A 55366-nucleotide genomic window follows, 5' to 3' on the forward strand; every position below is an offset into this window, starting at 1 on the left:
AGGCCTGGGCGCGGTCGCCACCTGGCACTCCACGCCCGCAGAACGCCGCAATCCGTTGCTGCTGACCGTCATGCGCGAGTCCATGGTCGCCGCCGTCACCCGCGCCGAGCCGACGGTCTCCGCCGCGGAGTCCGGCCCCGCCCCGGCGGCCCGCGCGCTGCGCGCGGCCCTCCCCGATGACGCCGATGTCCTGAGCGACGCCGAGCAGCGGCTGCTGCGCGAATGGCTGACCCGACTGGCGGCGGACGGTGGCACGCCGCGGGCCTGATCCCGCGCCAGGTTGAACGTCGCGACGAGAGATCCTTCGCGGACAGCTCCGGCCCCGCCCGGACCGGCGGCTCCCGCTGCCTGATCACGGCGCGGGCACCGTGAGGGGCCACCAGGTCCGGTGCCTCGTAACCCTTCCTGGCCCGGCCGGCGAGCGTCGGCCGGGTTCGCCCGCGAGGCACGGACGCGCACGAAGCGTTCGGGGACCTCGCAGCGCGCAGCGCCCGCTAGGTGGTCGGTGCAGCCCGGAACCACGATCCGGCCGGTCGGCACCTCGGACTGCCCCGGGGCCTCGATCGCGCCGTGCGGTCGGTGAGCCTTCCCTGCCGGTAGGGCGGGCGGATCAGCGCAGTCCGGCGAAGAGGTCGTTCTCGGGTACGGCCGCGCCGGTGGTGTCCCGGACACGTACGAAGGTCTCCACGCCCATCAACTCGCCGAACCTCTCCTTGCCCATCTTGAGGAAGAAGATGTTCTCGCCCTGACTGGCGTGCGCGGCCAGCGCGTCGAACTTCTGACCGCTGAACGCGGTGGTGTCCACCCACGTGGTGATCTCATCGTCGGGGAGGCCGATCTCGGCCCTCGCGGCGGCCTCGGCGGGATCCGGTTCGGGCATGTCCTCACCGAACTCCCGCATGACCTCGCCGAACCGCTGCATCATCGAGCGGGGCACGGTGGTCCAGTACACCTTCGGTGTCAGCGCGGTCATCTCCAGCGCCGCCATCGTGATGCGGTGGGCCTGGATGTGGTCGGGGTGGCCGTAGAAGCCGTACTCGTCGTAGGTGACGACAACATCAGGTCGGTAGTGCCGCATGAGTTCCGCGAGTCGGGCGGCGCCTTCCTCAACCGGGGTCTGCCAGAAGGCCCCGGGCGCGTCGTTGCTCGGCCAGCCCATCATCCCCGAGTCGGCGTAGTCCAGCATCTCCAGATCGCTGATCTTGAGGACGCCACAGCTCGCCTCGAGTTCCTGACGGCGCATCAAGGCAACCGCTGCCGGATCGTGCCCGGGATCGCCGGGCTTGACACCCCCCGGTCCGTCACCGCAACCGCCGTCGGTACACGTCACGAGAACCGTGCGGATGCCCTCCGCCACGTACCGTGCGAGGATTCCGCCGGTTCCGGTGGCCTCGTCGTCGGGGTGGGCGTGTACTGCCATGAGCGTCAAGGGCCGGTCAGTCATGAAGCAGTCCTCCTGCAGAAATACGTCGTGATCCGAAGTGCGTGCCGGACATACCACGATGCCAGGCCCGGACCCGGCGAGACGGGCGACGCTGCGGCCTCCGTCTTCCCGGCCCGTGCGGCGCCGCTCCCTCGGTCAATGCAACCGTGCCGGCCGGACCGGCTGTTCCCGGCACGGCCGTTTGGCCGTCCGGGCACCACAGCGAACGAGGTACAGGCAGCGACGACGGACGTGACCTGGGTAGGGCTGCGCGTCGCTGAACACAAGCCAGCGAGGCCGCTGTTCAGGCCATCCCTTCAGAACTTGGCGCGGTTCTTGTCCGGAGCCGATGCGCGCTCGACCAGAGTGGCAGGAGGCAAAAGCTGTTGAACAGCTGATGCTCTGGGGGAATCGTTGATTCATGGGGGTGGATGACGTATGGGCGACGCCGACGACGACGAGATACTCGACATCAAGCTCGCTGACCTGCAGGCGACAGCACCGCAGTTCCTCACGCACAGCTCGGACCTGGCGACGGCCCTGGCCAAGCTCCAGGGCGGTCTGGCCGCAGCCGGCTCCCCGTGGGGCGCTGACGACCAGGGCACTACTCGTCACCGAGCCCCTGAGCGGCAGAGCTGTCGCCGCAGCACTTGCCGAGTGCTTCCGCCTCCCTGTCCACGATGTCGACGTGGCCGACGAGGACGCCGACCAGGATGCGCGGAACTGGGACGCGCCGGTGCTCTGCGGGAAGCGCGCCGTCCGGGGCGACGTGCGAACGTCCCTGGACATCTATGCCCAGGACAGCGTGCAGCCGCAGCCGAGTGAGCCGGAGCTGGCCGCGGCGCTCGCGCGGGTGCTCGGCGCATCGGTCCTCTACCCGACGGAGTCGATTCGGCCAAGCAGCAGCCAGGACTGGACGTCCCCGACGCGGATGACGCGGGCTGGTGGTGGCGCCGCCGCCCCGAGCCCCTGCCCTGGTAGCCCCCACGGCGCCACCCGGTACGGCAGGACCTGGCCGTCGTAGAGGTGGACGGAAAGCGGCTCGCGCCCCGGGTCGGCGGGTGAGCCGCAGATGCGCATAGGGCGAGACCACGAACGTCGTTGGCCCCCGCTGCGAGCAGCGGGGGCCAACGACGTCGTGCCCGGTGAGGCACTGGCGCCACCGGGGGCAGGAACATGGTCGTTTGCGCGCGAAGTGACTTTCCGCGGAGCGCCCGGAAGAGCTCATCCTCATCGACCACGGCGGCAGCGCGCGAAATTCCGGCCGGCGCGCTCACTTCCTGTCTGCGGGCTCCCTGGTCAAGGTGCTCCGCACCAGCTCGCCGGTGCCCGGCGCGGGGTTGGCGGATTCAGACGTCGGATGGGCCGTTGGGCCGCACGAGTCCGGATTCGTAGACGTAGACCACGGCTTGTACCCGGTCGCGCAGGTGGAGTTTGGCAAGTATGCGGCTGACGTGGGTTTTCACGGTTCCCTCGGTGACGTGGATGCGTGCGCCGATCTCGGCGTTGGACAGGCCCTGGGCCATGAGTACCAGTACCTCGCGTTCGCGTTCGGTCAGCGCTTCCAGGTCGGTGGCCGCGGTGAGGTGCGGGGACCGCGTGCCGACGTAGCGGTTGATGAGGCGGCGGGTCACGCTGGGCGCCACCACCGCGTCGCCACGGACCACCACGCGGACAGCCGACAGCAGGTCGGCGGCCAGGGTGTCCTTGAGCAGGAAGCCGCTGGCGCCTGCGTGGAGGGCGGCATAGACGTATTCGTCGAGATCGAAGGTGGTCAGTATCAGTACCCGGACGTGTCCCGCGGCGGCGCTGATGCGGCGGGTCGCCTCGACACCGTCCACGTCGGGCATGCGAATATCCATCAGGACGATGTCCGGCCGGAGTTCGACAGCGAGGGTCGCCGCTGCGGCACCGTCGCCCGCCTCACCGACCACCTCCATGTCCGGCGCGTTCTCCACGATCATGCGGAAGCCGGTACGGACCAGAGCTAGATCATCCACGAGGAGCACGCGGATCGCGTCCTGCACGCGGATCACGCGTTCTGACCGTTGATGGGAAGACCGGCCCGGACGACGAACCCGCCCCGGTCGCCGGGCTCGGCACTGAGGTGGCCGCCGAGAAGCTTCACCCGCCGATGCATGCCCGGCAGCCCGTTGCCGCCGGCCGTACCCCGGTCGTCGCCGCTGATGCCCTCGCCATCGTCGCTGACCTCAATGGCGACCTCGGCGTGGCCATATGAGACGACGACGTCCGCGGTCGCGCCGGCACCAGCGTGTTTGATGACGTTGGTCAGTGCCTCCTGCACGATGCGGTAGGCCGACAGGTCGACAGTCGACGGCAGGGCCGCAGGGGTCCCGTCGATACGCAGACGCACCGGCGTGCCTGCGTGCCGTACCCGGGTGAGCAGGCTGGGCAGTCGGGCGAGCCCGGGCTGCGAATGCCAGGTGTCCTCCATCTCGCCGAGCGCGGCGAGTACCCGGCGCATATCGGCCAGGGCGTCGCGGCCGGTGGCGACGATCGTCTGCAGGGCGGCGCGGGTGTCGCCGGGACGGTTGTCCAACGCCGCCTCGGCACCCTGTGCCTGAACGACGATCAGTGACAGGCCGTGGGCGACCACGTCGTGGACCTCGCGGCTGATCCGTCCGCGCTCGGCGGCCACCGCGAGCGCGGCCTGATGGTCCCGTTCCCGCTCCAGACCCTGGGCGCGCGCGTGAAGCTGTTCGAGGTACGCGCGCCGGTTGCGGCTCCCGTACCCGACCGCCCACGCGGCGATCAGCCCCGATCCCAGCACGGGCAGGCCGCGCCACGGACTGGACCCGCTGCCGTGACAGGCCGTGTCGATGCCGGCGGCCCCGACCTCGGCTCCGGCCGGCCCGGACGGGACGACATGACGACTGCACACCCGAAAGGCCGGCATCCGCAGCGGCTGATCGACGGGCGAGCCACCGATCAGCCAGGCCGCACCCAGCAGCAGCCCGCCCAGGGCCAGCAGCGAAGCGGGCCGCGAGCACCGGGACGCGACCGTGTAGAGAAGGATCAGCACCGCCAGATCCATGACCGTGGGAAGAACACCTACGGCCGCGCGCGCTCCCGCGGACAGTGCGCACAGGATGAGCATCGCCACCGGTTGGCGCCGCCGCAGGGTGACGCCGACCATGGTGAGCGCTGTGGCGACCCACCACACCCACAACACACCCGGCCCGCTCCACCCACCGCCGCCAGGCTGGTCGGCCTGGGTCCGTACCAGGTCGAACCCGCCGTTCATCAGCAGGCACACCACGAAGAGCACGCAAGCCAGTGCAGCGTCCGGAAGCACCGGCCGGCCGACCCAGGCACGGAGGGTGAGAGCCGCAGGAGCGTTCATGATCGGATGAGTTTACGGGCGGTCCCTGTGCCGCCGTATCTGTCGTACGGAGGATGCGGAAGCGCCGTCGTACATCCCGCGACAGACGCGGCTGTCGGGCCGCAGGCAGACGCGTGGGGTGGTCGGCGCGCGGCAAGGTCGTGGCATGAACCACACGAGGGAGAACGACGACGTCCGCGACGGCCTCGGCCGACGCGCTTTTCTGCGACGGGCGGGGCTGATCGCCGGTGCGAGCGCGGTCCTGCCGCTGCTGGGAGCCGCGGGCTACCCGTTGGCGTCAGCCGCCGGTTCCGCGGCCCACCCGGCAGCCCCGGGCGATGACCCCGACCAATTGTTCCAGTCGGGCGAGTTCGCCGCCGCCGGGCGGGGCTACGCACGACTGCTGCGCGACGATCCTGGCGATGCGCACGCCGCAGGGCAACTGGGGTACATCGCCCTGCTGTCCAACCGGTTCGCCCGCGCCGAGCACTACCTCAGCGAGGCGCACGGCCTGGCCCCCGACGACACGAATATCAAGCGGCGGCTCGCGGACTGCTTCGTGCGCCAGGACATGTTCGCCCGCGCCGTACCGCTGCTGCCACCCGCCCCAGCTGCCCAGGCCGCGCAGCTCGCAGAAATGAACGGTAGGCCGTACGAGTTGCACGGCGCGCAGGCCACCCGGGTGCCCTTCCTCGACATCGACCCGCTGCCCCAGGTGAAGGCTTCCGTGAACGGGCGGACACCAGGGACCTTCGTCCTCGACACCGGAGCCATGGGCCTGACCCTCACCACCGATGCGGCGGAGGAGGCAGGGCTCAGCGCCGTCTCCTCGATGACGGCGAACATCAACGGCAGGGCCGTCACGACCTTCCTCGGTGTCGCACCGTCGCTGCGACTCGGGGAGATCGAACTGCGCAACGTGCCCGTCAGCTGGACGGACGGGTCGATCATGGCCTTTCCGAACGGCGTCGTCACGGCCGGCACCATCGGAACCGCGCTTTTCTACCACTTCCTGACCACGATCGATTACCAGGGCCGGGCACTCGTCCTGCGGCGGAAGACGAGCGCACAACAACGGGCGTTCCGCGCCGAGGCCGCCCGCGCCGCCCTCCGCCCGCAGCCGCTGTGGCTGGCCGGCGACCACCTCCCCTGCACGCTGGGGAAGCTCAACGACTACGGCCCCCGAATGGTCGTCATGGACACGGGCGGCATTTCCAACGGCCTCAACACGACCGCGGCGAACGCTGAGCGGGCCGGCATCACGATCGACTGGGACCACCCGATTCTGGTCAACGGCGGTACGACCACGATCTATCCGATCGCCCCGGACCGGATAAGCATCGGAGACGCGGTCGGTCGGCATCTTCCCGGCTCCGCCGGGCCGACGCCGTGGGAGGGCCAGACCGGGTTCGACCTCATCGGCAATTTCACCCACGAGTTCTTCAAGCCGTTCGCCGTCACCTTCGACTACGTCGGCATGAACCTCTTCATCGGCTGACCGCCACCACGCGTCCTGCTCGGGTGCACGGCTCCCGGGGCGTGCGAGTCTCTTCGATGATCGGGGCCGGTTCCGCCCGGTGGCGCGGGCGGGGCGGGACTGCCGTGTCAGGAGGGGAGGCGGTTCAGGGCTGCGGTGGCGATGCCTTTGACGTAGGTCGGGGCGTCTGTGGGCTGGCCGGTGAGCTCGACGACGGCGACCCTGGTGCCGCTGCGAAGGACCGCGACACCGCCGGTGACGGTGCCGTCGCCGCTGTAGGACGGATACCAGTGGCCGGTACCGTCGTTGACGGTGAGGGTGTGGGCCGCGCCGTAGTGCCAGTGGCCGGCCGGTTCGTCCTGGCAGTCCTGCACCAGCGCGTCGAGCTGCTTCTCGTAGGTGCTCGCCGAGTTACCGGTGGCAGCACTCGCGGCCGACTCGATCAGCAGGCCTTCGGTGTCGAAGGTCCAGGTCACGGACGCGTACGCGGTGGCCTTGCCCTTGGTCAGGTCGCGCATCGTCTCCTCGCCCGAGCACGCCGAGAGCCCCTGACGCCCGGCCAGTGCCACGGTCGCGCCGACCGGAGCAAGGCCCTGCTGGAAGAAGTCCTCGCTCTGGACGAGGGCGGCGGAGCCGAGTCCGGGCGCGGCGACCGCGACTGGAGCCGGCTGGGCGGTGACGGGGTGGGCGGCGGCCGCGGTGCGGTGCGCGGCGTTGTGCGTGGCGTTGTCGGCGGTGGCCGACTGGATGCCCACGACGCCGACCGTGATCAGCGCGGCGGTGAAGCAGGCCGCGGCGGCGATACGGTTGCGGTGAACGGACTTCTGCTGGACGGCCTGGTTCTCGGTCATCTGGTCCCCCTGCTGGTCGGGACGCCTGCTGCGTCCTCGTACAACCGGGGAGATGACGCCGGAGGAGGGAATGTTGGAGCTCTGACCGGCTGTTTCACAGCTGTGACAGAGCGGTCCTGACGATGTGGGACATCGCGGCCGTGCCCAGGCAGGCGTCGACCTCCAGCACCCCGTAGTGGTTGCCGCTGCGGAGCACGGCGATGCCGCCGCAGGGCTCCTTGCCCTCGGGCGCCGTGCCGCTGGTGTTGAGGGATCCCTGGTAGGTGCCCATCCAGCTCGCGCTGACGTCGGGGGCGAGTTCCAGCGTCGTGGTCCTGCCGTAGACCCAGTGGCCGGGAGGTTCGTTCTGGCAGGGCACCTCCTCGAGCAAGAGGCGCTCGGTGAAATTCTGCGCCAAAGCGGGGCGCAGGGCCTCGGCGGCGACCTCGCGCGCGACCTGGTCGGCGCGGTCCACGGCCATGGTGGGGTCGTCCGGGTCAGTGCGGGTGCTGGTCACCAGCCCGCGGAAGTGGGCGCCGGGCCCGCCCAGCGTCTCGGTGAGCGTCTTCTCCCCGGTGCAGGCCGAGTTGGCGTACGCGCCGTCGCCGAAGCGGTCCCTGGCGTAGATCTGCGCAGTGATGCCGACCGCGCCGAACGCCGCGGGGTCGAGCAGGTCGGCGGTCGTCACCGGCCCGGTGGCGGCCTCCGGCGGGGCGGAGCCGGAGGGCGCGGGTGTCGGGGCGGACGCGCCGGCCGTCGCGAGAGCGGAAGCGCCTTTGGTCGCAGGGGCCGACCGCGCTGCCGGGTGCGCGGTGCCGGGGGGCGGTGGCAGGACGAAACGGCCGGTCGCCAGGCCGCACGCGGCGGCCGCCACCAGGGCGGCGACGGCGGATCGGGGCCGGACGGCGGCGCGGCGGCCCCCCGCCGCGGGACCGCCGTTCACAGACCACCGGCCAAGCGCTCGCGCATGAAGCGCCGCGCCTGGTGGATACGGTCCTTGACCGTGCCCAACGGGGCGTCCAGCTCATCGGCCACCTGGACGTAGGTCAGGTCGCCCAGGTCGCGCAGCACGAAGGACTGCACCAGGGTGGGGTGCTGCTGCTCCAACGCGGTCAGCGCCTCCATCAGGTCGAGCCGGGTCCCGGCTATGACGCTGGTGCTCCGCGGGTCCACGGACTCGGGCAGGTCGGCGTGGCTGTCCTCGGCACGCCGGCGCATCGAGCGGTAGGTGGACCGGGCGGCGTTGGACGCGATCACCGTCACCCAGCCCATGAAGGAGCCGCGGCCGCCGTACTCGCCCAGGTGCGTGCTGATGGAGAGCAGCGCGTCCTGCGCAGCCTCCTCGGCGTCGGCGTGGTGCGGCAGGAAGCGGGAGCAGCGGCGCAGCACCACCGGCCGGAGCTTGGCCAGCAGGTACTCCATCGACCCCGGGTCCCCCGCCTGAGCAGCCGCCACGAGCCGTTCCAGCTCGCCTTCCTCGAACACCCGGAAGCCCCCGTCCTGTCCCTGTCGCGTCCCACTCGCCGAACGGGAGTTCCCCACCCCCGACGATTCCGGCAGAATGTTGCCACATGCGCAAGCTCGGCCGTTACCTCCTCCTGGACCGGCTCGGAGCAGGCTCCTTCGCGACGGTCTGGAAGGCCTACGACCCGGAGCTCGACACCGAGGTCGCGGTGAAAGTGCTGGCCGAGAACTGGGCTGCCAACGCAGATGTGCGCGAGCGGTTCCTGGCCGAGGCGAGGCTGCTGCGCCGGATCGCCAGCCCGCGGGTGGTCCGGGTGCACGACGTCGGGGTGCAGGAGGACCGGCCCTACTTCGTCATGGACTACGTGCGCGGCGGCACCCTGGCGGACCGGGTCGGGGGGTGCGACCCGCAGGAGGCGCTGCGGCTGGCCGCGGAGGCGGGCTACGCGGTCCAGGTCCTGCACGAGGCGGGCGTGGTGCACCGCGACGTCAAGCCGTCCAACCTGCTGCTCGCCACCGCCACCGCCGCCGCGCCCGCCGCGGTGCTGGTGGCGGATCTGGGCAGCGCGAAGCAGATGGCCGACGCGTCCGGGCTGACGGTGACCACGGGCACGCCCGCGTACATGGCGCCGGAACAGGCCTTCCAGACCGGCGGGTTCGACGGGAGGGCCGACGTGTACGCGCTGGCCGTCGTGGCCTACGAGCTGCTGACGGGACAGAAGCCGTTCGGCCCGGGCGGACGCGCCACGGCCCTGATGACGGACCGGCCGGCCGCATCGACGCTGCCCGCGCTGCCGGCCGGCCAGGAGCTGCCGCCGGGGGTGGCCCTGCTGCTGCGGACCGCGATGTCCGTCGAGCCGGCGGACCGACCGCCGACCGCACAGGCCTTCGCAGACGCGCTGCTGGCGCCGGTCCCGCAGCCCCAGCCCCGGCCCCAGCCCCAGGAACGCCCTGGGCGGCTGACCCTGCGCGCGGTCTGTCTGGCGTCGGGCGCGGTGTTCACGGCGACGACCCTGCTGAGCTGGCTGCATCGCTGAATCCGACAGGGGACCGGTCCGCTCCGGGGTCGTGTCGAGAGGAAGCCTCGCCCCCGCCATGTACCAGCCCGGCGGCACGCTCCGCGAGGCACAGCCACGCAGGGGGTGTTTGTCACCGGTCTGGAACAGCCGCTCAGGGCTCCAACATTTCCGGTGCGGTCCGCATCTCCCCAGGTGCACGAGGGCGCGACAGCAATCGCGTTCCAATGACGCACAGGGGAACTCAACGGGAGCGTGGGGAACATGGCACGGAACGCACGACGGGCACCGAACCGCGGGTACCGCGGGCATGCCAGGCACATCGGCGCGGCGGTGCTCGCTGCCGCGGTGCTGCTGGGCGCCACCGCGTGCCATGACGGCGCTGCCAAGGCCGCCGGGCCGGGCTCTTCGTCGGCGCAGTCCCCGTCGCCAGGCGCCTCGATGGGCGACACGCCGGGCACCGGCACCGGCTCCGTCGGCCCCTCCCCCACCCGCCCCGCGGGCCCGCCCCTGCTGCTCGACACGATCACCCCGACAAACGGCGCAACCGTCGGCGTGGCGATGCCCATATCCGTGCAGTTCACCTACCCCGTCGCCCGCACCGCCCGTGCGGCGGTCGAGCGGGCGCTGAAGGTCACCACGTCCACCCCGGTCACCGGCGCCTGGCACTGGTTCAGCAGCACACGGGCGGACTGGCGGCCGCAGCACTACTGGCCCTCCGGCACCCACGTGGCCATCGACGCCCGCCTCACCGATGTCGCCGACGGCAACGGCCGCTACGGCATCCACGACTACCACCACGCCTTCACCATCGGCGCGGACTGGGAGACCACGGTCGACGCCCCCGCCCACACCATGGACGTCTACCTCGACGGAGTCCGCCAGAAGCACTTCCCGATCGACGCGGGCAGCGCCCAGTTCCCCACCTGGGACGGCACCATGGCCGAAATGGGCAAGGCGCCGTCGGTCCACATGACCTCCTGCAGCGTGCACATCAGCTGCGACTCGGCCAACGTCAACTACTACGACGTCACGCTGCCCTGGGACGTCCAGCTCACCACCAGCGGCACCTACGTCCACTACTCCACCAGCCACCCCAACCCCGGCCAAGCCGGCTCCCACGGCTGCATCCACCTGTCACTGGCCGACTCCAAGTGGTTCTACGCCCACGCCCACCAGGGCGACCCCGTCACCGTCACCGGCACCCCACGCGGCCCCGTCCCCGCCGACAACGGCTACGCCGCCTTCACCCTGAACTGGACCACCTGGATCGCCGGCAGCACCACCGGAGCACAGCAGACCGCGAGCTCCTGAACCGCGCCTCAACCGCCGGTCTCCGGGACGGTCGACTGCACGACGCCCGCCACACCGCAGGCATCATCCTGCTCATTCTCGGCGTCCCCGACACCGTCGTCGACGCGGTCAAGGGCGGGAACCCGGCCAGTCCGCCCGCATGCGCCGCCGCTACCAGCACCTGACCAACCACGTCCTCAACGACACCGCCGCCAAGGTGGCGGCCTCCTCTGTGCCCACCCGGACCAGCAGCCTCTTCCGCCTGATCACCGCAGCTGCGCCCAAACGTCGAGGGACCCCACCGCGAGCGGTGGGGTCCCTCGACGTCGTGCCCGGTGAGGCACTGGCGGAGGATACGAGATTCGAACTCGTGAGGGGGGTTGCCCCCAAACGCTTTCCCACGGGTCACGGCGGCGTGCGCCACGAGCCAGAGCCGGTCTGACCTGCGATGAATCAGGTGGTGGTCCGGGTTCCGAACGTCGTCGGACGGAGCTGAAATGAGACCAGAGCTGAGACCAGTGGCCCTCACGCGCCGTGGGGGATGAAGGCGACAGTGGAGCTGTCACCGTCGAGAGCGATGTTGAGCGACCCGTCGAGTGCGCCGGCGAGCCGGGCGAGCAGGGGAAGGGTGGGGACGGTGCCGCCGAGTTCGAGCTTCGAGACCTGGGGTTGCGTCATGCGGGCACGCCTGGCGAGTTCGGTCTGGGAGATGCCCAGCTCGGCCCGGCGGTCGTACACCGCGAACCAGGCGAAGGGGCGGTCGGCGGACCATGCGAGGAGCGTACGGGTCTTCCAGTGCAGGCCGACCGGCCCGGGCTCCTTGGACGGTTCCGGCCAGGTCACCACGGGGAGCTGCGGCAGACCCAGAAGCGGCGCGAGGCACTCGTTGGCCTCGGACTCCCACGTGGTGGCCCACACCAGATCACACGGAAGAGCCAGCAACTTGGCCCCGAGGGCGGGATCGACCCCGGCCAGCAGCGGATTCGCGCCAGCTCCCTGCGGCACATACGTCGGATAACCGTCCGGGCACTGCTCCCGTGTAGCCCCGAAGGGGATCAGCGGTCCGTCCACGTCAAGGAAGAGGACGGGCCGCGGCGGGGAAACGATCACATCTGCACCGTACGGGCAGACAGGCCACCCCGGAAACGGACCGAACAGCCGCCCACCCGGACACTGGGACCGGAGGACCGGGTCAAACCCTCTTGACGACGATCGCGTCCGGGACCAGTTTCTCCAGGTCGTCCACGTCTGAGGTGAAGACCGTGACCTGTCCCTTCTGCTGTCGGGCTATGACGGCGAGTACCGCGTCGATCGCGTACTTGTGGCCGTGGAGCTCGGCATCAGCCAGAAGGCGGCGGGCCTGACGGGCCTCGTCCTTTCCCACGTCGGCGACCTTGAGCCGAGAGAGCACCCAGTCCCAGCGCTGGTCGGTGGTTCTCCCGTCGTACGCCTCGACCAGCGTCATAGGAGACGTCACGACATCGGCTTCGCCCCGGGCGGCGAGGTCGAGCCAGGCGATCATCTTCCGGTCACCGCGCACGGCGAGGGACAAGGCTTCGCAGTCGAGGACGAAGACTCGGAGTGCGGGTCCGTGCTCACCACTGCGCTTCTTCACGCGGCCTCTCCGGCGCTGCCCGTCCGGCGGTACTTGTGCTCGGCGTCGAGCTTGTTCAGCTCGTCGAGGGCCGCCGCGCGTTCGTCCTCGGTGACGGGGCCGTGCTCTTCCTCCAGCCAGCCGACGAGTTCCTGGAGCCGGTCCCGATCGCGCTTGGCCCGCAACGCCTCGGCGACGTACGCCGACAGGCCGCGCTCGGCCGCCTCCGCTCGGATCTCGTCAAGGAGATCCTCGGGAATCGTCACCGTTACCTTCTTACTCGCCATATAAGGCACCATACTCCAGGTGTCCGTAGACTTACCAGTCAAGTGAGCACAAGGGCGTCCGGCGATCACCCCATCGCGGCGGGGCGCGGGGCACCCTGGAAGACCTGCCGCGAGTGCCAGGAACGGTGGGCAGCCGCGACCGGGAGCGCGCCCGGCTGCGGGCCGATCACCGGGCGGCCCGCGAGCGCGACAACCTGCTCGTGTGCGACAGCGCTGCGCCCCACGAAGGCCTGGGAGACCAGGATCCGGTGGCCGTCGCCGACACCGAGAACACCCTTGTCGAACAGCTTGTGGTGCAGCGCGCACAGGCACAGCCCGTTGTCGACGTCGTCCGGGCCGTCGAATGCCCACCAGCGGACGTGCGCGGCCTCCAGACCGACCGGCAGCGCGCCGATCCGCCCGTCGTAGCCGCAGAAGGCGCACTGGTACTCGTACGCGGTCAGTACAGCCTCGCGCATCTGCCGGTCCCGCCGCCTCCGCCGGGCCGCCAGCGGCTCCGTCTCCGCCAGCTCCAGCTCCAGACCGACGGCCTCGCACAACTCCCCGTGCAGCGACGGCGGGAAGTGCAGATCGAGCAGCACCCGGGCCATCCGGCCGAGCAGCGGCGGCTCGCGCCCCAGCGCCGTCCTCAACTCCGGTACGAGCCTGCCTGCCGCACCCTCCGCCCGCAGCAGGCGCACCCCGCTCCCGGGACTGCCCGGGCCGCGATCGGTACGCACCTCCCACACACCGTCACTGACCAGGTGGTGGAACGGATACGCGGGCGTCGTCCTGTTCGCAGGGCCGTACTCGGCCAGCAGCCGCCCCAGATCCGGCTCCACCGCGCTGTACCGCAATTCAACCTCGGCATCCTCCTGAAACCTGCCGAGGGCGTACAAGAGCAGCAGGGGCTTGTGCGGAGCTCGCATCCCATTCCCGGTCCACTGCCTCAGATTCGCGGCCCGCTCCAGCCAGTCCATGAACGGCGATCCTAGGCTCGGCGCGGGCATGACGCCTCGGATACGGGCGAGCATGAAGGCGCGCTGCCGCAGGGTGAGAGGTGGCAGCCGCTTGGACGTCGGTCGGCGCTCCGCAGGGCGCCCTCACCGCCCTGCGCCAAGACTCTCCGATGCGGGGCGACATCTGTGGTTCCGTCAGCTGGAGACGGACGCGATGACGTCATCGAGGTTCATGGCCAGGTCGACGAGGAGGCCGGTCTCTGCCCAGGAGTCCTCCCGGGTGAGCATGGAACCCGTGGCGAAACGTCGGCGGCTTGTGGTGAGTTCGGTGAGCTGGGACCTGCCGGGTAGGACCGTCACGACACGGTCCTCCTGCACGGTGTGCTGGCGTACGAGGCGTATCCGGCGGACGGTGCCGGCCAGCAGTTGTGCGGGAGGTTCACTGCTGTGCCAGGTGGCGAACAGCCCGCCCCGCAGCCCCTCGGCCTGATCGGGGTCGGCAACGGTGGCAGTCGCCGCCATGATCACGGCGGAGTCCGCGGGCAGCAGGACCTCGTCGGGAGCCGCGAACTCGTCCTCGCAGAGGAATTGCGGGTGCCAGCGGACTTCTGTCCCGAGGGCGAACGGCCTCCCGCAGCACTGCATCTCCCAGTCGGCCACGAACACGGGCAGCGAGTCCATGCGTCCATTGTGAGCGACATACGATCGCGCCACGCAGCTCGTGGAGGCGCTGATCTCGGCGGCCGGGGCAGCGGATCTGTTGTCCGGCCATAGGGAGAGATGCCGGCGGACCTCGCCGTGCGCTGATATCCCTTGACTCGCAGGGGACATCGGATCGAGAAGGAGGGGGCGCTGTGCCGCTTGAGTTCGGGTTGTGGCGCGTGGATGACCGACCAGTACGTGTCACCACGACGCCGATGCCGCTGGAGTCCCGGCTGGAGGAACTCATCGTGGCGGACCCAGCGATCCTGGGTCGGCCGATACTGCTCATCGGTCGGCAACTGCTGACACGCCACAGCAAGGTCATCGATCTGCTGGGCATGGACGCTGAGGGCTGCCTGCACGTCCTGGAACTCAAACGGGACCGCACTCCCCGGGATGTCGTCGCCCAACTTCTCGACTACGGAACCTGGGTACAGGATCTGAGCAACGAGCAGGTGCGTGAGATCTACGCTGCCTACGCGCGAGACACCGGGGTGGCGGAGGAACTGGACGAGGCGTTCGCCCTCCGGTTCGGGACCAGCCCGCCGGATGCCCTGAACGGTGCCCACACACTCACGGTGGTCGCGAGTGAGGTCGACGCTGCGACCGAGAGAATCGTCACCTATCTGGCATCGGGCTTCAAGGTTCCGATCAATGTGCTCTTCTTCCGCTACTTCGTCGATGAGGGCCGTTCGTACCTTGCCCGCTCCTGGCTGATCGATGATGTCGAGGCTGCGGAGTCGTCCGTGGGAACCAAGACCGGAGGAAAGCGGGAACCGTGGAACGGCACGGACTGGTATATCTCGTTCGGCGAGGAACCCGGCGGCCGTAGCTGGGACGATGCACGCCGCTACGGCTTCGTATCCGCCGGCGGTGGGGACTGGTTCTCCCGCACCCTTCGTGCCCTGCCCGTCGGGGCGCGCGTCTTCACCCACATCCCCAAGGCCGGCTATGTGGGCATCGGGACCGTCTCCAGTGAGGCGCAGCCGTTCGAGAGCGCGGCCCTCGCCGTGGATGACGAGGTGGTGCCCATGAGCCGGCTCCCTCTCAAGGGAACCTACCAACATGCTACCGACACTCCGGCGACGGAATCCGGTGAGGACCGCCGCGAATGGGTCGTCCCGATCGATTGGGAGAAGTCTGTCCCACGCGATCAGGCGCTGTGGCGGGCGGGCTTCTTCGCCAACCAGAACTCCGCGTGCAAGCTTCGAGCTCACTTCACCATCGACGAGGTCTCCCGCCACTTCAACATCGCCTGACACCATCCGACCGGGCACGACGTCGAGCACCGCGTCGATCGCAGCTTCGCCAGGAAGCAGCAACCCACCCGGCTCCCGCAGCCGGCAATCCTGCCCGGCCTGCCCTCACGGCCGCCCGCTCACGGCGAGCCGTTCGTCAGCAGCATGTGGAAGGTGCGGTCCCGGTGAATGAACGTAACGGTGTCGCTGTCGCCTCCGTCGAAGTACACCGGCTTCAGCGGCTCCTCCTCACCGCTGTAGTAGCCGGTGGAACGCAGAAAGTCGGGGCTGATGGCGGCGAAGGACCACGCCGGTCCGTGCGCGCCAAGCAGTTCCCGGTCAAAGGCGCGGACCAGTGGCTCGGCCTCCTTTGCCGGGTAGTGGTGGCGGTAGGGGCTGAACGCCTCGCAGAGCATCCAGCGAAGCCGCGCCAGGAAGCCGGCATGGTCGAGGGGGCTCATCGTGGCGCGGAAGTCAGCGTGCAGGAGCGGCCGTTGACGGGGCCGGTCGTCGTACTCGTCCGCCAGGTTGTACCACCCGCGGCAACGGTCGGCGGCACGGACGAGCTGCTCGAACAGGGCACTGCGCAGGAAGGCGTGGAGGACATCCTGCCGGTTGCCCGCTGTGACGGGCACATCGCAGGCCGCCGTCAGCAGCAGGGTGTTGCTGTTCATGGCGTGATCGACGGCGGAGAGGAAGGCGTCCACAGCGGGAGGTTCGGGATAGGGCGGCGGTGCCGTGAAGTTCGGGCCATCCATGGCCGCAGTCTTGCAGACATACACAAGATCCGCCGGACGCAACCCAGGCTTCAGAAGCGGAGGCAGCAAGAAACCCCGTTCGCGTTCGGCTGCGCGGACGTCTTGGTCGGTAGCACAGGAGGGAAGGGATCCCGCGTCCCGGAACGCGCGTTCGCGGACCCGAAGGACGAGGTTCGATGTGCCACCCATATCGTTGACCCCCTGGGCGGCGGTGGAGACCGGCTGCAATCGCGTCAGCGCTACGAATTACTCTGCGTAATGGCGGCATAGCCGGTCTCGGCGAGGTCCGCAGCCAGGTCTGCCAGGGACGTCTCCGGATTCAGGGTGGTCACGAGTGCGGCGGTGAGCGGCTGGCGGCTGAGCACGGCTGCCACTGCGGATCGGTCCAGGGAGGTCTCGTAGTAGTCCTGGGCGAAATGCAAGTACGCATCTGGTGAGCGGTCCACGAGCAGTTCGAACAGCCGGTCGGCTCCGTCCGGATCGCTTCGCCCCTCGGGGAATTCGACAGCGCCGGTCCGCCATCCGTCGTCGCAAACCGTGCGCCACAGGCAAACGGTCACCACGGGTATCCCGTCCTCGTCGCAGAACGCGGGCTCCTCGACGAACTCCCGGAAGGCTTCGGGCACCGTGTCGAGGACGCCGGGCCAGGCCCCGGCGTTGTCGTGGCCGTAGGGACTCATGGGTGACTCGTGGTCGAAGCCGCGCACGTATGCGCCCGCGGCGGAGAAGACGGCAGACCATTCGTTTCCGCTGCCGTCCCGCATGGAAGCCATCTGCTGGCCCGGCGCCCAGGTGGAGTTGAAGGAGTGGTAGCGGGACTCCCAGTCCGGGCTGACGACGGATTCCAGCATTGCCAGAGCCCGGCAACACCCGCCGAGCACTTCAGCTCTCGTTGCTGAACTCGCTGATGCCAAGGCGAACGGGCTGGTCCCGTTCACTGAGGTTCAACTCACCGAGGAAGTGCCGGTGCGCGAGCAGGGGCTCGCCGCCCACGCACGCATCGCAATACTTCGTGCCGAAACACTTCACCGGCTGACGCCGGCCGGGGGGATGGCTGTCGGCGGGAAGCCGAATGTGGTGACCAGGCTGGGCTGGTGGAACGAGCAGATCCGGCTGATGCCCGTGCTGGTGACGGTGAGCACCACTATTCCGTACGCCTGGTAGGTGCCGTTCCGATCACGCGTATATGCCACCGTGGCGGGCTGCCCGTTGGCGCTCGTCGGCAGCATGAGCCAGTCACCGGGCGATCCCAGAACCCAGGTACGGAGATAGGGCACGCAGGTCTTGTTGCCGGCGAACCAGGTGGTGAAGGGCGTCGCCTCCAGCGTGGCGTCCCGGCGCAGCAGCCGTTCCAGAGCGGGCGCGTCGGCGTTCTGGAAGGCAGCGATGTACTGGTCGAGAAGTCTGTGTGCCTCCGGCGCGGTGGGCTGGGTGATCTCGTCAGCCGCGGGGGCCAGTTCCCGGAGCCTGGTGCGGGCGCGTTGCAGCGTGCTCTTGACTGCCGTTGTGGTGGTGCCGAGCATGACGGCGACCTCGGCGGCCGGGAAGGACAGCACCTCCCGCAGGATGAACACGGCCCGTTGCGAGGCGGACAGGTACTGCAAAGTGGCGACAAGCGCCAGTCGCAGGTCCTCGCGCGCGAGGACGATGGAGGCGGGATCGGCCGCGCCCGGGCCGAGGAGCACATCAGGAATGGGCTGCAGCCAGCTGACACCTGGTTCGGCCGGTACGGGGGCCGCTTCGGGGTCCGGTTCCGGACCGCCGAGGCCGGAGGGCAGTACACGTCGGCTGTGGTGCGCCAGCGCGGTCAGGCAGGCGTTGGTGGCGATCTGGTGGAGCCAGGTACGCACCGACGAACGCCCCTCGAACGCGCCGTAGGAGCGCCAGGCACGCAGATACGTCTCCTGGACCACGTCCATGGCGTCGTCCACCGAGCCGAGCATGCGGTAGCAATGCGCCAGCAGCTCCCGCCGGAACGACTCGGTGGCCTCGACAAACGCCTCGCTGTCGGGAACGACGGGTTCCGTGTCAGATCCACTCAAGGTCAAAGCGACTCTCCGGTCCTCCGGTCACACGGTGCGACCGAGGAAGGCGGCCAGCCGGTCGGCCGGGCACGCGTCGGCGGGTGCCTCAACGATGTGCCCGAAGATGGCCGCTCCTTCAGGTCCACGGTAGGCGTCGAGGATCTCGACCCGGGCCTGGACGAGGAGTTCCTCTGCGAGTTCGGGATCCAGGTCGGTGTCGTACCCGATGGCGCGGGCGAGATCCCAGCCGTGGGTGAACTGGTCCCTGGCAACCATGCCCATCAGGTCGGCGCCGGAGAACTCACCGAACGCCAGCACGATGTGCTTCTCCAGGACGCCGGCTGACCCGAAAGCTGCCAGCGCACGCTCCACTGTCTCGTCGTAGCCGGCGAGGAAGTCGCCGGCCGCCAGGTCCTCGTCGTTGATCTCATGACCCGCACCCATGGCGACGGAGGTCCCCCACCGAGCCGAGCCGACGAAATGGTTGACCAGAGCGCGCACGTCCCACGACGCGCAGGGCGTCGCGGCATCCAACTGGTCGGGGCCGACCCTGGCCAGCACCGCCCGGGTGCTGGCGAAGGCCCGGCTCAACTGCCGGACGGGCGCGAAAGCCTGCTTGCTGTCCACCGGTTGCGGCCTCTCTCCCAGTTCTTGGCGAATCAGGCCTCACCCCACCGCAGTCGCGGAAGGGCCCCAGCCCACAACAGGTAGACCTCCTGGCATCGGAAAAGGAATCGCGGCGGTGACATCCACCCGCACGGTGCGGCCCATGGAACCAGCGGCCCCGGCATACCCGGTCGAGGTCGGCCAATCCGGCGACCTCGGGGGCGAAGGGCGGCGGAGTCTGCGCGCGTGCAGCACGGCTACGGGATGGCCCTGACGGACTTCGAAGTGAACCCCACCCACATCGCGGACGCCATCCGGAGCAATCCCGGATACCACGGTGAACCGGTGCGCCTCATCTCCTGCTACTCCGGTGCCGACGCGAGACCGCCGGAGCTGCCCCTCGCGCAGACCCTCGCCAACGAACTCGGCGTGCCGGTGACCGTGCCCACGAGCAAGGTGGGCACGTCGGCGCAGCTCGGGCTGAACCAGACCCCCACGATCGGCAACAATGGCTACTGGCGCATCTACCTGCCCATGGCCCAGTGACGGCGGGCACACGGGAGTGACGATGATCAAACGAGCGGGGTTCTACCAGGAGACCAGCGGTCCGGATGCCGCAGGTGACGCACCGTCCCTGCGCGACGCCGTACGCGACACCGGCCCCTGGGACGAGGACAGCGTCATCGCCTACCTGGAGTCGGCCCTGGATGTCTACAGCACGATGGGCGCCGAGCGGGACGCACTCACCGGCGACACGTGGATCGCGGGTGCCGGGTCCCTGCTGACCGACGGCACCTGGATCTGGCCCATCGACCTCGCGCACTACGTACGACGCCACCACGCGGCCCTGGCGCCCGAGTTCCTCGAGCACATCCGGGCCCTCAGCTACACGGTCCCCCTGGTGGACGACGAACGCGCCAAGGAGATCTTCCTGGCAGAGTTCCCGAACACCGCGCCCGGCCCGGTCACCACGCCCGACGGCTTCTTCACCTGGTACCTGCCGAAACTGACGGACACCAGGGCTCGTCGGCTCCTCGGTGACCTGGCGAAGGCCGGACTGTCCGCCGTCCACCCTTTGACGCACTCTCTTTTCGGGTTCCGCGAGACGCCGACCGGTGCCCGCAAGCCCCTGCCCCTCATCGCAGGCGACGAAGCCCTGGCCGCCGATCTGGCCGAAGAAGCCTACTCCCGGGTCGAGTTCACCTGCTGGAAGGGATACGACCAGTCCCTGACGGGCATCGTGCGGCGAACAGACGAGTCGACGCAAAGCATCACGCTGACCCTCACCGACCTCCCCGTGCCCGACCGCGAGCCGACGCTGGCAATGCTGGCGAGCCTCCCCGACCGGGACCCGGCCGGTTGCCTCGGGTTCGTGGTCGATCTGGCCGGTGCCACGGCCGCCGAGGACTGGGACAGCGTCCTCACCGGTGCCGGAGGGCCGATCACCGTATGGCCGGACACCGTAGGCATCCTGCGCGAGCGTGTTCCCGAGCACCCCGAACTCTCGGCGGGCCGGCGCACCCCGCACGGCCCGCTCGACGTCTTCCATCGCCCGTGACCGCAGGCGGATCCGCTCAACAGCCCCGTCGTCCGGAGCCGGAGAAAAGGTCGCTCCCGGACCGGGCTGACGGTCACCCGAGGCGCTCCCGAACGGCCGCGGACGTACGTGAATGAGATCAGGTCCGAGAACTCTGGCCGGCCAATGCCTGGAGTGCTCAACTGCAACCCTCAACGTCGTGCCCGGTGAGGCACTGGCAGAGGATACGAGATTCGAACTCGTGAGGGGTTGCCCCCAACACGCTTTCCAACGGGGCATGAGGCCGTACGCGAAGAAGCAGAGGCGTTCTGACCTGCGACCAAGTGAGCGCCCAGGCGGGCGGTGGACGGTCCCGGACGCGGCTGAATGAGACCAGAACTGAGACCGAGGGTGTGGGGGCCGGGCCGGTTTCTGGCCGGGACCACGGGCAGGAGGGAAATTGATGGTCCCCGCCGTCCTCAAGCCCTGGGCAGGACTGCGCGTCGCTGAACACAAGCCAGTGAAAGCAGTGTTCAGGCCATGCTTTTCCTATTTGCCGCGCTTCTTGTCCGGAGTCAGCGCGCGCTGGACCAGAGTGGCAGTAGGAAACAGCTGTTGATCAGCTGATGCTCTGGGGGATTCGTTGATTCATGGGGGTGGATGACGTATGGGCGATGCCGACGACGGCGAGATACTCGACATCAAGCTCGTTGACCTGCAGGCGACGGCACCGCAGTTCCTGACGCACAGCTCGGACCTGGCGACGGCCCTGGCCAAGCTCCAGGGCGGTCTGGCCGCGGCCGGCTCCCCGTGGGGCGGGGACGACCAGGGCAAGCAGTTCGAGGACCAGTACGTACCGAACGTCACCAGCATGACGATGGCGGCCGAGATCCTGGCCCTCGGCCTGGCCAGCATCCACGACGCCATGGCCGACATGGCGGACGGCCACATAGGCAACGAGGCACTCATCCGCACGATGTTCAGCAAGAACGGGCCGAAGCCGGAACCTCCCCCGCACTCCGCCGGGGGAGACCTGCAATGAGCGTCGCCGACGAGGCCAAGAAAATCGTCATGAAACTGACCGGCATGTGGTGGCCGGACGCCGACGAAGGCGGCCTGCGGGACGCGGCCACCGCATGGCGGACCTTCGCCGACGACGTCGAGACACTCACCGCCGCCGCGAACACCACCGCCCGCACACTGATCGAGAACAACACCGGCAAGGCGATATCCGCCTTCGACGACCCCTTCTGGCGCCGCTACTACTACGGCAACCGCGGCTGGCTCCAGGACATGATCGACGGCGCCCGCGACCTGGCCACAGCCCTCGACCAGTACGCCGACAGCGTCCACAGCGCGGTGAAGCAGCTGGAGCACGAGCTGGAGATCGTCGGCGGCACCATCGTCGCCGGCACCGCCCTCGCGTTCTTCACCTTCGGGATCTCCGAGGGCGCCGCGGCCGCTGCCACCGCCGAGGTCCTGGAACTGTCCGCCGCCCTGGGCGTGACCGTCTCCGCCGAGGTCGCCGCGATCATCGGCACCACGCTGGCCACCGCCGCCATCGCCGGCGTCGAGTCGATCACCGTCGACCTCGCCGTCACGCAACCCATCGCGATGGCCACCGGCGAGAGCAGCGGCCTCCACCTCGACGAGGCGACCGACGCCGCGCTCTACGGGGCCGTCTTCGGCGGCGGTGTCGGCGCGGCCGGCAGCACGATCAAAACCGTCGCCCAGAACGGCGGCCTGCAAGGCCTGCTCGACAGCCTCCACCTCCCGGACTTCCAACCCGGCCTGGCCCTCCCCAGCGGCCCCGCAGCCTCTCTCGACGACCTCGGGATGCTGATGCGAACCGGGGCGGGCGGCGCCGGACCTGGCAAGGGCCCTTTTCCCGTTTCCGAGTCGGTAAAGGGGCCTGCGAAAGGTAAATCACTGCGGCTACCGAACAAACGACACACCATTTCTGGCGCAGCATCCGGCAATGTCGACGAGGAAAACACGGTGATCTTGCGCGGGTACGAGCAGCAAGTCAATCAGGACATCGCCGAGATCGCGGCCGGGCGAGCAAAATTCGACAAGGACACCAACCTCTATGAGATCAACGGACGCACGTACAGGGTGAAAGATACGGGTACAGTATTTCCCTGCAGCGGTACAGGTCTCGTCGAACTCGACCGCAACGAATACGCAGCACTCCAGGAGATTGCCAAGGCCAAGGGGAATGCGGAATCCGTGCAGGCATTTGTGAGAGCTCCGCGCTTCATCAACAACCCGGACGCCATCCTGAAAGCCCAGGCAGTTTACGATGGGACGTACTGATGACTGACTACAACCTGCTCGTCACCGAGCCCCTGAGCAACAGAGTCGTTGCCGAAGCACTTGCCCAGTGCTTCCGGGTCCCCGTGAGCGATGTCGACGTGGCTGACGAGAAAACCGACCAGAACACGCGGCACTGGGACGCGATGGTGCTCTGCGGGACGGAAACCCTCCGGGGCGATGTGCGGACGTCCCTGGACATCTACGTCAGGGACAGTGTTCAGCCGCAGCCGAGTGAGCCGGAACTCGCCGCCGCGCTCGCGCGGGTGCTTGGTCACTCGGTCCTCTACCCGGCGGAGGAGTTTCTGCAGGGCGTCCCCAGTGTCGCCGCGGCTGACGGTACGGTCACCCGTGCCCGACTGCTCGACCCGGGCGAGGACCCGGACGATGAAACGGCCGGCTACAAGGTCGATGCCGTCGAGGCCCCTGTTGCCGACCTACCGAACGCCCAGGTCACCCGACTTCCCGAAATCGTGCGAGAACAGCGGAAGCCGACTCCGGTGAGGGACGGCCTCGTCGCGTCTCTGAACGCTCTGGGGACGGGGCGTACGGACGACATCGGCTCCCCGTACTGGACGGCGGCGACGAACTTGGGGGCATGGGAAAAGCTCGTGCGGACCAAGGCGGACGGTTGGGATCCCGCGGGATGGTACCCAGCAGACCTGTACGTGCAAAGCCTCACGGCACGGGACGACTTGGAGGCCCTGCAGCAGCAGCTCACCGATCAGCCGGCGGAGTTGCTGGAGGCCGCGGTGGACCTGGTGGACCGGGAGTTCATCAAGCTGACCGTCCCCGATCCCGCCTGGTACCTGGACCTCAGGACCCAGGGACTGGACGTCCCCGACCCGCACGACGCGGCCTGGTGGTGGGACCGCCGCCCCGACCCCCTCCCCTGGTAGCCCCACGGCGCCACCCGGCATGGCAGAGGCCCGTAGCCGTCGTGGAGGTGGACGGACAACGGCTTGCGCCCCGGTCAGCGGTGGGCTGCAGATACGCACAGGGCGAGACCACGAACGTTGGCCCCCGCTGCAAGCAGCGGGGGCCAACAACGTCGTGCCCGGTGAGGCACTGGCGGAGGATACGAGATTCGAACTCGTGAGGGGTTGCCCCCAACACGCTTTCCAACTGCTCACGGTGGCGTGCGCCACCAGCCAGAGCCAGTCTGAACTGCGATGAATCAGGTGGTGGTCCGGGTTCCGAACGCCGTCGGACGGAGCTGAATGAGACCAGAACTGAGACCAGTGACCCTCACGCGGCGTGGGGAATGAAGGCGACAGAGGAGGTGTCACCGTCGAGGGCGATGTTGAGCGACGCGTCAAGTGCGCCGGCAAGCCGGGCGAGCAGAGGAAGGGTAGGGACGGTGCCACCGAGTTCGAGCTTGGACACCTGGGGCTGCGTCATGCGGGCTCGTCTGGCAAGTTCGGTCTGGGAGATTCCGAGTTCGGTCCGGCGGTCGTACACCGCTTGCCCAAGGTCGAAGGCCATGCGGATCTCCGTGCGCGTCGCTTCCACTTCGGGAGGTTCGGCGTAGCCTTCTGCTGCCTTCCGCTCGCGGGCGAGCTTCCACTGGGCGTGGTTCACGGGCCTTCTCCTTTCGTGACGTCGCGAGAGAACTCGTCGTGCGCGCTGTGGCGCTCGGCTTCGCACGCCTTCCTGGCCTGCTTGGCCCGATCCACTTCCGCATCCTCCCGCATCCGCGTCTTGCGGAACACCGTCAGCAGCACGATCCGGCGCTCGGGGGCAAGCCAGTAGGTCAAACGGACGGCGTTGCCGTCGTGGCCGAGGCTGAATCGGAGTTCCCGTAACCCGTCGCCCAGGTGGCGGGCGTAGGGCTCGGAGAGGGTGGTCGGTGCGTCGAGCAGACGTTCGGCCGCGTGCTCGGCTACGAGGTAGTCGCGATCGGACAGGGTGTCCAGCCAGCGCCGAACTTCCGGTTCGATCTCGATCTCCCAACCCTCGCTCATATAGCTGACTGTATAGATAGCCAAATGTATGGGCAAGCAGGGATGCGGCCGGCCAGCACATCAGCCGACATCGCCCGGACGCCACCCGGCGACATGCCGCAGGCGACGGACACGAGCGAGCTCAGGCCCATCCGCCTCATCGGCCTGCACATGAAAAGCCCCCGCGGACGACTACTCCGCCCGCAGCCATGCGTCGAGGGCGGCGAAATCCGCGGCGGTGAGGCCGTGGCGGTGGTCGACGCGTTGCAGGAAGGTTCGGGAGGGGTGATGGGCCTCGGCCCAGGTGCGGTCGGCGTCGGTGATCTCGTCGTCGAGCCAGGCGAAGGGACGCCCGGCTGCCCAGTCGAGAAGCGTGCGGGTCTTCCAGTGCAGGCCGGACAGCTCGGACTCCTCGGACGGCTCCGGCCAGGTCACCACGGGGAGCTGCGGCAGACCCAGGAGCGGCGCGAGGCACTCGTTGGCCTCGGACTCCCACGTGGTGGCCCACACCAGATCGCACCGAAGAGCCAGCAACTTGGCCCCGAGCGCGGGATCGACCCTGGCCAGCAGCGGATTCGCGCCGGCTTCCTGCGGCACGTACGTCGGATAACCGTCCGGGTACTGCTCCCGCGTACCGCCGAAGGGGATCAGAGGTCCGTCCACGTCAAGAAAGAGGATGGGACGCGGCAGGGAAACGATCACCTCTGCACCGTAGAGGCAACACGGGTAGACCCGGAAGCAGACCGACGGCCACCTCCCCGGACATGGCCGCGCTGCTGGCGCAACCACACGCGTCGAAGGGCCCCACCGCGAGCGGTGGGGCCCTTCGACGTCGTGCCCGGTGAGGCACTGGCGGAGGATACGAGATTCGAACTCGTGAGGGGTTGCCCCCAACACGCTTTCCAAGCGTGCGCCCTAGGCCACTAGGCGAATCCTCCGCCGCAAACAGTACAAGACGCGGGGGGGTGGTAGCGAACTCGTTCGGGGCAGGGGGGATCGGGTAGGGTGGGCAGCAGCCCCTCACGTGGCGCTATCTCGCTGAACTCCCCCAGGGCCGGAAGGCAGCAAGGGTAGGTGGGCTCTGGCGGGTGCGTGGGGGGTCTTTGCGTGGGTGGAGGCCGGGTGTCGGTGGGCGCGGCTAGGCTCGGTGGCGTGTCCCTCGCTCTGTACCGCCGCTATCGACCCGAGACCTTCGCCGAGGTCATCGGGCAGGAGCACGTCACCGACCCGTTGCAGCAGGCACTGCGGAACAACCGGGTCAATCACGCGTACCTGTTCAGCGGGCCGCGCGGGTGCGGGAAGACGACCAGTGCGCGCATCCTGGCCCGCTGCCTGAACTGCGAGCAGGGGCCGACACCCACGCCGTGCGGGGAGTGCCAGTCGTGCCGGGACCTGGCCAGGAACGGGCCGGGGTCGATCGACGTGATCGAGATCGACGCCGCGTCCCACGGCGGTGTGGACGACGCCCGTGACCTGCGGGAGAAGGCCTTCTTCGGGCCTGCGAGCAGCCGCTACAAGATCTACATCATCGACGAGGCCCACATGGTCACCTCGGCGGGCTTCAACGCCCTGCTGAAGGTGGTCGAGGAGCCGCCGGAGCATCTGAAGTTCATCTTCGCCACGACCGAGCCCGAGAAGGTCATCGGGACCATCCGGTCGCGTACGCACCACTACCCCTTCCGGCTGGTGCCGCCGGGGACGCTGCGCGACCACCTCGCCGAGGTGTGCGAGCGGGAGTCCATCGCGGTCCAGGACGGGGTGTATCCGCTGGTCGTACGGGCCGGGGCCGGGTCGGTGCGGGACTCGATGTCGGTGATGGACCAGCTGCTGGCCGGGGCGGGGGCGGACGGTGTGACGTACGCCATGGCCACCTCGCTGCTCGGCTACACGGACGCGGCGCTGCTCGACGACGTGGTGGACGGCTTCGCCGCCGGGGACGGCGCCGCGGTCTTCGGGATGGTGGACCGGGTCATCGAGGGCGGCCACGACCCGCGCCGTTTCGTGGCCGACCTGCTGGAACGGCTCCGCGACCTGGTCATCCTCGCCGCCGTTCCGGACGCGACGGACAAGGGCCTGATCGACGCGCCGAGCGACGTGGTGGAGCGGATGCGGGCGCAGGCGTCGGTCTTCGGGGCCGCCGAGCTGAGCCGGGCGGCCGACATCGTCAACACAGGGCTGACGGAGATGCGGGGGGCGACCTCGCCGCGGCTGCAGCTGGAGCTGATCTGCGCCCGGGTGCTGCTGCCCGCCGCGTACGACGACGAGCGCTCCCTGCAGGCCCGGCTGGAACGGCTGGAGCGGGGCGGCCTGGGGGCCGCGGCTCCGGTCGGGGGTGCGCCTCCCGTCGGCGGTGTGCCCGGCGGGATTCCCGGTGACGCACCGAGCGGGGCTGCCGCCGCCCGCGCGGCCGCGGCACGTACCCCTGCGCCCGAGCCCGTACGCCCCGCCCCGGTCGCGGCAGCCCCGGCCCCCGCGCCTGCCCCCGTCCCCGCGCCGGAGCCGGCTCCGGAAGCCGTGCGCGGCCCCGACCCCGTACCGCAGGCGCCCGCCAAGCCGGGGGCCTGGCCGACCGCCGCACCGCAGCAGCAGGCACCGCCGCAAGCCCAGGCACCGGCCCAGGCCCAGGCCCAGGTCAGCGCACCGGGCCGGTCCCAGGCGCCGGCCCAGGCCCAGGTCAGCGGCGCCCCCTCCCGGGTACGGCAGATGTGGCCGCAGATCCTCGACGCCGTCAAGAACCGGCGGCGGCTGACCTGGATGCTGCTGTTCAACAACGCCCAGGTCTCCGGCTTCGACGGCGAGACGCTGCAGGTCGGCTTCGACAACCCCGGCGCGCGCAACAGCTTCGCCAACAGCGGCAGCGAGGACGTCCTCAAGCAGGCCATCAACGACGCGCTCGGCGTGCAGTGGCGCATCGAGGCCATCGTCGACCCGTCCGGGGGCGGCGGTGGCGGGGGCGGCGGTGGCGGGTCCCCGCGGCCGCCCGCGCCTCCGCAGTCCCCTGCCGCGCCCCAGGCGTACGGCGGCGGCCAGACGAGCCCGGACGCGTACGGCTCCGCGCAGACCGCACCCCAGGCGATGGCCCAGGCAGGACCCGGCGGTCTGAGCGGCCCCGGCGGCACCGCCACCGCGACCGCCGCGCCACCGGGCCCCCGGCCCGCGCCTGCCGAGGCGCCCCGGCAGGAGGTGCGGCAGGAGCCGGCGCGGCGGTACACCGACGAGACGCCGCCGCCGCTCGAGGACGACATCCCCGAGGACGACGACCCCGACCTCGTCGATTCCGCACTCAGTGGTCACGATCTGTTCATCCGCGAGCTGGGCGCCACCGTGATCGAGGAGATCGCGCACGACTGACCGCGGGGGACTCGGTAGACGGCCCCTGACCTGTGACGATGCCGGCGGACCTGGCCTTGTGATCCCTGCGGCGCAGCCGTCCGCTACTCCGGGTGTACTCCGCGCCGCAGCGATCCTCCGTACGGCGTAGGGCGCACCGCCGTACGAGCACGTAGGCTCGGCGTGTCAGTGGAAAACGCAGCACCGACAGCAGACGCGAGGCAGGAGCGAACCGTGATTCCCGGTGGTCAGCCGAATATGCAGGCACTGCTCCAGCAGGCGCAGAAGATGCAGCAGGACCTGGCCGTGGCACAGCAGGAGCTGGCCGAGACCGAGGTCGAGGGCTCGGCGGGCGGTGGCCTGGTGAAGGCGACGGTGTCCGGCGCGGGCGAGCTGCGGGCGCTGGTGATCGACCCGAAGGCCGTCGACCCGGACGACACCGAGACGCTGGCCGACCTGGTGGTCGCCGCCGTCCACAGTGCGACCGACGCGGCACAGGAACTGCAGCAGGCCAAGCTCGGCCCGCTCGCGCAGGGGCTCGGCGGCGGTCTGCCGGGCCTGTTCTGACCTGATCCGCCACTTACCCCTGGAAGGCGTGCCGGCGTGTACGAAGGCGTGGTGCAGGACCTGATCGACGAACTGGGCAGGCTGCCCGGCGTGGGTCCCAAGAGCGCGCAGCGCATCGCCTTCCACATCCTGCAGGCCGACCCCGCGGACGTACGCCGCCTCGCGCATGTGCTGGGCGAGGTCAAGGCGAAGGTCCGCTTCTGCAAGGTGTGCGGCAACGTCGCGCAGGACGAGCTGTGCCGGGTGTGCCGCGATCCGCGCCGCGACCCGGCGGTGATCTGCGTGGTCGAGGAGCCCAAAGACGTGGTCGCGATCGAGCGGACCCGCGAGTTCCGCGGGAAGTACCACGTGCTGGGCGGGGCGATCAGTCCGATCGACGGGGTCGGCCCCGACGATCTGCGGATCGCGGAGCTGCTGCGCAGGCTGGCCGACGGCACCGTCACCGAGCTGATCCTGGCGACGGACCCCAATCTGGAGGGTGAGGCCACTGCGACGTACCTCGCCCGGACGGTGAAGCCCATGGGACTGCGCGTGACGCGCCTGGCCAGCGGCCTGCCCGTGGGTGGCGACTTGGAATACGCGGACGAGGTCACGCTGGGGCGGGCCTTCGAAGGGAGGCGGTTGCTCGATGTCTGACACCGTGGTGAACAAGAGCGCGGGAGCCGGCGCGGCAGAGCCGCAGGCTGAGCCGTTCGTGCCGCAGGAGCCGGACGAGTTCGCCGTCCAGGTGGCCGACCAGATCGAGAGCTTCATCGTCGCGGTCCGCGAGGTGGCCAAGGGCGACGACCCGGACAGCGCGGTGCCGTACCTGCTGCTGGAGGTCTCGCAGCTGCTGCTGGCCGGCGGGCGGCTGGGCGCGCACGAGGACTTCGTGCCCGACGAGCGCTACGAGCCGGACGCCGGACCCGAGCCCGACGAGGACGACCTGCGGCAGCGGCTGGCGGCGCTGCTGGAGCCGATCGACGTCTACTCGGAGGTCTTCGACCCGTACGTGCCGCGGTCGACGCCGGTGGCGTGCCGGATCTCGGACGACATGGCCGACGTGGTGGCGGATCTCACCCACGGGCTGACGCACTTCTCGGCGGGGCGGGTGTCGGAGGCGCTGTGGTGGTGGCAGTTCTCGTACCTGTCCAACTGGGGCTCGACGGCGAGCGCGAGCCTGCGGGCGCTGCAGTCGCTGGTCGCGCACGTACGCCTGGACAGCCCGCTGGACGAGCTGAACGGCCTGGACACCGGCGGCGACGCGGACGACGACGACGAGCTGGCGGAGGAGGCCGGCCGGGTGATGGAGGCCGAGCTGGGGACGATGGGGCTGCGCCCGGCGCAGTGACCGCCACCCGGTCCGGCCCCCCGGTCCTGCCGGTCCGGTCCGCTCGGTGATCATTCCTTGAACGGCGTGTCTCACCATGCGATACGTTCCGGGCGGATCGGACCTGCTCGTTAAACTGGGGTGACCGATTCACCCCTGAGCGAGGAGCGCACGTGGGCCTTGTCGTGCAGAAGTACGGCGGCTCCTCCGTCGCCGATGCCGAAGGCATCAAGCGCGTCGCCCGAAGGATCGTGGACACCAAGAAGAACGGCCACCAGGTCGTTGTCGTGGTGTCGGCGATGGGCGACACGACGGACGAGTTGATCGATCTCGCGGAGCAGGTCTCGCCGATCCCGGCGGGTCGCGAGTTCGACATGCTGCTGACCGCAGGAGAGCGCATCTCCATGGCGCTGCTGGCGATGGCGATCAAAAACCTCGGCCACGAGGCGCAGTCGTTCACGGGCAGCCAGGCCGGCGTGATCACCGACTCGGTGCACAACAAGGCGCGGATCATCGATGTGACGCCGGGCCGTATCCGTACCGCGCTCGACGAGGGCAACATCGCGATCGTGGCCGGCTTCCAGGGTGTGTCCCAGGACAAGAAGGACATCACCACGCTCGGGCGGGGCGGCTCCGACACCACGGCCGTCGCGCTGGCCGCGGCGCTGGACGCCGAGGTCTGCGAGATCTACACCGACGTGGACGGGGTCTTCACCGCGGACCCGCGGGTGGTGAAGAAGGCCCGCAAGATGGACTGGATCGCCTTCGAGGACATGCTGGAGCTGGCCAGCTCCGGTTCGAAGGTGCTGCTGCACCGCTGCGTGGAGTACGCGCGGCGCTACAACATCCCGATCCACGTGCGCTCGTCGTTCTCCGGACTTCCGGGCACCTGGGTCAGCAACGAACGGCCGCAGGGCCTCGCACCGCAGGTCGCCCTGCGGCTCGCACCGCACATCGCATCGCAAGGAGACAGGCCAGTGGAGCAGGCGATCATCTCCGGCGTCTCGCACGACACGTCCGAGGCGAAGATCACCGTCGTCGGGGTGCCGGACAAGCCGGGCGAGGCGGCGACGATCTTCCGGGCCATCGCGGACGCCGAGATCAACATCGACATGATCGTGCAGAACGTGTCGGCCGCGACCACCGCGCTGACCGACATCTCCTTCACGCTGCCCAAGTCCGAGGGGCACAAGGCGATGGAGGCGCTGACCAGGGCGCAGTCGGTGATCGGCTTCGACTCGCTGCGCTACGACGACCAGATCGCCAAGATCTCGCTGGTCGGTGCGGGGATGAAGACCAACCCCGGGGTCACGGCGACGTTCTTCGAGGCGCTGTCGAACGCCGGGGTCAACATCGAGCTGATCTCGACGTCGGAGATCCGCATCTCGGTGGTCACCCGCGCCGACGACGTGAACCCCGCCGTGCAGGCGGTGCACTCGGCGTTCGGCCTGGACAGCGACAGCGACGAGGCGGTCGTCTACGGCGGCACCGGGCGCTGATCCGGGCACGGACCCGGGCGTGAATCCGGGCACTGACCCGGGCACGGATTCCAGGCGAATCCCGCTGAATTCGGCGGAAACTGGCCGCAATTTGGTCTGGACCACTTGAATCCACCCGCCCCACCGTTGGAGAATTTGCTCCCCCGTGGCTGCAACCGCCGGCCACGGGGGAGCGTCTTTGTGTCAGCGCACTGCCTGGGTGCTGTCCTGGGGTGCTGCACACCGAATGTGAACGGGGGCCGTCGGTGCAAATGGGGCGCTGAGGAAGAGCTGGTGCGCATGGGGATATTTGACGCTCCGTCGGGCGGTGTGCCTTGCGCGTACAACCCTGACGGGGGGATGCGTGTCCAACACACGTGGCGGAGGCACTGGGCATCGAGACGGTATTCGGGCAACGGGGGACGATCGCACCCGTACGCCCGGCACTCAAGCCGCGCCCAGCGCGGACCGGCCAACCCTACGGGGGGCTGCCGGTGATCGCGCCCTGGCCGGTGACGCGGGTGGACCCGGCAGAGAGCGCCACCGGCGATGGCGAGGGCACTGACCCCGCGATGGCTGTCGGCACCACGGTCGACCACCTCACCGAGACCTACCGCGCCCACTACCGCGCCCTGCTGGGCCTGGCCGCCCTGCTGCTCGACGACACCGCGTCCTGCGAGGACGTCGTCCAGGAGGCCTTCATACGGGTGCACTCCGCACGCAGCCGGGTCCGCGACCCGGAGAAGACCCTCGCCTACCTCCGCCAGACGGTCGTCAACCTCTCCCGCTCCGCACTGCGCCGGCGCATCATCGGCCTGAAGCTGCTCTCCAAGCCGATGCCCGACATGGCCAGCGCGGAGGAGGGCGCGTACGAGCTGCTGGAACGCGACCAGCTCAAGGCCGCGATGCGCAGGCTGCAGCGCAGGCAGCGCGAGGTGCTCGTCCTGCGCTACTTCGCCGACATGACCGAGGCGCAGGTCGCCGAGACGCTGGGCATCTCGCTCGGCTCGGTGAAGGCGTACGGTTCGCGGGGCATCGCCGCCCTGCGGGTCGCGATGGAGGCCACGGCATGACCACCCCCGACGCCCCGGACAACGCACACGGCATGGACCCGAACCACTCCCCCGGGCACGGCCCGGCGCCCGAGCCCGCCGCCGGCCCGACCGGTGCGGCGGCCGCCGCGCACGACCCGACCGACCTGAGCGGTGACCTGGTGGACGACAGTCCCGAGGAAGCGGCGCTGCGCGACCTCCTGCACGGTGCCGTCCGCGACCTCAGGCCGGCCCCCGACGCGCTCGCACACCTGCGGCGCGCGGTGCCGGCCCGCCGCCAGCACCGGCGGCAGGCGCTGGCCGGCAGCGCCGCCGCGGTGCTGCTCGTCGGCACGGCGGTGCCCGCGCTGATCCACGCCGCCGACACCGGCGGCAGCGTCGGCGCCGCACCGGTCACCGTGGCCAGCACGCACGCCGCCCAGCCGGACGAGGACGGCCACGTCAACACCTGGGGCACCGCCGGCGGCTCCGGGCAGTCCGGCCGCCCGCAGGACAGCGCGGGACCGGACCGCCATCCCCCCGTCGCCGGCAGCACCGACGGCCCGTCGAGCCAGGTCACCAGCCCGGACGGGCCGCCGCCGGCCGACGTGCCGCAGTGCTCGGGCGACCAGCTCGGCCAGGGCACCAGCAACGCCGGCTCCCTGGACGCCGACGGCCGCGCCTACGGCTGGTTCCGGGTCGCCAACGTCTCCAGCGCCCCCTGCACCGTGCCGCCAGGACCCCCCACCGTGCAGATCTACGCCACCGGCCACGCCGACCTGACGCAGATCACCGTGGTCAACCACACCGCGGACGACCCCGCGACCGAACTGCCCGACACGTCGGCCATCGCCCCGCTCGTGCTCGCCCCCGGCGAGGACTACGAGGTCGCCTTCGCCTGGGTGCCCGCCGACACCGGACCCGGCGGCTGTCCGCAGCCCACAACGCCGCCGACCACGCCGACCCCGACCGACACCCCGACGGACACCGCGCCGCCCGACCCCGGCGGTGCGGGCTCCGCCGAGAACCCGATGGCGCAGGACGTGCCGGCCGACAGCCCCACCACGCAGCCCGCCGACGTCTCTCTCCGCCACACCCCGGCCGACGGCGCCCCGGTCGTCTTCGGCCCGACGCTGCAGGGCGCCTGCGCCGGCACCATCTACACGACGGCACCCATGCCCGCGGCCTCGGACACCCCGCCGTCCTAGGGCCGGTGCGGGTCCCGGTGGCGGGCGGCCGGGGGCGCCCCCGTACCGTGGAGGGGTGTACCGGTTCCTGCTCACCCCGCGCTGGCTGGTGGTCGGCGTGCTCGTCCTGCTGGCCGTGCCCTTCTGCGTCTTCATGGGCAGTTGGCAGCTGAGCCGCTTCCAGAGCCGGGTGGACGCGCACAAGGACGCCAAGCACACCGAGGTGCAGACCGCAGGCCGGGCGCCCGTGCCGCTGGCCTCGCTGCTGCCCGACACCAGGACCCAGGTGCCCTCGGACGCCTCCGGCCGCCCGGTCACCGCGACCGGCCGCTTCGACACCGCCCACCAGCTCCTCGTGCCCGACCGCCTGCTCGACGGCCGCAACGGCTACTACGTGCTCACCCCTCTCCGGGTCGACGGCGGTGCCGCCCTGCCCGTGGTGCGCGGCTGGCTGCCCGGCGACGTCCCGCCCGCCGCCGGGCGGGACGCGGTGCCGCCCGCCCCGGCCGGCGAGGTCTCCGTGACCGGTGCGCTGCAGTACGCCGAGGCCGCGGGCAGCAACGGGGTGCCCGCCGCTCCCGGTGCACTGCCGACCGGTCAGCTCGGCATCATCAGTGCCGCCTCCCTCGTCAACCTCCTGCCGTATCCCGTCTACAGCGGCTGGATCACCGCCACCCACTCCGCCTCGCCCCTGAAGCCGGTGCCCCCGGTGGCGCCCCCGGGCAGCGGCCTCGACCTCAAGGCCTTCCAGAACCTCGGCTACACCGGTGAGTGGTTCGTCTTCGCCGGCTTCGTCGTCTTCATGTACTTCCGGCTGGCTCGCCGCGAGGCCGAGGCCCGGGACGACGCGGCCCTGGGCCTGCTGTCCCCGCCGCACCCCGACCCGGACCCGGACACCGCCTCCGGCCCCGGCCCGGACGCGGCGGGTGCCGCCGGCGAGCCGGTCGGATCAGCCGCCGACGTGGCGTAGGGCGAAGGCCAGCTCCAGGCGGACCTGCTTGATGCGCTCCTCCACCACGAGGGAGCCGTGGCCCGCGTCGTAGCGGTACACCTCGTGCGGCTTGTCGAGCGCCCGCAGCCGCTCCACGTAGTTGTCGATCTGGCGTATCGGGCAGCGCGGGTCGTTCGTGCCGGCGCTGATGTAGACCGGGGCGACGACGCTGTCCACATACGTCAGCGGGGACGAGGCGGCATAGCGCTCGGGCACCTCGGCGGGTGAGCCGCCGAAGAGCGTCCGGTCGAGCGACTTGAGCGCCTCCATCTCGTCGGCGTACGCGGTCGGGTAGTCGGCGACCGGGACCGCCGCGACGCCCACCGCCCACGCACCCGGCTGGGTGCCCAGGCCCAGCAGCGTCAGATAGCCGCCCCACGAGCCGCCGGTGAGCACCAGCCGTGCCGGGTCCGCCAGCCCCGACGACACCGCCCACTCGCGGACCGCCGCGATGTCCTCCAGCTCGATCAGGCCCACCCGGTGCTTGAGCGCGTCCGTCCACTCCCGGCCGTACCCGGTCGAACCGCGGTAGTTGACCCGCACCACCGCGAAGCCGTGGTCCAGCCAGGCCGCGGGGCCGGCCGCGAAGGAGTCCGACTCGTGCCAGGTCGGGCCGCCGTGTATCTCGAAGACCGTCGGCAGCGGACCCCTGGCCCGGGCCGCACCGGTCGTGGGCCGCTGCACCAGGGCGTGGATGCGGCCGCCTGGGCCGTCCACCCACACGTCCTCCACCGGGACCGACTCGGGCGCCCGCAGCCCCGGGGCCTCCAGTACGACCGCGCCGGTCGTCGAGCGCACCGCCGGCGGACGGGCCGCCGACGACCACAGATACTCCACCGTGCCGTCCGGCCTGGCGGTGGCGCCGCCCACCGAACCCCGCGGGGTGTCGAGCGCGGTCAGCGTGCCGTCCGCCAGGTCGTAGCGGAACATCTCGCTGCGCGCGCGGAAGTCGTGCACCACCAGCAGTGCGCTGCCGTCCGGGTACCACTCGGCCTGCACGTCGCCCGGCAGGTCTATCGCGGGCGTGGTCTGCTCGCCGCTCGCGACGTCCCAGATCATCGGCAGCCAGCGGTCCGCCCGCTGATGGCCGACCAGCAGCCGGGTGTCGCCGGGCACGGGCGCGAAGCCGAGGCTGTCCAGGCCCAGCTCCCGGGTGCCGCCCTCGGTGTCGTCCAGCTCCGCCACCACGGAGCCGTCCGCGACCCGCAGCACCCGCAGCGCGCTGTGCATCGCGTCGCCGTGCTCGGTGTGCTCGATCACCACCAGGGTGCCGTCCTCCGACAGGTCGCCGACGCCCGCGGACTCCTCGTGCCGGTAGATCTCGTACGCCTCCGCGCCCTGCGGCGGCACGACATGCACGGTCGTGCCCTCGTCGTCCGTGGAGCGCCCGATGACCGCGAGACCGCCGACGCCGAGTGCCACGCCCGCCGGGTAGGAGGGGGCGAGCCCGGGAGCGGCCGGTATGTCCTCGCCCCCGCCGAACGGCTGGCGCATCCACACACCGAACTCGTCGCCGTCGGTGTCCGAGAACCACCACACCCACTCGCCGTCGCGGCTGAGCGTGCCGTCCGTCGTGCCGTTCGGCCGGTCGGTGACCTGGCGGCGCTCGCCCGTCGTCCGGTTCCACGCGTACAGCTCGTACGTACCGGTGACGTCGGAGACGTACAGGCTGCGGTCGGGGGCGTCCTCCGCCCACTCCGGCAGTCCCACCCGGGGTGCGCGATACCTCTTCTCCCAGTCGGGGAGCGAGCCCGGGATGCCGCCGGGCAGGGCGCCGCCCAGGGAGCCCGAGGGGGCGGGGGAGGGTGCGGGCACGGCAGGCACGGCGTCGGATGCGGGCGTGGACCCGCTGGCGGATCCGGTCGTTTCGTTCATGCCCCCATGATGCTCCGCCGAGCACACCTCAGGAGCGGCTGTCGTCACAGCCTGTGGATAACTCTGGCAAAGGCGCAGTGAGCTGCGGCTATCCCGTCACATCGGTAGTCCCACGCACCACCACCACCGGGCAGGACGCATGAAGTGTGACGGTATGACTTACCGAGCCGAGGAGGGTCGCGCGGAAGGTGCCGTGGCCGCGGACACCGACCACGACCAGCTCGGCGCCCTCGGCCCGGTCGAGGATGGCCTGGGCCGGGTTGCCCGGCACGACCACCTGCTCGACGGCTTGCGCCTGCTCCGGCGGGAGCGCGTCCCTGACCGCCTCCGCCAGCGCCTGGGCGGCGGGTTGCTCCAGGTCCAGGTCGTCCGGGAGCCCGGGCACGCCCGCCCAGCCGAAGGCTCCCGGCAGCTCCCAGGCCATCACCGCCACGAGCGCGTAGCCGGTCATCTCCGCCTGGCGGCCGGCCCAGCGCAGCGCCTGCCGGGCGGGGGTCGAACCGTCGACGCCGACGACGATCGTGCCGTTTGTCATCGCGCTGCGCTCCTCACGTGCCGCTGGACGCGGGGCCGGCGGGGCGGGTGCCCGCCTTTTTTCGCACCCTAAAGCACAAGGGGAGGTCTTCGCTCGGCCTGGCCGCGGGCGGCGGTCTGTCACACCGGCGGGCGGAATGGCCGCGGAGGCCTGTCACACCGGCCTGCGCAATGGCCCGCGGTAGGTGGAACGCCTGCCGCGAGCTGCCACACCGGCGGGTGGGAAGTCGGCAGCCCGTCACCCTCCTCAGCCCCCGGGCCTGCCGCCCGGAGCTGAGGCGTGCCGGCGTCACAACTGAAGCGCCTGATCGTGATGTGACGGCTGCTTACATGAATTGACTGCCATTCTTGCGAATTTTCTCAAAGTCTTGCGACGCCGGGAGGGCCGGCCCGAAGATGACCCGGCTGGAATCGGGGAGCGGCAGACGAGGTGAGGGGACGGCGGCCGATGGCTGAACCGGTACCGGGGACGATTCTGGGCGGGGCGCGGATGACGGACCGGGTCGTCGTGCCCTTCGAGGGGGCCGGCGCCGGCGCCGGCGGGCTGACCTGGGGGCAGCGCAAGGTCTGGACGCTGATGCAGCAGGCCGGCACGTCGATGAGCATGGGCGGCGCGGTGCCCGTCACGGACGGCCGCACCGTCCAGGACCTCGCCGCGGAACTGCGGTTCTTCATGTGCCGCTACGCCTCGATGCGGGCGCGCATCCGGACCGGGGCGGACGGCGGCCCGGTCCAGGAGGTGGCGGGCTCGGGGCAGGCCGTGCTGGGCATCGTCGACTCCGCGGACGGCGCCGACCCGGACCTGGCCGCCCGGGAGCTGGCCGAGCGGTGGGAGGCGACGCCCTTCGACCACGCCGAGGAGTGGCCGATCCGAATGGCCGCGGTGCGCAGCCGGGGCAGGGTCACCCACGTCGTGGTGACGATCTCGCACGTCGCCACCGACGGCGGCGGGATCGCCGTCATGCTGCGCGAGCTGGGCGAGCGCGACCCGGCCACCGGGCAACCGGCCGGCCCGGCGCCCGCGACGGGGCCGCTGGAACTGGCGGCGTTACAGGGCGCGCCGTCCGCCCGGCGGCAGAACGACGTCTCGCTGCGCCACTGGGAGCGCCTGCTGCGCGCGGCCGGGCCCCGGCGGTTCGGCCCCCGCGTGGACCGCGGCGAGCCGCGCTACCGGCTCGGCGTCTTCACCTCCCGCGCCCTGCACCTGGCGTCGAGGGCCGTGGCCGCCCGCACCGGCGACTCGACGTCCTCGGTGCTCCTCGCCGGGTACGCGCTGGCGGTGGCCCGGCTGACCGGCATCAGCCCCATGCTGATCCAGGTGGTGGTCAGCAACCGCTTCCGGCCGGGCCTGGCCGGGGTGTCCCATCCGCTGTCCGTGAACGGCCTGTTCATGGTCGACACCGCCGACGCCACCTTCGACGAGGTCGTGGACCGTACCCGGCGTGCCTCGGCGCTCTGCTCGAAGCACGCCTACTACGACCCGGCGGCGCTGGACGAGCTACGCGCCCGGATCGACCGGGAGCGCGGCGAAGTCGTCGAGACATCCTGCCTGTTCAACGACCGCCGGCTCGACCTCGGCGTCGAACCGCCCGGCCAGGTGCCGCCGTCCGCGCAGGAACTGGCGGACGCACGGGCCGTCAGCTCCCTGCGCTGGGGCAAGCCCTTCCCGACCTACCTCGACAAGCTGATGGTCCAGGTCGGGGCGGCCGGGGACGCGGTGGAACTGGAGATCCAGGTGGACACCCACCATGTCTCCGCGGACGAGGTGCACGCGCTGATGCTGGACCTGGAGGCGGTCGTCGTCGCGGCGGCCCTCGACCCGGACACCCCGACCGGGCTCAGTGCGGCCCAGGTCGAAGGGATGCTCGCACGGGAGTCGTCCTAGCGGGTGGCGGCGGAGTCGAGGAGCGGGGCCAGTTCCGCCGCCACCGTGACGAGGGGGGCGGTGGACTCCTGGGCGCGGGCCAGGAGGATGGCGCCCTCCAGGGTGGAGATCATCAGGGTGGCCAGCGCGGGGGCGCGGGCGGGGGGCACGTCGAGGGTGGTCAGGGCCTCGGTCAGCGGGGCGGCCCAGGCCGCGAAGGCGGTGGCCGTGGCCTCGCGGGCCGAGGGTGTGGAGGCCGTCGAGTCGACGGTGGCGGCGGCGACCGGGCAGCCGGTGCCGAAGCCGGCGGCCTCGAACTCGTCGATCCACTGGCGGGTCATCGCGGCGAACAGCGCGCCGGGAGTGGGCTCGGGGAGGGCCGCGAGGTAGCGGGCGACGCGCTTGCCTGCATAGTGGCCGGCCCACGTGACGGCCTCGTTGACCAGCTGTTCCTTGCCGCCGGGAAAGTAGTGCTGGAGGGACCCGCGAGGCGCCTCGGCGCGGGCGGCGACGTCGCGCATGCCGGTCGCGCCGACGCCGTCACGGCGGATGAGCTGGGCCGCGGCGAAGACCATACGTTCCCGCGGGCCGCGTGTGCGGGGTGCAGTCATCGCCGGCCTCCTCCTGGTCAGTCCAGCTTATAGACGCCGCTGGGGCCGTCCGCGGAAAGCGCCAGGTGCTCCGCGGGCAGGCGGCGGCCCAGGGCGGCGAGCAGGCCGGAGCGCCCGGGCAGGACGGCGGCGCCGACCCGCGGGACACCGCGGGCGCGGGCACGGGCCAGCAGCAGGTCGACCATGGCGCGGCCCGCGCCCTGCCGCTGCCAGGCATCGGCGACGAGCACGCCCAGTTCCGCGACCTGTGCGCCCGGGGGCAGGGCGAGGCTGGCAAGGCCGGCCGGGTGCGCCCCGCTCGCGCCGTCCTCGTAGGCCACCACCGCGTCGTGGACGTCGGCGCGGCCGGCCAGCACGTCGTCGAGGTACTCCGCGGGCAGGGCGCGGACGCGGCCGAAGAAGCGGAGCCGGACGGTGTCCTGGGAGCAGGCGGCGAAGAGGTCGCGCAGCGCGCCGGCGTCGGCGGGCGTGACGACGGCGGTCCGCCAGCGCGGGGCAGCGGGCCGAGGTGCACTCCCGGCGGCGTGCGGGAGGCGGGAGGCGACCGGGGCTATGACGGTGGTCATAGCACTCAGTATTATGACGGATGTCATAGATCGCAAGCGGTCCCTACGGCCGGTGCGCCCTCACGAGGAAAGGACCGGGCGGAATGGTCGGAGTCGGATTTCTCGGGCTCGGCGTCATGGGGCAGCCCATGGCCGTCAACCTGGCGCGGCACCTTGCCGGGCGGACCCCGCTGACCGTGTGGAACAGGACGGCCGCCAGGTGCGAGGCGGCGCGCGAGGCAGGCGCGCGGATCGCGGGGACACCCGGTGAGGTGCTGCGGGACAGCGACGTCGTCTTCGTGATGCTGGCTGACGGCGCGGCAATGGACGCCGTCCTGGCGCGCGGCACGGACGCCTTCGCCGGGCAGGTCGCGGGGCGGACGATCGTGCACATGGGTACCACCTCGCCCGGCTACTCGCGCGCGCTGGAGGCCGAGGTCCTTGCCGCGGGCGGGCGTTACGTGGAGGCGCCGGTGTCGGGGTCGCGCGGGCCGGCGCAGGACGGGCAGCTGGTGGCGATGCTGGCCGGGGACGCTCAGTCGGTGGACACCGTACGGCCGCTGCTGGCGCCGATGTGCCGGGACGCCGTCGACTGCGGACCGGTGCCGGACGCGCTGCTGACGAAGCTGTCGGTGAACCTGTTCCTGATCACCATGGTCACCGGCCTCACCGAGGCCTTCCACTTCGCCGACCGCCACGGGCTCGACCGCGACCGCTTCCTGGCCGTGCTGGACGCCGGGCCGATGGCCAGTGCGGTGTCCCGTGCGAAGGCCCCCAAACTGAGGGACCGTGACTTCGCCGTCCAGGCCGCCGCCTTGGACGTGCTCAAGAACAACCGGCTCATTGCCGAGGCGGCCCGCGACGCCCGCCTGGCGTCGCCGTTGCTGGACGTCTGCCATGCGCTGTTCGACGAGACCGTGGGGCTCGGCCACGGCGGCGGCGACATGGTCGCGGTGCTGCACGCGATCGAGGCCCGTACGGAACGGGCCGGCACGGCCGGGTGACCTACCGCCGGTATCCGGCCGTCCGCCAGGGCTTAGGCTGCAAACGCCCTATGGGCATGATCAGTTGATAAGACCAGCAGACAGGCGGAGGACAAGCACATGGGTGTGGCGATCCGACGGGCCGGGCAGGACGACACGGCTGCGGTGACCGACCTGCTGGACCGGGTCTTCGGGGAGGACCCGGTCAGCGGCTGGGTGTTTCCCGACCCGGACGACCGGCGGGCGAAGCACGGCACGATGATGGGCGCGTTCGCGGCCTCCGCCCTTGCCGAGGGCTACGTCGACCTCGCGGAGGACGGCTCCGCGGTGGCCCTGTGGTTCTCGGTGCCGGCCGGGGGTCATCCGGCCGACGAGGACGGCCCCGCGGAGTTGCGCCGCGCCGTCGACCCGGCCAACGAGCGCGTCGAGGCCATCGCCAGGATCCTCGACGAGCGGCACCCCAAGGACCGGGCGCACGAGCACCTGATGCTGATCGCGGTGGACGCCTCGGCCCGCAGCCAGGGGCGCGGCACCGAGCTGATCAACAACGTGCTGGAGCGCTGCGACCGCGAGGGCCGCGCCGCCTACCTGGAGGCCAGCTCCCTGCGCAGCCGCGCGCTCTACGCGCGCCTCGGATTCGTCTGGACCGGCAGCACCATCGACCTTCCCGACGGCCCGCAGATGTATCCGATGTGGCGCGACGCGGCGCCGGCGACGGACGCCTGAGGCTCGGTACACCGCAGCGGATCGGGCGGCGCGGCACATTGCCGCGCCGCCCGCCCGTCTCATGCCAGCGTCTTGCAGAGGTCCTCGTACGGTCCCGCGAGCGCCAGCAGCGTCCTGGTCGTCCTGCCCGCCACCGTGCTGATCTTGACGGACATGAAGGTGCTCGCCACGATCCACTGGTTGTGCGGCTGGTCACCGGTGTGGAAGCCCGCCGACCAGTCGTTGCCGCTGAGGACGAACGAGTCGGGGTCGGGGTACGTGATCACGCCCGTGCCCGAGATGTCGCGCTCGACGGACTTCCCGTTCGCCAGGTTGGTGACATCCATGACGAGCGGACCGCTCTCGATCGCGAAGACCGGGGTGCCCGCGGCGTCGGTCCACGTCCTCGTGGTCAGGTCGCTCACCGGGAACACGGCGCTCGTGGGGAAGGCGCACACCTCGCCCGCGGGATAGGAGATCGGCTGCTGCACCGGGTGGGTGACGACGGGTCCCTGCATCCCGGAGACGTTCGCCGGCACTCCCGGCAGGTCGGGGATGCCGCTGCCGGAGGCCGCCGCGCTGGCGTCGGCCGGCACCGCGAGAAGGGCGGCGACCGCGCCCGCCACCAGGGCCGCGGCGCCGATCCGCGCGGAGGCCGGCGCCGGCCCCGACGCCGTTGCCGTTCCCCGCATCTGGGCGCGAGTGCGGCGCACCCGGGTCCACTGCCGTGCTTTCATCCCACGTCCTCCCGTTCCGTGCCGCGGCCTGACCGGCCGCCAGTACGCGGCTCCCCTGGCCTCCCCCGAACGCTCAGGGGAACCCCGCGCACCCACCGTGCCGTGTAGAAAGGACAACGGCGACAGGTTTCGGCCCTGGTCGAAGCAAATGGGGGAGCCCGTGCGCATCCACTTCACGTTGACCGATCTGGCCCGCACCCGGATAGCGGGCAGTCCGAGCCCGCTGACGGCCACCACTTTCAGCACCTTCCGGCTGACACAGCTCGCCGGAACGCCCGGCCTGGACGGCTGGCGGCGGCTGGTGCGGGCGGGCCTGACCGCACCGGAGCCCGGCGGCGGCCCGGGCCGGCGGCCGCCGCGGGGGCCGTCCTTCGTGCAACTCGCCCCCGCGGAGCCCTCGCACCCCGTCCCGCGCTTCCTGCGCCCGCACATCGGGCTGCAGACCCTGGACGACGAGCTGGAGCGGCTGCTGAGCACCCCGCGGCAGGTGCTGCGCGCCGACCTGGAGTACGTCGGCAGGCACCGGCCGCTGCCCCGCTGGACCCGGGACCTGGCCGACGGCGACCCGACGGCGGCGAGCCGGCTGGCCGCGGCGGTACGCGACTACCACCGGGTGGCCGTGGCACCGTACTGGCGGGCGCTGGCCTCGGCCCTCGCCGCGGACCGGGCGGCACGCACCCGGCAGCTGGGCGAGGGCGGCATCGAGCAGGTGCTGCACAGCCTCGGACCCCGGGTGCGCTGGCGGCCCCCGGTGCTCGAAGTGCGGACACGGGCGGAGATCGAGTACGACTACCACCTCGACGGGCGCGGCCTGGTGCTGGCGCCGGGCGTGTTCAGCTCGTACGTGCCCTGCGATCCGGACGAGGAGCAGCCGACGCTCTACTACGAGGTGGCGCCCGGCACCGGCGGCCACCCGCTCCTCACGCCGCCGGGCGGCCCGCTCGACGGGCTGGCCGCGCTGCTGGGGCACAGCAGGGCCGCGGTGCTGGAAGTGATCGCCGACGGTGTGACGACCGGCCAGCTGGCCCACCGGGTCGGCCTGTCGCCCGCCTCGGCCAGCGAGCACGCCACCGTCCTGCGGCGGGCCGGCCTGGTCGCCACCCGGCGCAGCGGCCGCTCCAGCCGCCACACCCTCACCACTCTCGGCTCTGAGCTGCTGCTGCACGCGGCCGCCTCCGCGGTCGCCGTGCCCTGACCCCGGGCGCCCTCGCGGGCGGAGGGGCGCGGCACATTGCCCAGGCCGCGCACATTGCCGGGTCGCGGGCACGACACCCGATGGCCCTGCCATGTACGCCGGATGCCGCGCCATTCGGCTGACGCTGCCGGCTTCGTACGTGTGTCAGATCCCGCGGGGTGGGCGATCGTCAGATCGTAGGTCCGGCCGCGCCCTTGGACGCCCGTGAACGCCGCACCTGACGGCGGGCGGCACTACGGCGTGGACGCCACCGAATCGCCACCGTCCCCACCGGAGTCCTCCTATGCGCCTGTTCGCGCGCGGCCTATCCGCCGCGGCAATGGTCCTCGCACCACTGACCGTGGCCGCCACCCCTGCGGTGGCAGCCATCCCCCTTCCGACGCCCGCCGCCACCCTCGCCCCGCTGCGTACGCACGACGACGCCCTCGCCGGGCAGTACATCGTCACGGTGCAGAAGGCCTTCGACCCGTCGGCGATGGCGCAGAAGTCCGGCGTCAAGCCGTTCTTCACCTACAGCAGCGCGCTGCGCGGCTTCGCCGTCTCGCTCAACTCCAGGCAGCTCGACGCGGTCCGCAGGATGTCCGGCGTGGAGGCGGTCGAGGAGAACGCCACGGTGACCGCCTACGACCTGGCGCACACCACCGACACCACCGTCCCCTCCGCTCCTGCCGCCCCCGCCGCTCTCGCCGCCCCCGCCGCCGCCCCCAGCGCCGTCAGGGCCGCGGCCTCCGACTGGGGCCTGGACCGGATCGACCAGCACAACCTGCCGCTGGACGGGCAGTTCAACACCGTCGGCAAGGGCGCCGGCGCGACCGCGTACATCATGGACACCGGCATCGACTTCGGCCACAGCGAGTTCGGCGGGCGGGCCGTGCCCGGCTTCGACGCCATCGGTGACGGCCGCAACGGGCAGGACTGCCAGGGCCACGGCACCCACGTCGCGGGCACGGTCGGCGGCGCCACCTACGGTGTCGCGCCGCAGGCAAACCTGGTCAGCGTCCGCGTGCTGGACTGCGACGGCTCCGGCAGCTGGGCCGGGGTCATCGCCGGCTTCGACTGGGTGGCGAAGAACGCCAAGCAGCCCGCCGTGCTGAACGCCTCGCTCGGCGGCAGCTCCTCCACCGCGGTGAACGACGCCGCCACCGCGCTGGCCGACGCGGGTGTGCTGCCGGTGGTCGCCGCCGGCAACAGCTCGGCGGACGCCTGCAACTTCTCGCCCGCAGGCGCTGTCGGCGTCTTCGCCGTCGGGGCGAGCACCTCGGCCGACCAGCAGGCCAGCTTCAGCAACTTCGGCAAGTGCCTGTCGCTCTACGCGCCCGGCCAGAACATCACCTCCGCCAAGCTCGGCGGCGGCAGCATCGCGCTGGACGGCACCTCGATGGCCAGCCCGCACGCCGCAGGGGTCGCGCTGCTCTACAAGGCGGCGAACCCGACCGCCGACGCGCAGACCGTGGGCGACTGGGTCGCGAGCCAGGGCACCGAGAACGTGCTGAGCGTCACCGCGGGTTCGCCGAACCGCCTGCTCTACACCGGCGGCCTGTGACCGCCGCGATGCCCTCGTAGGACACCCGCACGACCCCGCACGACCCCGTGAGCCGCCTCGTCCCGACGAGGCGGCTCACGGCCGTCCGAGGGCCGTGGCGGTCACCCGGCCGCCACCGCGGACCTGCGGTAGCGGCCAGGCGCGATGCCGTACTCGCGCTTGAAGGCCTTGGCGAAGGCGAACTCCGCGCTGTAGCCGACCTGTTCCGCCACCACCCGCAGCGGTGCGTCGCCCGACAGCAGCAGCCGGCCCGCCGCCGTCATCCGCCACCAGGTCAGATACGTCAGCGGGGGTGTGCCCACCAGGGCGGTGAAGCGCTGGGCGAACGCCGAACGCGACAGGCCGCCGCGGGCGCCCAGCTCCTCCACCGTCCACGCGCGGGCCGGCTCGGCGTGGATCGCTTCGAGCGCGGCGCCGACCGCCGGGTCGGTGAGCGCCGTGGCCCAGCCGGGCCGGCCCAGGCCGCGGGCCTCGGCAGCCGACCTGTCCGCGAACCAGCCGCGCAGGATGTACAGCAGCAGGGCGTCCACCAGGGCCGGCACGATGCCGTCCCTGCCGGGCCTGCGCACGTCGAGCTCCGCGCTGAGCAGGCCGATCGCCGCGTGCAGCGCCGGGTGCCCGTCGGGGCTGCACGGCAGGTGGACGAGGTCGGGCAGCTCGGCCATCAGCGGGTGCGGCCGCGCCCGGCCCAGCGGGTAGGCGCCGCACAGCAGCAGGGTGCGCGGGCCGGGTCCTTCGATGTCCACCCGGCCGATCGTCTGGCCCGGCTCCCACTCCCGCGGCACGAAGTCGGCCGGCGGGGTCGACGGGTCGTCGGCAAGGCTCATCGGGCTGCCGCGCCGCAGGAAGACCGAGTCGCCGGGGCCGAGCCGGACCGGGTCACCGTCACCGCCCTCCGGCGGCAGCAGCCAGCACTCGCCTTCGAGGACGACGTGGAAAGTAGCGCCGCCGACCTCGGGGAAGCGCAGCCCCCAGGGGGCGCGGACCTCGGTACGGGCCGAACGCGTCCGGCCGGTGCGCATGGCGGCCAGTGCGTCGGCCAGTACGTCCATGCGGGGCAGTGTACGGCGGCCCGTACCGCCCCGGCAGGACGCATGGACATGAATTCAGGGCTCTGCGGCATTCATCATCCGATGCCCGGTACATAGTGTCGGCCTCGCAAGGCACACACGAAGGGGCTGAGGCGTCATGGACGTGCTGGTGATCGGTGCCACGGGGAAGAGCGGGCGGCCGGTGGTGGACGCGCTGGTCGCACGCGGCGCGAAGGTCCGCGCGGCCAGCCGCACGCCGGGGGCCGCGGCGCCCGGGGCCGAGCCGGTCCGCTTCGACTGGGACGACCGCAGCACATGGCGCCCGGCGCTGGAGGGGGCGGAGGGCCTTTACGTGGTCGGGCCGGTCCGGCAGTCCGAGCCGGAACTGCTGATGCACCAGCTGCTCGACGACGCGGACGGGATACGGCGGGTCGTGCTGCTGTCCGTGCTGGGCGCGGATCGGCTGCCCTCGCTGGTACCGATGGCGGGCTGGGAGCACGACCTGCGGATGTCCGGGCGGGAGTGGACCGTGCTGCGGCCCAACTGGTTCCAGCAGAACTTCGGCGAAGGGTTCGCCGGGCCGCTGCGGGAGCGGGGCGTCCTGGAACTCCCCGCGGGGGAGGCGGCGCTGAGCTTCGTCGACACCAGGGATGTCGGGGAGGTCGCCGCGGTCGCCCTCACGTCGGGCGGACACGGCGGTCAGGTCTACGAGCTGACGGGGCCTTCCGCGCTCACGCACGGTGAGGCGCTCAGCGCGCTCGGGCGCGCGGACGGGCGTGACCTGCGGTACGTACCGCAGGAACCGGCCGCCTTCGCGGCGGCGCTGCGCGGGCGCGGGGTCGCGGAGCGGTCCGTGGAGTGGCAGCTCGCGCTTTTCCGCTTGATGCGGGAGGGGGGGAATGCCGTCGTGACGTCCACCGTCCGTGAGGTGACCGGGCGCCCGGCGCGGTCCTTTCTCGCCTACGCGGAGGGTGCGTGACGCACCCGCTCCCGGGTGCCCCTTGCTGTGGCGTCGCTTTCCACCCGCCGTCGGGGCTGGTCTCGCAGTTCCCCGCGCCGCTGAAAAACGCCCGCCCTCTCCGCAGAGGGCAAGCCCCTGCCAGGGGCGAACGCTGTGCGCGGCGGAACTGCGCGGCCGGCCGGGACGGCGGGAGAGCGGCGAGCCCCGCCGCAAGGGCCGGGGGCTCAGGGGTCCAGGAGGCCGTGGCGCATTGCGGAGGTGACGGCCGCCGTGCGGTCGGTGACGCCGAGCTTCGTGAAAGCGCGCAGCAGATGCGTCTTGACCGTGGACTCGCCGATGAAGAGGCGGCGGCCGATCTCCGCGTTGGTGCAGCCGTCGGCGACGAGGCGGAGGACGGCGGTCTCGCGGTCGGACAGGCGGGGGCGCTCGGGGCGGACGCGGAGGCGGTCGACGAGGCGGGCGGCGACGGTGGGCGCCAGGACCGTCTCGCCGCGGGCGGCGGCCCGCACCGCGTCGGCGAGTTCGCCGCGGGCGAGGTCCTTGAGGAGGTACCCGGCGGCGCCGGCCTCGACGGCGCGCAGGATGTCGCCGTCGGTCTCGTAGGTGGTGAGCACGATGACCCGGCAGGGCAGCCCGGCCGCGGTCATGCGGACGATGGACTCGACGCCGCCGCCGTCCGGCATCCGCAGGTCCATCAGGACGATGTCGGGCCGCAGCGACGCGGCCAGCGCCTCGGCCTGCGGGCCGCTGGACGCCTCGCCGACGACGTCGAGGTCGGCCTCCGCGTCGAGCATGGCGCGCAGGCCTTCGCGGACGACGGGGTGGTCGTCGGCGAGCAGGATGCGGATCACGGGGTGCTCCTTGTGCCGGCCGCGAGCGGCAGGGTGACGGTGATCGCGGTGCCGCGGCCCGGCGCGCTGTCGACGACGGCGGTGCCGCCCATCTCGGCGGCCCTGGCCCGCAGTCCTGGCAGCCCGTAGCCGGTGCCGGGCGGCCCCGCGGGGTCGAAGCCGCAGCCGGTGTCGCGTACCGCGATCCGCAAAGTGTCCTCCGCGTAGCCCAGTTCGAGCGCGACGGGTATGGAACCGCCCGCGTGCCGACGGGAGTTGGCCAGGGCCTCCTGGCAGCTGCGCAGGGCGACGACCTCGACGGCCGCGGGCAGGCCGCGTACGGCGCCGGTGATGTCGACGGTGGCGGGTGCGCCGGTCTGCTCGGCGTGCCGGGCGGCGAGCCGGCGCAGGGCGTCGGGCAGGGAGCCGCCGTCCAGGCCCGCGGGGGCGTTGCCGGCGACCAGGGCGCGGGCCTCGGCCAGGTTCTCCCGGGCGGTGCCCGCCATGAGGGCGAGGTGGTGGCGGGCCAGCGCGGGGTCGTCGCCGAGCTCCGTCTCGACGGCCTGCACCAGCATCAGGATGCTGGTGAACCCCTGCGCGAGGGTGTCGTGGATCTCCCGGGAGAGCCGTTCGCGTTCCGCCAGGGCGCCGCGCTCCGCGGACAGCCGGGCGACCTCGCCGCGGCTGGCGTCCAACTCGGCGACCAGATCGGCGCGTTCCATGCTCTGCTCGATGATGCGGATGATCCAGCTGCCCACCACCGCGGAGAAGGCGAGGGTGACGACGGCGAAGACGGAGTTGTAGTAGAGGTCGTGGGTGTCGGGCCGCCAGATCAGCGCCCAGGCGGCGACCGGCGCGATGTTGACGACCGCGACCGCGGTGAGCGCGCTCCGCACCCTCAGCAGCATGAAGCACTGCGGCACGAGGGCGAACGTGGCCAGCCGGGTCTCGCCGACGAGGGCCGCGGGCGGCAGGAACAGCAGCACCAGGCCGACCAGGTAGCGTACGGCCGGCCGGCTGTCGACGGCCTGCTCGACCAGCAGCGGGCGGCCGACCCACACGTACCACGGGACCGGCAGGCAGAACAGGCAGGCGGCGACGGCGCGTACCCCGGCGCCCGGTTGCTCCGCGGCGAGCGCGAACAGCACCGTCCCCACCCACACCACCGCGAAGTACACGTCCCACGGCAGGAAGGTGCGCTCCCATACGTGCCCGCCGCGGGGACCGCCCGCGGCGGGCTCGGGCCCGGTCAGCCGTCGTTCCGGTTCTTCCAGCGGAAGGTCAGCAGGCACAGCACCAATCCTCCGACGCACCAGGCGGCCAGCACCAGTGCGATACGCCCGTACTCCCAACTGCCCGCCGGTTCCAGCGCGGCGGCCGCGTCCGGCAGGAACACCCCGCGCAGGCCCTGGCACATCCACTTCAGCGGGAAGAACGCCCCCACCGTCAGCATCCAGCCGGGCACCGTGTCGATCAGGATGTACACGCCGGAGATGAACTGCAGGACCAGGAAGGGCAGGACGACCACCGAGGTGGCGCTCTTGCCGGACTTGGGCACGCTGCTGATCGCGATGCCCAGCAGCGCGCAGCCGGTGATGCCGAGCACGAAGATCCAGCCGAGGGTGAGCCAGCCGTTGGCGTCGGACGGCAGGTCCACGTCGTAGACGGTGGAGCCGAAGACCAGCAGCGCGGCCGTCTCCAGCAGGCCGGTGGCCAGCACCAGCCAGATCTTGCCGAGGAAGTACGCGGCCGGCGGCATTGGTGTGCCGCGCAGCCGGCGCAGCACCTTGTCGTCGCGCTCGATCGCGATGGAGATGCCCAGCGACTGGAAGCTGGTGGACATGATGCCGGCCGCGATCATCGAGGCGACGTAGTACTGGGACGCGGTGGAGCCGGTGTTCGCCATGTCGTCGTGGAAGATCGAGGCGAACAGGAACAGGAAGACGATGGGGAAGGCGAAGGTGAAGACCACCTGCTCGCGCAGCCGGAAGAACATCCGGATCTCCATCGCCCCGCGCAGCAGGCCCAGGCGCCACGCGCCCGGCAGCCGTGCGGTGCGGTCGTCCTGCGCGGGGGCGAGCGCCCCGGCGGCGGCGGTACCGGCCATCACCTGTCCTCCGATCCGATGAGCCGCAGGTAGACGTCCTCCAACGTGGGCCGGGTGACCCGCAGTCCGGGGATATCGCCGTCGAAGCGGCCGGCCAGCTCCGCGACCGTACGGGTCGGGGTGTCGGTCTCCTCGCTGCGTGCGGTGCCGTCCGGCTCCGCCCAGTGCACGGTCGCCCGCGCCTGCGCGCGGCCGGCCAGCGAACCGGGTTCGCCCTCCGCGACGACCCTGCCCGCCGCGATCACCGCGAGCCGGTCGGCCAGCGCCTCGGCCTCGTCCAGGTAGTGGGTGGTGAGGATGATCGTGGTGCCCTCGTCGGCGAGGCGGCGGATCAGCGACCAGAACTGCCTCCTGGCCGCCGGGTCGAAGCCGGTCGTCGGCTCGTCGAGCAGCAGCAGCTCCGGGCCGCCGATCACGCCGAGCGCCACGTCGAGCCGCCTGCGCTGCCCGCCGGACAGCGCCTTGGTGCGGCTGCCGGCCTTCCCGGTCAGGCCCACCAGGTCGATGACCTCGGCCGGGTCGCGCGGCCGCGGGTAGTAGCGCGCGAAGTGCCCTACGGTCTCGGCGACGGTCAGCTCGGCCGCCGCCGACTCGTCCTGCCACACGATCCCGACCCGCGCCTGCCACGCGCGGTCCGCGGTGCCCGGGTCCTGCCCGAGCACCGTGACCTCGCCGCCGTCGCGGCGCCGGTGGCCCTGGAGGATCTCCACCGTCGTGCTCTTGCCGGCCCCGTTCGGCCCCAGGATCCCGAACACCTCGCCGCGCCGGATGCCGAGATCCACCCCGTCCACCGCGTTCACCTCGCCGTACCGCTTGCGAAGCCCGCGCACCTTCACCACGTCGTCCGTCATGGAACCCACGGTCCCGCCGCCCGCCCCCGCGGGGAACGGCCGTACGGCCACACTCCCGTCCACCGATCGGTGGACGCCCGGCCCGCCACCGGTGCTCACCGAGAGTGACATGCGCTCGCGTGGCGGGGTCGGCGGGTCGGGGTCAGGATGGAGGCAACGGAGGGCGGTGAGCCCATGCGTGAAGAAGTCCCCAACCCACTCGGCAGCGCCACGGCACGGCGCAGCCCCGCCGAACGGGCCGCGTACGGCAAGGCGGCACGACGCAAGCTGCCGCGGTCCGCACACGCCCGCTTCGAGCCGGGAAAGAAACGCTTCGACCCGGTGGACCTGCTGGAGCGGCAGTCCGCCGACCGGGTGCCCGAGCTGGTGCCGATCCGCTACGGCCGCATGCTGGAGTCGCCCTTCCGCTTCTACCGGGGCGCCGCCGGCATCATGGCCGCCGACCTCGGCAGGGCACCGCACACCGGGCTCACCGCCCAGCTGTGCGGGGACGCGCACCTGCTGAACTTCCGGCTGCTCGCCTCCCCCGAGCGGCATCTCGTCTTCGACATCAACGACTTCGACGAGACGCTTCCAGGCCCCTTCGAATGGGACCTCAAACGGCTCACGACCAGCCTGGAGATCGCCGCCCGCGCCCGCCGCTTCGGCGCCGCCAAGCGCGCCGCGATCGTCCGCGGGGCCGTCGAGTCGTACCGGGAGCGGATGCAGCTCTTCGCCGGCATGGGCACCCTCGACATCTGGTACGCGCAGGACGACTCCGACCAGTTGACCGGTCTGCTGCCCCACGAGCAGCCGGACGCGAGCGTCCGCAAACGGGCCGGCAAGGCGCTCGCGAAGGCCCGCACCAGGACCACGGCGCAGGCCTTCGACAAGCTGACCCACGTGGTCGACGGGCAGCGCCGGATCACCCCCGACCCGCCGCTGATCACCCCGCTGCGCGATCTGCTGCCCGACGACCAGCGCACCGCGCTGGAGTCGACGCTGCGCGAGCTGGTCCGCCGCTACAGCGAGAGCCTGTCGGCCGAGCGGCGGCTGCTGCTCAGCCGCTTCCAGGTCGTCGACATGGCGCGCAAGGTCGTGGGCGTCGGCAGCGTCGGCACCCGCTGCTGGGTCCTGCTGGCCATCGGCCGCGACGACCAGGACCCGCTGCTGCTCCAGGCCAAGGAGGCGGGACCCTCGGTGCTGACCCCCTACGCCGGCGCCGCCGTCCACGACAACCAGGGCCAACGCGTCGTCGCCGGGCAGCGGTTGATGCAGTCGGCCGGTGACATCCTGCTCGGCTGGGAGCGCGTCGTCGGCATCGACGGCCGGCAGCGCGACTTCTACATCCGGCAGTTGCGCGACTGGAAGGGCATCGCCCAGCCCGACACGATGACCGCCGAGATGCTGCGGCTCTTCGCCCGCGTCTGCGGTGCGTCCCTGGCCCGCGCGCACGCCCGCTCCGGCGACCCGATCGCGCTGGCCGCCTACGCCGGCGCCGGCGAGGCCCTCGACCGCGCCCTCGCGGAGTTCGCGGAGGCCTACGCGGACCGCAACGACCTCGACCACCAGGCCCTCGCCGCCGCGGCGGCGGACGGCCGCGTCCCCGCGTCCCCCCATCCCGGCTGAATCCGGAGGCCATCATGAGCGACACCGTGTATCTCGCGTACGACTACCCCGTACTCGGCGCCTTCTGGACCGCGATGTGGGTCTTCCTGTGGGTGCTGTGGATCTTCCTGCTGTTCCGGATCATCGCCGACCTGTTCCGCGACGACTCGCTGAGCGGCTGGGCGAAGACCGGATGGCTGGTGTTCGTGGTGCTGCTGCCCTTCCTGGGCGTCTTCGTCTACGTCTGCGTGCGCGGGTCGGGCATGGGGCGCCGGGAGACGCAGCACGCGAAGGCCCAGCAGCACGACATCGACGAGTACATCCGGAAGACCGCCGGCTCCGGGTCCTCCTCGGCCGAGCAGCTGGCCAAGCTGTCCGAGATGAAGAGTGCGGGGCACCTGTCCGATGAGGAGTTCCAGCGGGCCAAGGAGAAGATCCTCAGCTGAGGCTCTGGAGGGCGCGTCAGGGAGTGCCGCTTGCCGCTTGCGGTGGCGTCGCGTCCTCCCGCCGGTGGGGGCGGCCGCGCGGTTCCTCTGAGCCCCTGGGCAGGTGCCACGTGCGGTGGCACCTGCCCAGGGGCTCAGTACACGTCGCGGACGTAGCGCTTGTCGGTCGCGAGGGATTTGACGTAGGCGCTCGCCGCTTCGGGCGAGAGGGAGCCGTGGGCGATGGCGATGTCGCGCAGCGCGCCGTCGACGTCCTTGGCCATGCGGGCGGCGTCGCCGCAGACGTAGAAGTGCGCGCCGTCCTGGAGCCAGGCCCACAGGAGCGGGCCGTGCTCGCGCATCCGGTCCTGGACGTAGACCTTGGCCCGCTGGTCGCGGGAGAAGGCGGTGTCCAGGCGGGCGAGGGTGCCCTCGGCGAGGCGGGCGGCGAGGTCGTCCTGGTAGTAGAAGTCGGTGGCCCGGTGCTGCCCGCCGAAGAAGAGCCAGTTGGGGCCGCGGTGGCCGCGGGCGCGGCGCTCGTCGAGGAAGCCGAGGAAGGGCGCGACGCCGGTGCCGGGGCCGACCATGATCATGGGGGTCGCCGGGTCGGCGGGCGGCCGGAAGCCGGGGGTGCGGCGGACGTGCACGGGCACCGTCGTCCCGGGCTCGGCGTCGGCCAGGAAGGGCGAGCAGACGCCGCCGCGCGGCCGCCCCTCGGGGTTGTCGTAGCGGACGACGGAGACGGTCACCGAGATCTGCTGCGGGTCGGTGAGCGGGCTCGACGATATCGAGTACAGCCGCGGCTGGAGCTTCTTCAGGACGCCGGCCCACTCGTCGGCCCGGGCCTTGACGGCGTACTCCGCGACGACGTCGACCGCCTGCCTGCTCCAGGACCACTTGGCCAGCTCGTCCTTGTTGTCGGGCCGCAGCAGCTTCTTGAGCACCCGGTCGTGGGTGCGGTCGGCGACGAAGCGCAGCAGGTCGGGGGTGATCCTGGTGATGTCCAGGTGCCGGTGCAGCGCCTCGCCCAGCGGGATGTCGCCGACGCCGGGCACGGTGACGCCCGCGTGCGCGTCGAGGCCGGCCGCGGCGAGCCATTCGTCGACCATGGCCGGGGAGTTGACCGGCAGGACGCCGAGCGCGTCGCCCACTTCGTACGGCAGCGGTACGGCGCTGTCGCGGGTGTCGAAGGTGAAGCGGCGTACTTCCTTGGCGGCGCCCGGCCGGCCGAGCAGCACGTTGCCGGTGAGCCGGGCGGTGCCGCCTGCGGGGCGCCGGACCGGAGCGGCGGGGGCGGCGGCGGGCGCCGCGGGAGCCGTGGCGGGGCCGGCCGCCAGCGCGCCGAGCACCTGGTCGAGCCAGGCGAGGGCGGACGTCTCGTAGTCCGGCTCGCAGTCCGTACGCGGCGCCAGGCGTACGCCGCCCAGCTCGCCGAGGCGTTCGTCGAGCCGGCGGCCGTGGCCGCAGAAGTCGTCGTAGGAGGAGTCGCCCAGGGCCAGGACGGCGTATCGGCGGCCGTCCAGGCGGGGGGTGTCCGGCGCGGTCAGGGCGTCCCAGAAGCCGGTGCCGTTGTCGGGGGCGTCGCCGTCGCCGAACGTGCTGGTGATCAGCAGCAGGTCGGCGGTGGCCGGCAGCGCGGCGGGTGAGGCGTCGGCCATGCCGAGCAGGGTGGCCCGGTGGCCGGTGCCGGTGAGGCGCTCGGCGGTGGCGGCGGCGAAGTCCTCGGCGTTGCCGGTCTGCGATGCCCACAGCACCACCACCTCCCGCCCGGACTGCGGCACTTCGGTGTGCGGTACCGGGTCGGGTCCTGCCGGGACCCGCGAGTACATGCCCGCGAGCGCCCCGTTGACCCACAGCGCGTGCTCGGGCGTGAAAGGAGCGTCGGGCGGCAGCACCGGCACCCCTGCCAGGCCGGAGCCGAGCCCGGCCAGGAAGCCCTTCAGGTAGCGGCGTTCGTGCTCCCCGAGCGCCGGCGGCGCCAGGTCCGCCACCCCGAAGACGTCGACGCCCCTGGCAACGGCCGTGTCCGCCGAGGCCGCCGCGGACCGCTCGGGGGGTTCGGGGGCCGTCGCGGGCGCGGCGACCCTCGTCAGCGAGACCGCGCACGCCTTGAACTCCGGCTGGAAGGACACCGGGTCGACCGCGTCGCTGGTGACGGCGTTGACGCTGAGGTACTCGCCGAACAGGTCGTTCCAGTGGAAGGGCGCGAAGCAGCAGCCCGGCAGCACCCGGTCGGTGAGCACCGCGGGCAGCACCGCGCGGCCGCGCCGCGAGGCGACCTCGACGGCGTCGCCCTCGGCGATCCCCAGCTCGGCGGCGTCCCG

56 protein-coding genes, 1 tRNA gene, 1 other RNA gene and 1 pseudogene (2 of these 59 only partly in view) are annotated in these 55366 nt (G+C 71.5%); 29 read left to right on the plus strand and 30 right to left on the minus strand.

Features of this window, described 5'->3' with window-relative positions:
• A protein-coding gene (locus NFU81_RS20410; RefSeq protein ID WP_251491937.1) for a TetR/AcrR family transcriptional regulator crosses the window boundary here: on the plus strand, positions 1-268 show its final stretch. Its footprint begins 461 nt before the window's first position; the window shows 268 of its 729 coding nt (coding positions 462-729); the start codon falls outside the window, past its left edge; it ends in the stop codon at positions 266-268.
• A 342-nt stretch (positions 269-610) separates the two neighbouring features.
• Here NFU81_RS20410 and NFU81_RS20415 read toward each other — a convergent pair whose 3' ends face one another.
• A complete protein-coding gene (locus tag NFU81_RS20415) occupies positions 611-1444 on the minus strand; it encodes a PIG-L family deacetylase (protein WP_251491939.1) in 834 nt (277 codons plus the stop codon).
• Positions 1445-2111: 667 nt separating this feature from the next.
• Between NFU81_RS20415 and NFU81_RS20420 the strand changes: the two genes are divergently transcribed.
• A complete protein-coding gene (locus NFU81_RS20420; protein WP_251491940.1) occupies positions 2112-2447 on the plus strand; it encodes a hypothetical protein in 336 nt (111 codons plus the stop codon).
• A 325-nt stretch (positions 2448-2772) separates the two neighbouring features.
• Here the strand turns inward: NFU81_RS20420 and NFU81_RS20425 are convergent, their stop codons facing one another.
• The gene (locus tag NFU81_RS20425) at positions 2773-3450 is read right to left on the minus strand and encodes a response regulator (protein ID WP_274037018.1); all 678 of its coding nucleotides are present in this window, start codon (positions 3448-3450) and stop codon (positions 2773-2775) included.
• A 5-nt stretch (positions 3451-3455) separates the two neighbouring features.
• The gene (locus NFU81_RS20430) at positions 3456-4787 is read right to left on the minus strand and encodes a sensor histidine kinase (RefSeq protein ID WP_422665237.1); all 1332 of its coding nucleotides are present in this window, start codon (positions 4785-4787) and stop codon (positions 3456-3458) included.
• Positions 4788-4932: 145 nt separating this feature from the next.
• Between NFU81_RS20430 and NFU81_RS20435 the strand changes: the two genes are divergently transcribed.
• Positions 4933-6264 carry an aspartyl protease family protein gene (locus NFU81_RS20435; RefSeq protein WP_251491943.1) on the plus strand — a complete coding sequence of 444 codons (1332 nt, stop codon included), beginning with the start codon at positions 4933-4935 and terminating at the stop codon, positions 6262-6264.
• A gap of 107 nt (positions 6265-6371) precedes the next feature.
• On the opposite strand, the gene NFU81_RS20440 is transcribed toward NFU81_RS20435, so the two are convergent.
• The 3 genes from NFU81_RS20440 to NFU81_RS20450 all read right to left on the minus strand — a co-directional run bounded on the left by NFU81_RS20440 (position 6372) and on the right by NFU81_RS20450 (position 8558).
• Entirely contained in the window at positions 6372-7094 is a 723-nt protein-coding gene (locus NFU81_RS20440) for a hypothetical protein (RefSeq protein ID WP_251491944.1), read from the minus strand.
• Between the two features lie 94 nt (positions 7095-7188).
• Positions 7189-8016: a hypothetical protein gene (locus NFU81_RS20445; RefSeq protein ID WP_251491946.1), complete on the minus strand. Its 828-nt coding sequence runs from the start codon at positions 8014-8016 to the stop codon at positions 7189-7191.
• Positions 8013-8558, minus strand: coding sequence for an RNA polymerase sigma factor (locus NFU81_RS20450; RefSeq protein ID WP_251491948.1), 546 nt, complete (start codon positions 8556-8558; stop codon positions 8013-8015). Before NFU81_RS20450 ends, NFU81_RS20445 begins: the two co-directional genes overlap by 4 nt.
• An 86-nt stretch (positions 8559-8644) precedes the next feature.
• Here NFU81_RS20450 and NFU81_RS20455 point away from each other — a divergent pair, with 86 nt between their 5' ends.
• From NFU81_RS20455 to NFU81_RS20465, 3 genes and pseudogenes are all read left to right on the plus strand, one after another.
• Positions 8645-9574, plus strand: a complete 930-nt coding sequence (locus NFU81_RS20455) for a serine/threonine-protein kinase (protein WP_251491950.1) — start codon at positions 8645-8647, stop codon at positions 9572-9574.
• Positions 9575-9817: 243 nt separating this feature from the next.
• Positions 9818-10867: a L,D-transpeptidase gene (locus NFU81_RS20460; protein ID WP_251491952.1), complete on the plus strand. Its 1050-nt coding sequence runs from the start codon at positions 9818-9820 to the stop codon at positions 10865-10867.
• 14 nt (positions 10868-10881) lie between these two features.
• Positions 10882-11288, plus strand: a pseudogene (locus NFU81_RS20465) (hypothetical protein); the annotation flags it as partial.
• Between the two features lie 83 nt (positions 11289-11371).
• Here the strand turns inward: NFU81_RS20465 and NFU81_RS20470 are convergent.
• From NFU81_RS20470 to NFU81_RS20490, 5 genes are all read right to left on the minus strand, one after another.
• The gene (locus tag NFU81_RS20470) at positions 11372-11956 is read right to left on the minus strand and encodes a helix-turn-helix domain-containing protein (protein ID WP_251491954.1); all 585 of its coding nucleotides are present in this window, start codon (positions 11954-11956) and stop codon (positions 11372-11374) included.
• 82 nt (positions 11957-12038) lie between these two features.
• A complete protein-coding gene (locus NFU81_RS20475; protein WP_251491956.1) occupies positions 12039-12461 on the minus strand; it encodes a PIN domain-containing protein in 423 nt (140 codons plus the stop codon).
• Positions 12458-12727: a ribbon-helix-helix domain-containing protein gene (locus tag NFU81_RS20480; RefSeq protein WP_251491957.1), complete on the minus strand. Its 270-nt coding sequence runs from the start codon at positions 12725-12727 to the stop codon at positions 12458-12460. The genes NFU81_RS20475 and NFU81_RS20480 overlap by 4 nt, the downstream gene beginning before the upstream one ends.
• A gap of 65 nt (positions 12728-12792) precedes the next feature.
• Positions 12793-13686, minus strand: a complete 894-nt coding sequence (locus NFU81_RS20485) for a phosphorothioated DNA-binding restriction endonuclease (protein ID WP_251491959.1) — start codon at positions 13684-13686, stop codon at positions 12793-12795.
• A 174-nt stretch (positions 13687-13860) separates the two neighbouring features.
• The gene (locus NFU81_RS20490) at positions 13861-14346 is read right to left on the minus strand and encodes a DUF6578 domain-containing protein (RefSeq protein ID WP_251491961.1); all 486 of its coding nucleotides are present in this window, start codon (positions 14344-14346) and stop codon (positions 13861-13863) included.
• Between the two features lie 173 nt (positions 14347-14519).
• On the opposite strand from NFU81_RS20490, the gene NFU81_RS20495 reads away from it, so the two are divergent.
• Positions 14520-15626 (plus strand): endonuclease NucS domain-containing protein, encoded by a 1107-nt coding sequence (locus NFU81_RS20495; RefSeq protein ID WP_251491963.1) that lies wholly within the window; start codon positions 14520-14522, stop codon positions 15624-15626.
• Between the two features lie 119 nt (positions 15627-15745).
• Here NFU81_RS20495 and NFU81_RS20500 read toward each other — a convergent pair whose 3' ends face one another.
• The 4 genes from NFU81_RS20500 to NFU81_RS20515 all read right to left on the minus strand — a co-directional run bounded on the left by NFU81_RS20500 (position 15746) and on the right by NFU81_RS20515 (position 19014).
• Positions 15746-16312, minus strand: a complete 567-nt coding sequence (locus NFU81_RS20500) for a hypothetical protein (RefSeq protein WP_251491965.1) — start codon at positions 16310-16312, stop codon at positions 15746-15748.
• A 290-nt stretch (positions 16313-16602) separates the two neighbouring features.
• Positions 16603-17214, minus strand: a complete 612-nt coding sequence (locus NFU81_RS20505) for a hypothetical protein (RefSeq protein ID WP_251491967.1) — start codon at positions 17212-17214, stop codon at positions 16603-16605.
• Positions 17215-17388: 174 nt separating this feature from the next.
• Positions 17389-18405, minus strand: a complete 1017-nt coding sequence (locus NFU81_RS20510) for a sigma-70 family RNA polymerase sigma factor (protein ID WP_251491969.1) — start codon at positions 18403-18405, stop codon at positions 17389-17391.
• A 27-nt stretch (positions 18406-18432) separates the two neighbouring features.
• A complete protein-coding gene (locus tag NFU81_RS20515) occupies positions 18433-19014 on the minus strand; it encodes a TIGR03086 family metal-binding protein (protein ID WP_251491971.1) in 582 nt (193 codons plus the stop codon).
• Positions 19015-19239: 225 nt separating this feature from the next.
• Here NFU81_RS20515 and NFU81_RS20520 point away from each other — a divergent pair, with 225 nt between their 5' ends.
• The 5 genes from NFU81_RS20520 to NFU81_RS20540 all read left to right on the plus strand — a co-directional run bounded on the left by NFU81_RS20520 (position 19240) and on the right by NFU81_RS20540 (position 23721).
• Positions 19240-19539 (plus strand): hypothetical protein, encoded by a 300-nt coding sequence (locus tag NFU81_RS20520; RefSeq protein WP_251491972.1) that lies wholly within the window; start codon positions 19240-19242, stop codon positions 19537-19539.
• Between the two features lie 22 nt (positions 19540-19561).
• Positions 19562-20551 carry a hypothetical protein gene (locus NFU81_RS20525; RefSeq protein WP_251491974.1) on the plus strand — a complete coding sequence of 330 codons (990 nt, stop codon included), beginning with the start codon at positions 19562-19564 and terminating at the stop codon, positions 20549-20551.
• Between the two features lie 625 nt (positions 20552-21176).
• Positions 21177-21551: a WXG100 family type VII secretion target gene (locus tag NFU81_RS20530; protein ID WP_251491976.1), complete on the plus strand. Its 375-nt coding sequence runs from the start codon at positions 21177-21179 to the stop codon at positions 21549-21551.
• Entirely contained in the window at positions 21548-22825 is a 1278-nt protein-coding gene (locus NFU81_RS20535) for a WXG100-like domain-containing protein (RefSeq protein ID WP_251491978.1), read from the plus strand. The genes NFU81_RS20530 and NFU81_RS20535 overlap by 4 nt, the downstream gene beginning before the upstream one ends.
• Positions 22825-23721 (plus strand): hypothetical protein, encoded by an 897-nt coding sequence (locus tag NFU81_RS20540; protein ID WP_251491980.1) that lies wholly within the window; start codon positions 22825-22827, stop codon positions 23719-23721. Before NFU81_RS20535 ends, NFU81_RS20540 begins: the two co-directional genes overlap by 1 nt.
• A 349-nt stretch (positions 23722-24070) precedes the next feature.
• On the opposite strand, the gene NFU81_RS20545 is transcribed toward NFU81_RS20540, so the two are convergent.
• The 4 genes from NFU81_RS20545 to NFU81_RS20560 form a co-directional block, all read right to left on the minus strand.
• Positions 24071-24403 (minus strand): helix-turn-helix domain-containing protein, encoded by a 333-nt coding sequence (locus NFU81_RS20545; RefSeq protein WP_251491982.1) that lies wholly within the window; start codon positions 24401-24403, stop codon positions 24071-24073.
• Positions 24400-24786 carry a type II toxin-antitoxin system RelE/ParE family toxin gene (locus NFU81_RS20550; protein ID WP_251491984.1) on the minus strand — a complete coding sequence of 129 codons (387 nt, stop codon included), beginning with the start codon at positions 24784-24786 and terminating at the stop codon, positions 24400-24402. The genes NFU81_RS20545 and NFU81_RS20550 overlap by 4 nt, the downstream gene beginning before the upstream one ends.
• 171 nt (positions 24787-24957) lie before the next feature.
• A complete protein-coding gene (locus NFU81_RS20555; RefSeq protein ID WP_308208309.1) occupies positions 24958-25464 on the minus strand; it encodes an HAD domain-containing protein in 507 nt (168 codons plus the stop codon).
• 151 nt (positions 25465-25615) lie between these two features.
• Positions 25616-25703, minus strand: a tRNA-Ser gene (locus NFU81_RS20560).
• 73 nt (positions 25704-25776) lie between these two features.
• Between NFU81_RS20560 and ffs the strand changes: the two genes are divergently transcribed.
• From ffs to NFU81_RS20605, 9 genes are all read left to right on the plus strand, one after another.
• Positions 25777-25873, plus strand: an RNA gene (ffs, locus tag NFU81_RS20565) — signal recognition particle sRNA small type.
• A 44-nt stretch (positions 25874-25917) separates the two neighbouring features.
• Positions 25918-28116, plus strand: a complete 2199-nt coding sequence (locus NFU81_RS20570) for a DNA polymerase III subunit gamma and tau (protein ID WP_251491988.1) — start codon at positions 25918-25920, stop codon at positions 28114-28116.
• Positions 28117-28329: 213 nt separating this feature from the next.
• A complete protein-coding gene (locus tag NFU81_RS20575) occupies positions 28330-28662 on the plus strand; it encodes a YbaB/EbfC family nucleoid-associated protein (protein WP_251491990.1) in 333 nt (110 codons plus the stop codon).
• 36 nt (positions 28663-28698) lie between these two features.
• Complete coding sequence (gene recR, locus NFU81_RS20580; protein WP_251491992.1) at positions 28699-29298, plus strand: recombination mediator RecR; 600 nt, start codon at positions 28699-28701, stop codon at positions 29296-29298.
• The gene (locus tag NFU81_RS20585) at positions 29291-29992 is read left to right on the plus strand and encodes a DUF5063 domain-containing protein (protein ID WP_251491994.1); all 702 of its coding nucleotides are present in this window, start codon (positions 29291-29293) and stop codon (positions 29990-29992) included. Before recR ends, NFU81_RS20585 begins: the two co-directional genes overlap by 8 nt.
• Before the next feature lie 152 nt (positions 29993-30144).
• Positions 30145-31470, plus strand: coding sequence for an aspartate kinase (locus NFU81_RS20590; RefSeq protein ID WP_251491996.1), 1326 nt, complete (start codon positions 30145-30147; stop codon positions 31468-31470).
• Between the two features lie 356 nt (positions 31471-31826).
• Positions 31827-32522, plus strand: coding sequence for a SigE family RNA polymerase sigma factor (locus tag NFU81_RS20595; protein WP_422665238.1), 696 nt, complete (start codon positions 31827-31829; stop codon positions 32520-32522).
• The gene (locus NFU81_RS20600) at positions 32519-33688 is read left to right on the plus strand and encodes a hypothetical protein (protein ID WP_251491998.1); all 1170 of its coding nucleotides are present in this window, start codon (positions 32519-32521) and stop codon (positions 33686-33688) included. Before NFU81_RS20595 ends, NFU81_RS20600 begins: the two co-directional genes overlap by 4 nt.
• 55 nt (positions 33689-33743) lie before the next feature.
• Positions 33744-34637, plus strand: coding sequence for an SURF1 family protein (locus tag NFU81_RS20605; protein ID WP_251492000.1), 894 nt, complete (start codon positions 33744-33746; stop codon positions 34635-34637).
• Here the strand turns inward: NFU81_RS20605 and NFU81_RS20610 are convergent.
• Together NFU81_RS20610 and NFU81_RS20615 are read right to left on the minus strand one after the other, a co-directional pair.
• Positions 34617-36533 (minus strand): S9 family peptidase, encoded by a 1917-nt coding sequence (locus NFU81_RS20610; RefSeq protein ID WP_251492002.1) that lies wholly within the window; start codon positions 36531-36533, stop codon positions 34617-34619. The two genes, NFU81_RS20605 and NFU81_RS20610, sit on opposite strands and share 21 nt — an antisense overlap.
• 88 nt (positions 36534-36621) lie before the next feature.
• Positions 36622-37068 carry a universal stress protein gene (locus NFU81_RS20615; protein ID WP_251492004.1) on the minus strand — a complete coding sequence of 149 codons (447 nt, stop codon included), beginning with the start codon at positions 37066-37068 and terminating at the stop codon, positions 36622-36624.
• Between the two features lie 447 nt (positions 37069-37515).
• Between NFU81_RS20615 and NFU81_RS20620 the strand changes: the two genes are divergently transcribed.
• The gene (locus NFU81_RS20620) at positions 37516-38952 is read left to right on the plus strand and encodes a condensation domain-containing protein (protein ID WP_251492006.1); all 1437 of its coding nucleotides are present in this window, start codon (positions 37516-37518) and stop codon (positions 38950-38952) included.
• Here NFU81_RS20620 and NFU81_RS20625 read toward each other — a convergent pair.
• Together NFU81_RS20625 and NFU81_RS20630 are read right to left on the minus strand one after the other, a co-directional pair.
• The gene (locus NFU81_RS20625) at positions 38949-39542 is read right to left on the minus strand and encodes a TetR/AcrR family transcriptional regulator (RefSeq protein WP_251492008.1); all 594 of its coding nucleotides are present in this window, start codon (positions 39540-39542) and stop codon (positions 38949-38951) included. The genes NFU81_RS20620 and NFU81_RS20625 overlap by 4 nt on opposite strands.
• Before the next feature lie 17 nt (positions 39543-39559).
• On the minus strand, positions 39560-40108 hold the full coding sequence (locus tag NFU81_RS20630) for a GNAT family N-acetyltransferase (RefSeq protein WP_251492010.1): 549 nt from the start codon (positions 40106-40108) through the stop codon (positions 39560-39562).
• Positions 40109-40191: 83 nt separating this feature from the next.
• Between NFU81_RS20630 and NFU81_RS20635 the strand changes: the two genes are divergently transcribed.
• Together NFU81_RS20635 and NFU81_RS20640 are read left to right on the plus strand one after the other, a co-directional pair.
• On the plus strand, positions 40192-41091 hold the full coding sequence (locus NFU81_RS20635) for an NAD(P)-dependent oxidoreductase (protein ID WP_251492012.1): 900 nt from the start codon (positions 40192-40194) through the stop codon (positions 41089-41091).
• A 99-nt stretch (positions 41092-41190) separates the two neighbouring features.
• Complete coding sequence (locus NFU81_RS20640) at positions 41191-41796, plus strand: GNAT family N-acetyltransferase (RefSeq protein WP_251492014.1); 606 nt, start codon at positions 41191-41193, stop codon at positions 41794-41796.
• A gap of 59 nt (positions 41797-41855) precedes the next feature.
• Here the strand turns inward: NFU81_RS20640 and NFU81_RS20645 are convergent, their stop codons facing one another.
• Entirely contained in the window at positions 41856-42512 is a 657-nt protein-coding gene (locus NFU81_RS20645) for a hypothetical protein (protein WP_251492016.1), read from the minus strand.
• 160 nt (positions 42513-42672) lie between these two features.
• On the opposite strand from NFU81_RS20645, the gene NFU81_RS20650 reads away from it, so the two are divergent.
• Positions 42673-43707 (plus strand): ArsR/SmtB family transcription factor, encoded by a 1035-nt coding sequence (locus NFU81_RS20650; RefSeq protein ID WP_251492018.1) that lies wholly within the window; start codon positions 42673-42675, stop codon positions 43705-43707.
• Between the two features lie 283 nt (positions 43708-43990).
• The gene (locus NFU81_RS20655; RefSeq protein ID WP_251492020.1) at positions 43991-45250 is read left to right on the plus strand and encodes a S8 family peptidase; all 1260 of its coding nucleotides are present in this window, start codon (positions 43991-43993) and stop codon (positions 45248-45250) included.
• Positions 45251-45351: 101 nt separating this feature from the next.
• Here NFU81_RS20655 and NFU81_RS20660 read toward each other — a convergent pair whose 3' ends face one another.
• Positions 45352-46302 carry an AraC family transcriptional regulator gene (locus NFU81_RS20660; protein WP_251492021.1) on the minus strand — a complete coding sequence of 317 codons (951 nt, stop codon included), beginning with the start codon at positions 46300-46302 and terminating at the stop codon, positions 45352-45354.
• A 136-nt stretch (positions 46303-46438) separates the two neighbouring features.
• Between NFU81_RS20660 and NFU81_RS20665 the strand changes: the two genes are divergently transcribed.
• A complete protein-coding gene (locus NFU81_RS20665; protein ID WP_251492023.1) occupies positions 46439-47260 on the plus strand; it encodes an NAD(P)H-binding protein in 822 nt (273 codons plus the stop codon).
• Positions 47261-47466: 206 nt separating this feature from the next.
• On the opposite strand, the gene NFU81_RS20670 is transcribed toward NFU81_RS20665, so the two are convergent.
• From NFU81_RS20670 to NFU81_RS20685, 4 genes are read right to left on the minus strand one after another with little or no spacing between them, the layout of a single operon-like run.
• Positions 47467-48093, minus strand: coding sequence for a response regulator (locus tag NFU81_RS20670; protein ID WP_251492025.1), 627 nt, complete (start codon positions 48091-48093; stop codon positions 47467-47469).
• Complete coding sequence (locus NFU81_RS20675; protein ID WP_251492027.1) at positions 48090-49364, minus strand: sensor histidine kinase; 1275 nt, start codon at positions 49362-49364, stop codon at positions 48090-48092. The genes NFU81_RS20670 and NFU81_RS20675 overlap by 4 nt, the downstream gene beginning before the upstream one ends.
• A complete protein-coding gene (locus tag NFU81_RS20680; protein WP_251492029.1) occupies positions 49322-50179 on the minus strand; it encodes an ABC transporter permease in 858 nt (285 codons plus the stop codon). The genes NFU81_RS20675 and NFU81_RS20680 overlap by 43 nt, the downstream gene beginning before the upstream one ends.
• A complete protein-coding gene (locus tag NFU81_RS20685) occupies positions 50179-51030 on the minus strand; it encodes an ABC transporter ATP-binding protein (protein ID WP_251492030.1) in 852 nt (283 codons plus the stop codon). Before NFU81_RS20685 ends, NFU81_RS20680 begins: the two co-directional genes overlap by 1 nt.
• Positions 51031-51204: 174 nt before the next feature.
• Here NFU81_RS20685 and NFU81_RS20690 point away from each other — a divergent pair, with 174 nt between their 5' ends.
• Both NFU81_RS20690 and NFU81_RS20695 read left to right on the plus strand, forming a co-directional pair.
• Positions 51205-52638, plus strand: coding sequence for a DUF2252 domain-containing protein (locus NFU81_RS20690; RefSeq protein ID WP_251492032.1), 1434 nt, complete (start codon positions 51205-51207; stop codon positions 52636-52638).
• Positions 52639-52652: 14 nt separating this feature from the next.
• Complete coding sequence (locus tag NFU81_RS20695; protein ID WP_251492034.1) at positions 52653-53063, plus strand: SHOCT domain-containing protein; 411 nt, start codon at positions 52653-52655, stop codon at positions 53061-53063.
• Positions 53064-53197: 134 nt separating this feature from the next.
• Here NFU81_RS20695 and NFU81_RS20700 read toward each other — a convergent pair whose 3' ends face one another.
• Positions 53198-55366, minus strand: the 3' portion of a protein-coding gene (locus tag NFU81_RS20700) for a bifunctional nitrate reductase/sulfite reductase flavoprotein subunit alpha (protein ID WP_251492036.1). Its footprint extends 1878 nt past the window's final position; only the last 2169 of its 4047 coding nucleotides appear in the window; its start codon lies off the right edge, out of view; its stop codon occupies positions 53198-53200.

The organism is Actinacidiphila cocklensis (genome assembly GCF_907177275.1).
GTDB lineage: Bacteria > Actinomycetota > Actinomycetes > Streptomycetales > Streptomycetaceae > Actinacidiphila > Actinacidiphila cocklensis.

Bases quoted from the DNA above. Each gene is read 5' to 3' on its own strand.
- NFU81_RS20640 (WP_251492014.1), top strand. From the start codon at position 41,191: ATGGGTGTGGCGATCCGACGGGCCGGGCAGGACGACACGGCTGCGGTG.
- NFU81_RS20460 (WP_251491952.1), top strand. From the start codon at position 9,818: ATGGCACGGAACGCACGACGGGCACCGAACCGCGGGTACCGCGGGCAT.
- NFU81_RS20490 (WP_251491961.1), bottom strand. From the start codon at position 14,346: ATGGACTCGCTGCCCGTGTTCGTGGCCGACTGGGAGATGCAGTGCTGC.
- NFU81_RS20435 (WP_251491943.1), top strand. From the start codon at position 4,933: ATGAACCACACGAGGGAGAACGACGACGTCCGCGACGGCCTCGGCCGA.
- NFU81_RS20660 (WP_251492021.1), bottom strand. From the start codon at position 46,302: ATGGACGTACTGGCCGACGCACTGGCCGCCATGCGCACCGGCCGGACG.
- NFU81_RS20455 (WP_251491950.1), top strand. From the start codon at position 8,645: ATGCGCAAGCTCGGCCGTTACCTCCTCCTGGACCGGCTCGGAGCAGGC.
- NFU81_RS20480 (WP_251491957.1), bottom strand. From the start codon at position 12,727: ATGGCGAGTAAGAAGGTAACGGTGACGATTCCCGAGGATCTCCTTGAC.
- NFU81_RS20645 (WP_251492016.1), bottom strand. From the start codon at position 42,512: ATGAAAGCACGGCAGTGGACCCGGGTGCGCCGCACTCGCGCCCAGATG.
- NFU81_RS20485 (WP_251491959.1), bottom strand. From the start codon at position 13,686: ATGGACTGGCTGGAGCGGGCCGCGAATCTGAGGCAGTGGACCGGGAAT.
- NFU81_RS20505 (WP_251491967.1), bottom strand. From the start codon at position 17,214: ATGCTGGAATCCGTCGTCAGCCCGGACTGGGAGTCCCGCTACCACTCC.
- NFU81_RS20610 (WP_251492002.1), bottom strand. From the start codon at position 36,533: ATGAACGAAACGACCGGATCCGCCAGCGGGTCCACGCCCGCATCCGAC.
- NFU81_RS20655 (WP_251492020.1), top strand. From the start codon at position 43,991: ATGCGCCTGTTCGCGCGCGGCCTATCCGCCGCGGCAATGGTCCTCGCA.
- NFU81_RS20635 (WP_251492012.1), top strand. From the start codon at position 40,192: ATGGTCGGAGTCGGATTTCTCGGGCTCGGCGTCATGGGGCAGCCCATG.
- NFU81_RS20585 (WP_251491994.1), top strand. From the start codon at position 29,291: ATGTCTGACACCGTGGTGAACAAGAGCGCGGGAGCCGGCGCGGCAGAG.
- NFU81_RS20690 (WP_251492032.1), top strand. From the start codon at position 51,205: ATGCGTGAAGAAGTCCCCAACCCACTCGGCAGCGCCACGGCACGGCGC.
- NFU81_RS20685 (WP_251492030.1), bottom strand. From the start codon at position 51,030: ATGACGGACGACGTGGTGAAGGTGCGCGGGCTTCGCAAGCGGTACGGC.
- NFU81_RS20695 (WP_251492034.1), top strand. From the start codon at position 52,653: ATGAGCGACACCGTGTATCTCGCGTACGACTACCCCGTACTCGGCGCC.
- NFU81_RS20550 (WP_251491984.1), bottom strand. From the start codon at position 24,786: ATGAGCGAGGGTTGGGAGATCGAGATCGAACCGGAAGTTCGGCGCTGG.
- NFU81_RS20530 (WP_251491976.1), top strand. From the start codon at position 21,177: ATGGGCGATGCCGACGACGGCGAGATACTCGACATCAAGCTCGTTGAC.
- NFU81_RS20535 (WP_251491978.1), top strand. From the start codon at position 21,548: ATGAGCGTCGCCGACGAGGCCAAGAAAATCGTCATGAAACTGACCGGC.
- NFU81_RS20620 (WP_251492006.1), top strand. From the start codon at position 37,516: ATGGCTGAACCGGTACCGGGGACGATTCTGGGCGGGGCGCGGATGACG.
- NFU81_RS20630 (WP_251492010.1), bottom strand. From the start codon at position 40,108: ATGACCACCGTCATAGCCCCGGTCGCCTCCCGCCTCCCGCACGCCGCC.
- NFU81_RS20415 (WP_251491939.1), bottom strand. From the start codon at position 1,444: ATGACTGACCGGCCCTTGACGCTCATGGCAGTACACGCCCACCCCGAC.
- NFU81_RS20680 (WP_251492029.1), bottom strand. From the start codon at position 50,179: ATGGCCGGTACCGCCGCCGCCGGGGCGCTCGCCCCCGCGCAGGACGAC.
- NFU81_RS20665 (WP_251492023.1), top strand. From the start codon at position 46,439: ATGGACGTGCTGGTGATCGGTGCCACGGGGAAGAGCGGGCGGCCGGTG.
- NFU81_RS20440 (WP_251491944.1), bottom strand. From the start codon at position 7,094: ATGACCGAGAACCAGGCCGTCCAGCAGAAGTCCGTTCACCGCAACCGT.
- NFU81_RS20525 (WP_251491974.1), top strand. From the start codon at position 19,562: ATGATCAAACGAGCGGGGTTCTACCAGGAGACCAGCGGTCCGGATGCC.
- NFU81_RS20625 (WP_251492008.1), bottom strand. From the start codon at position 39,542: ATGACTGCACCCCGCACACGCGGCCCGCGGGAACGTATGGTCTTCGCC.
- NFU81_RS20430 (WP_422665237.1), bottom strand. From the start codon at position 4,787: ATGAACGCTCCTGCGGCTCTCACCCTCCGTGCCTGGGTCGGCCGGCCG.
- NFU81_RS20600 (WP_251491998.1), top strand. From the start codon at position 32,519: ATGACCACCCCCGACGCCCCGGACAACGCACACGGCATGGACCCGAAC.
- NFU81_RS20540 (WP_251491980.1), top strand. From the start codon at position 22,825: ATGACTGACTACAACCTGCTCGTCACCGAGCCCCTGAGCAACAGAGTC.
- NFU81_RS20615 (WP_251492004.1), bottom strand. From the start codon at position 37,068: ATGACAAACGGCACGATCGTCGTCGGCGTCGACGGTTCGACCCCCGCC.